Genomic DNA, 47,623 nt, shown 5'->3' on the forward strand with positions numbered 1-47,623 from the left:
ACCTCTTGTGATCCTTTGAAATGAAAGCGCCAGCTTCGCCAACTTCGTCGATGTAAGCGATGAGGGTTATAGGACATTTCGTGTTGCTGGGGTTAGTCCCAGGTGTTGTGGTAGGGGGTGGTGTGGTGGAGTTCGTTGAAGCAGATTGCGTCGCCCCAGCCGGGGATGATGCCGGTGGCTTGGTGGGTTTGACAGGCTTGGTACCAGGCATTTTCGAGGGCTTCGTCGGTGGGCATGGTCGCCAGGATCCTCGCTGCTGGTTGCGGGTGTGGAGAGTGGGTGTAGCACCACCAAAACACGGCTTTCATGCGTCGGGTCAGGCGCATGCCGCGGTGGTCGCGCAGCATCTGGCGTAATTGGGCGTTCGTGCTTTCGATCTGGTTGGTCATCGCGGGCATCGGGTGGGTCCAGGTGGGGTCCAGGTAGGTGAACAAGAGCCCCTGGGAGATGAGCTTGTTGAGGCTGTTACGAGCCCGAACGAGACGTTCGTGGGTGTATTCCCATCCCCCCTCAGGTCTGCGTGTTGTCTCCTCCAGGAAGCCCTTCCAGCGCGTGCACCACCCCTGGTAGGCGCCTATCCATTCCTGGGCGCCTTCGATGTCGTGCACGTGCGTGAGCTGGCGCCCCAGAGCGTACAAGCTACGCGAGGCTTCCAGTTTGGGGCGCGTTGTGGTGGCTTGGCGGATACGGCAATACGCGTGGAAGGTACAGCGTTGAACGCGCGTGGTCGGCCAGATGTTCTTGCACGCCCGCGCGAACCCGCTGCCCCCGTCGGTGACGACCAGGGCTGGGGGCGCGATCCGGCTCATAAGCGCGCTCCAGGCCCGGGAATTCTCACTCCTGGCCGCGTACCAGCCCAGCACGCAATCGGGTGTTTGGGCGATGAGCACCACGACGCCTGGGCCCAGGTGGATGCCGTCAACGAAGATGACCTCATGAACCTCATCGATGATCGGGCTGAAAGGCCATAACTGCCACAACGGCTCACAACGCCGACGAAACGAACGTCCCCCACCAGGCAAATCCACCTGACGACACCTGCCAAGGAGCCAGGCCAAGAACTCATCAAGATGCTTGGCCGTGGAGTCGATTTCGTTCAGCGTCGTGATTTGGCAGGTTTTACACCGCCAGCGCTGACGACCTGACGAAGTCCTACCGTGACGGATCATGGGACAGCCACACACAGGGCATGATGCAGTATTCACAGGAACGAGGCAAACACGACCAACTAAAAAAGTAACTTTCCCGCGCAACAAAGCCGAAAAGTCACCCTTCCAGCAACACGATCTGTCCATCCTCATAGTTGGTCCCAACCAACTAAAACACCGACTTTCCCGCACCAGAAAGCCAAAAAGTCACCCTTCCAGCAACACGTAGTGTCCTATAACCCAGCGATGAGCATGCTCCTCCTCACTGAGAGACGCAAAGACCCACGGCGCAACGTGTGCGCTCGTGGGCCCGCGGATTGGCACTCTGCGAGGGCTTGCTCGCCGTTACCACTCTCGATCGTAGTCGGTGTGTGGGGGTGAAGTCAATACGCGCGACAGATACGCTCGAGGCCGGGGCCCCACGCGGGAACCCCGGCCTCGTGCGAAATAAACCGATCAGGCGAAGGTCAGCGCCTGGCGGGCGATCGCCAGCTCCTCGTTGGTCGGGAAGACAAACATCTTCACGGTCGAGTCGGGGGCGGAAATGACGCGCGGCTCGCCGGAGCGAACATTGTTCGCCTCCACGTCGATCTTCACGCCGAAGGGAGCGAGAGCCTCGGCCAGCTCGCGACGCACGGCTGCGTCGTTTTCGCCGATGCCAGCGGTGAAGGTGATGACGTCCAGGCCGCCCAGCTCCGCGGTGTACGAACCCACGTACTTCAGCAGGCGGTTAATGTAGACGTCCATCGCGGTACGGGCGCGCTGCTGAGCCTCAGGCTCGTCATCGTTGTGGATCATGTCCCACACGGAACGCATGTCGGACTCGCCCGTCATGCCCTTCATGCCGGACTTCTTGTTGAACAGGGTGTCAACCTCGTCGACGCTCATGCCGGCGACGCGCTCCAGGTGGAACACGACGGCGGGATCGATGTCGCCGGTGCGGGTGCCCATCATGAGACCCTCGAGGGGGGTCAGGCCCATGGACGTGTCGATCGGCTTGCCGTTCTTGACGGCCGACACGGACGCGCCGTTACCCAGGTGCAGGACGATCTGCTTCAGGTCGTCGCGACCCTCCAGCTTCGCGATCTCTTGGGAGACGAACTGGTGGGAGGTGCCGTGTGCGCCGTAGCGGCGCACCGAGTACTTCTCGGCGGTCTCGGTCTCCAGTGCGTACAGAGCCGAGCGGTCGGGCAGTTGCTGGAAGAACGCGGTATCGAAGACGGCGACGTGGGGGACGTCGGGCATGAGTTCGCGCGCAACGTCAATGCCCTTGAGGTGGGCGGGGTTGTGCAGGGGGGCCAGCGGACACAACTCTTCGATGAGGTTACGGACTTCGTCGGTGATCAGAGCCGGACCATCGAAGTAGCGGCCGCCCTGAACGATGCGGTGGCCGACGGCGACGACGTTCGCATCAGCTAGGGACGGTCCTTCGGTGTCGAAGAGGCGCAGCACTTCGCGCATGCCGACCGTGTGGTCGGGGACCGGGAGTTCTTCTTCGGTGACGGCGTCGCCGTACGCGTGCTTGATGAGACCCATCGTGTCGCCGATGCGCTCGACCAGGCCCTTGGCGATGGCGTCGCCGGTGCCGGGATCGACGAGCTGGTACTTGATGGAGGAGGAGCCGGAATTAATGACGAGAACGGAGGACGAGGTCACGCGTTCGCCTTTCGTGTTGGAGGGATCAGAAAGATAAGTACGAGGCCGGGGTTCGGTTTTACGTCAATAGTAACCGGCCCCTGGGACCTGGGTCCCGCTCAGCCCTGGGCTTGAACGGCGGTCAGGGCGACGGTGTTGACGATGTCCTCGACGAGGGCGCCGCGTGAGAGGTCGTTGACGGGCTTGTTGAGGCCCTGCAGGACCGGGCCGACGGCGAGCGCGCCCGAGGAACGCTGGANGCGGGCAGTGCGGCGGCGGGGCGCAGGGCGGCGTCGGCTGGGTTGGTGCCAGTGAGGGCATCAATGGTGGTGAGACCAAGGACGCGGGCCAGCTCTTCGGTGGCGAGGGCTGCAGCCTCTGACGAACCGGGTGCGACGACGATGAAACGGGACACTCGAATACTCCTTTGGGACGAGAACAATATGGTGTGGCCGAAAGCCTTTCGTCCTATCCTAAACCCGCTCGCTGTTATTGTGTATCAATGCGTCAGGGCGGGGGGTGGCGCTGGAAAAGTGCTGCGGGGACGGACTATTAGCTGATTGTGTCCGATCGTACGCTAGGGTAGGAGGCGTGGATGACGAGGAGAGGACCCTGCGTGCGCGATTGGGCGCGTGGCTTGGCGGCACCCTGAGCGCGGGGGGAGTCCTCGGCGTCATCGCTCTGGCTGTGACGGATCACAGGCATCGGGCGGTCATGCTGTTGGTCGCGGTCCTCGTCGGCATGGGAGTTGTGCGCATGTGGACGCCCGGACGTCCCTGGTTCGCGTCTCGAGGCCGCGTTGCGGACGCGGTCGTCTACGTGATTCTCGCCGCGATTATCTGGTATCTAGCTCCCTTCGTATCGACTATGGCAGTGCACTGAACCTTGAAGAATCGTTTAGGTTCCAAGGGGAAAATGGTCTCACAGTGCGGTACGTGTCCGTCGTGTTGATAGTGGTGGATGTCCCGAATGGTGGTTTCGGATTCAAGAATTCGTAAAGGTCATGCATTCTATGAGTGACCCATCGTCCCTATTGTCAAGGTGAAACACATGCGCGCGTTCCTGCGTAAGTCCGGAATCCTCGTGTGGGTGATCGCTGCGATCATCCTAGCGACTGCCCTCGGATCGATCCGAATCGGCGGAGACCACCTGGTCCCCGTGGAGATCGGTCGTATCTTCGCGACGTTCTCGGCTATCTTCAGCCAGTTCCTGTCCTTTTCTATTCCGCTCATCATTGTCGGCCTGGTGACTCCCGCGATCGCTGATCTCGGGCGCGGCGCCGGAAAGTGGCTGGGTATTACAACGGCCATCGCCTACGGGTCGACGCTCTTCTCAGGCTTCCTGACGTTCCTGGTGTGCGCCTCCCTGTTCCCGCGGCTCCTCGCCTCCACCCAGCTGGCATCGGTGAGTGAACCCGGCAGCGCGCTCGAGTCATACTTCACGATCGAGATGCCCGCTCCCCTGCAGGTCATGACGGCGCTGCTGCTCTCCTTCGTGGTTGGCCTGGGCCTGTCGATGGTTCCGCGCGGCGTGCTGCGTAAGGGGTTCATCGAGTTCCGCGCGATCATTACGCGCCTCATTGAGACGATCATCATCCCGCTGCTGCCCCTGCATATTTTCGGTATTTTCCTGAACCTGACGTACACGGGCGAGGCCGCCTCCGTTATTCGTACGCTGCTGCGCGTCGTGGTCGTCGTCCTGGTCCTTGAGGTCGTCATCCTGGCCACCCAGTTCTGCTTCGCGGGCGCGATTGCTCGCCGCAACCCCATCAAGGCTCTGCTGACCATGATGCCCGCCTACCTGACGGCGCTGGGCACCTCGTCCTCGGCTGCGACCATTCCGGTGACGCTGCGCCAGACCAAGAAGAACGGTGTCTCTGACGCGGTTGCTTCCTTCACCATCCCGCTGTGTGCGACGATCCACCTGGCCGGCTCGACGTCCAAGATTTTCTCGTTCGCCTTCGCGATTGTTTTGACCCAGGGCCTGTCCATCTCCACCCTGCAATGGGTCGGCTTCATCTTCATGCTCGGTATCACGATGGTCGCAGCCCCCGGCGTCCCCGGCGGCGCCATCATGGCGGCCACGGGCCTGCTCAGCTCCATGCTGGGCTTCGACGATGCTCAGGTTGCTCTCATGATCGCCACCTACATCGCGCTGGATTCCTTCGGTACGGCCACGAACGTGACGGGCGACGGTGCGATCGCGCTCGTCGTGGACCGTATGGCACACGGGTCGATCGGCAATGAAGGAGACCCGGAAAACGCCCGAGAGCTGGCCTTTGATGGCATGGCGTACCTGGATCGTGTCTCGGTTGAGGGTGTCGTGAGCCCCGAGGAACTCGCTGATTCCGCTGCCCGTAACGGCACGGAAGCGACAGCGTAAGGTTTCGTTCGTCGGTTTCGTGCGCGTCCGCCGCTCTCGGCGGGCGCGCACGTCTCGTTTGTCGAGCAATGGGAGTTAGGCCCTAGTGGTTGGAGGCCCAGGTCACGTAGAATGGGGGACGATAGGCACACCGGGCTTTCCGGCCCCTCCATCAATGAAAGCTGGCAGAAATATGAGCACAGTTCGTATCGGTGTCCTGACCTCGGGCGGCGATGCCCAGGGCATGAACGCGACCGTCCGCGCAGTGGTGCGCACGGCCCTGGCGAGGGGGGCGCAGCCCTATGCGATCCTTGAGGGCTGGCAGGGGGCGTGCGACGGGGGCGATTCCATCAAGAAGCTGGAGTGGTCGGACGTGTCCTCGATCCTTGCAGAAGGTGGCACGGTCATCGGCACGGCTCGCTGCGCCGAATTCCGCACGTACGAGGGGCGTCACCGCGCAGCCGCGAACCTGCTGGAGCGCGGCATCGACCACCTGGTTGTCATCGGAGGTGACGGCTCTTTGTCGGGTACGAACGAGTTCCGCCGCGAATGGTCCCAGCACCTGGCCGAACTCGTTGCGGAGGGCGCTATCACGCAGGAGTTCGCTGATGCCCACCCGTCCCTGATCATTGTCGGCCTGGTTGGTTCGATTGATAACGACATGGTGGGCACGGATATGACGATCGGCGCGGATACCGCCCTGCACCGCATCCTGGATGCGATCGATCAGCTGACCAGTACCGCTGCTTCTCACCAACGCACCTTCGTCGTCGAGGTCATGGGACGTCATTGCGGCTACCTGCCTCTCATGGCGGCCGTCGCAGGTGGCGCGGACTATGTCTTTACCCCCGAGGATCCGGTGGGGCAGGGGTGGCAGGATGATCTGGCCGAGCACCTGCGCCTGGGGCGTGCGGCCGGACGTCGTGAGTCCATCGTCCTGGTTGCGGAAGGCGCACACGATCGCGAGGGCAACGAGCTGTCGACTCAGCTGATCGCTGACACGATCCAGGAGCGCACGGGTGAGGATGCCCGCGTGACGATCCTGGGCCACGTGCAGCGCGGCGGGACGCCGTCTGCCTACGACCGTTGGATGTCGACCCTGTTGGGTTATGCGGCGGTCCAGGAGATCCTGGCGTCCACAGGCGAGGACGAACCCATGATCCTGGGCGTTCGTCGCAACCGCATCACTCGCGTCCCCCTCATGAAGGCTGTACGCGACACTCGAGCTGTCAAGGACTACATTGCCGCCGGCGACTACGAAGCCGCCCAGGCATCGCGCGGCTCGTCTTTCTCTTCGATGGTTGGTATCTACCACCTGCTCTCAACGCCTCCCCAGTTGATCCCTGAACCAACGGGTGACGTCAAGCGTGTCGCAATTCTGCATGCGGGCGGTTTGGCCCCCGGCATGAACACGGCTGCTCGTGTTGCCGTGCGTCTGGGTATTGCGCGGGGCTGGACGATGCTGGGCGTCGATGGCTCGTGGAGCGGCCTGGCCGATGATCGCGTGCGCGAACTGAGTTGGTCGGACGTCGAAGGTTGGGCGTTCAAGGGCGGTGCCGAGCTGGGTACGAAACGTGATGTTCCGCCGGTCGAGCAGTTCTACGCACTGGGCCGGGCGATTGAACGTAATGAGATCGATGCGCTCTTCGTTATCGGGGGCATGAACGCCTACTTGGGCGTGTATGCGATCCAGGCGGAGAAAGACCGCTACCCGGCGTTCCGTATCCCGATGCTGCTCATTCCCGCGTCGATTGATAACAACCTGCCGGGATGCGAGCTCGCGATCGGTACCGACACGGCGATCAACAACGCTACGTGGGCGATCGACCGCATCAAGGAGAGCGCAGCCGCGTCCAAGCGTTGTTTCATCGCTGAGACGATGGGGCGGCGCTGCGGTTACCTGACGTTCATGAGCGCCCTTGCCAGCGGTGCCGAGTACATGTACATCAACGAGGAGTCCCCTTCCCTCCAGCAGATCGCCGCTGATGCAGAGCGTATGGTGAGTTCCTTCAAGTCGGGTCGACGTCTGTTCCTGACGCTGGTCAACGAGTCGGCATCCCAGTATTATGATCGCGATTTCTTGGCCGATGTGTTCAACGCCGAGTCCGAGGGTATCTACGACGTGCGTCACCAGGCCCTCGGCCACATGCAGCAGGGTGGATCGCCGTCGCCTTACGACCGTCTGCTTGCCACGCGCCTGATGGCCCGCGCGTTTGATCAGCTCGTGGCCCAGTTTGAGTGCGGGGATCCGCGCGCCTATTACATTGGGCAGGTAGGCTCCGCCGTTGAGGCTCGCCCTGTCAAGCACATGTTTGACGACCTGGACATTGATAATCGCCGCCCCTTCCATCAGTGGTGGCTTGATCTCGTCCCCGTCCAGCGTATTGTCTCCCTGCAGAACCCGGGTATTGAGGCGGCCCCCATCCCCATCGACGACCTCGTCGAGTAACAGGTCGGCGCTGGTTTCCCAGTGATTACGAGGCCGTGGTTCCCTGAGCGTTCATGGGACCACGGCCTCGTTTGTTGTTGGGGCGACCAGTGTGACCTGGCGCGTTTGGCCCGCTAGACTGGTGTTACATCTCTTTCTACTGTCAGGAGCACCCATGAGTGATATCCCCGTGATCGACCCGACGATGACCCCCGCGTGGGACAAGCTCGACCAGCTGGCCGACAATTTTGAACCGGATCTACGCAAGATGTTCGCGGATGATCCGGAGCGTACGAAGACCTTCACGTTCCAGGCCGCCGACCTGCATGTCGACCTGTCGAAGAACCTCGTGTGCCCGACCCTGGTGGGTCACCTCCTTGCGCTCGCCGAGCAGACGGGGGTCCTGGATCTGCGCGACCGCATGTTTGCGGGCGAGCACATTAACGTCACTGAGGACCGCGCTGTCCTGCATACCGCGCTGCGCCGCCCCGTGACCGACTCCCTGACGGTCGACGGCAAGGACGCGGTCGCCGACGTGCATGCTGTGCTGGACAAGATTTACGCTTTCGCTCGCCGCGTCCGTTCTGGCGAGTGGGTGGGCATCACCGGTAAGCCCGTTAAGACGGTCGTCAACGTCGGCATCGGCGGCTCCGACCTGGGTCCCGTCATGGCGTACGAGGCCCTCAAGTCCTACGTGCAGGAGGGCTTGGAGTGCCGCTTTATCTCTAACATTGATCCCACCGACGCGGGCGAGACCACGAAGGACCTGGACCCCGAGACGACCCTCGTGATCGTGGCGTCCAAGACGTTCACGACGCTCGAGACCATCACGAATGCGAAGGTTGTGCGCGCGTGGCTGCTCGATGGTCTGCGTGAGCGCGGCATCGTCACTGACGAGGCCTCGGAGAAGGAGGCGATCGCTAAGCACTTCGTCGCCGTGTCCACAGCCCTGGATAAGGTCGCTGACTTTGGCATCGACCCGGGTAACGCCTTCGGCTTCTGGAGCTGGGTGGGTGGCCGCTACTCCGTGGATTCCGCCGTGGGTACCTCCCTGGCCGTCGCGATTGGCCCCGAGGGCTTCGCTGACTTCCTCGCAGGCTTCCACGCGATGGACCGCCATTTCGTCGAGACGGAGCCCGAGAAGAACGTGCCCCTGCTCATGGGCCTTCTCAACGTGTGGTACTCGAACTTCCTGGGCGCCGACACGCACGCTGTCCTGCCCTACTCTCAGTACCTGCATCGCTTCCCCGCGTACCTGCAGCAGCTGACCATGGAGTCCAACGGCAAGTCCGTGCGCCGCGACGGCAGCCCCGTCACCTATGAGACCGGCGAGGTCTTCTGGGGTGAGCCGGGCACCAACGGCCAGCACGCCTTCTACCAGCTGATCCACCAGGGCACCCGCATGGTCCCCGCCGACTTCATCGCGTTTGCGAACCCGACGTGGGCGCTGGGCGACGGCGACGCCGACATGCACGAGCTGTTCCTGTCGAACTTCTTCGCCCAGACCAAGGCCCTGGCCTTCGGTAAGACCAGCGAGGAGGTGCGCGCCGAGGGCACGCCCGAGGCCATCGTCTCCGCCCGCGTGTTCACCGGCAACCGTCCTACGACGTCGATTATGGCCCCTGCCTTGACCCCGTCGGTCCTGGGCCAGCTGATCGCCCTGTACGAGCACATCACCTTCGTCGAGGGTGCCGTGTGGGGCATTGATTCCTTCGACCAGTGGGGTGTTGAGCTGGGCAAGGTCCTGGCCAAGCAGATCCTCCCCGCCATCGAGGGTTCGTCCGAGGCTCTGGACGCGCAGGATCAGTCGACCCGCGCTCTCATCGAGTACTACCGCGCGAATCGCACGAAGTAATCGCTTCTGATCACCGGGGGTCGCGCCGAGGGGCGCGGCCCCCACCGCGTGTCTTCAGTATTGAGACGGGGAGTCGCCTAGGCCATGTGTTGTTCGCAGACTTATTCAATTGGCGACGTAGCCAATCCGTCACGGGTATACCGGACATTCCGTTGTTCCGATCGGAGTAGAAGTGAGCCTCGCGCACCTGGCGGTTTGTTGCTGCAGCCTCGTCGATCTGTTGCCACTCGTCGTCGGTGAGTGAGTCGAGCGTGGCAAGGGCGTAAACTATATCCCGCGTCTGTCGGTAGGTACTAGAATCGGCGAGAGCGCGGATGAACGTGGCTCTCGCCTCTTCGCGTGTCTTCTCCTGTGCGGCAAGCCAGGTGCCTATCTCCCTAGCGGTTTCCGCTTGGCTCGAAGGATCGGGGACGTCGAGCTCCTGCTTGTCCATCAGAAAACCCACGGAGTGCTCCTTACTGTCGTAGCACATCCAGAGGACCGGTATGCCGTGTCCTATCGCCCAGCCGATTTCCTGTTGACACCATGGGCTCTCTGTGTATCCCCGTGAGGCGATACAGAGAAGAGCGGAACTCGCCTCAAGATGCTCGAGGATCGTCTGCGCCCAAACCGCGCCTGGACGAATTGAACGGCTGGCCATGATCGCGTTGATCCCCAGGATCGCAAGCTCCTCGCGGAGCGCTGATGCGTATTCTTTGCCTTTTTCATCCTCGCGATAGCTCAGAAATACTTGCATGTGTTCTCCTGTTAGCTGTCGGTTGAGTGCTGAACTGGCAACGAAGCGAGGCCCTTTGCAGCCAAGGCACCGAGCTCGGAGGCGCGCTGTGTTGTCGCGAGGCATCGGAGGTCGTCGCCATTCAGGCCGGTGCGCGTGGGATCAAATAGCCGCTTGATTTCATCGATTGCATCCCGATAGGCAACACACTGGTTGATCTCTGCCAGCGCTTCATCTGGGACAGGAAGATCCCGTCCGAGACCAAGCTCGCGTGCTAACAACGCAGCGGCTCCGCCGAATCCACCCGCGATGAACAGCGGCTGACCTTTCCGGAGCGTATACAACGCCTCTTCGACGATTCCGGGGAAGTCGCCGATGTATCCGTTTGGAATGTCCGTTGACTGCCGCCGTGTCTTTCCTCCGATCAGCAGGCGCGCGTCGCAGTACTGGGGGAGAGCCTGCCTAATGTGGTGTAGAGCGCGGGCAGTCTCGTTCGAGTCGCCTTGCCACGGCTGAAGGTCGTCAAAGTCCTCGATTTTTTGGCCGTTTTCATCGAGAACGAGGATGGACGCGTACCCGGAGAAGTGGTTAGCGGCTTCGTTGAGTCGTTTGATTGATTCAGAGGTGTTCAGGACGACATAAGGGACCGCCAAACTGAACATGTCCCCGGGGTGTATGTCGTGCTGTTCGGGGTCGCCCGATAGGTGTGTATAGGCTTCGACTGATGCGGTGTAGCTGGACACCGTGTCCATGATCGCCGTGGTCAGATCAGGAACGTGCGTGCCGGGAGCGCCTGCGTACAGGAGGCTGCCCCCGCCGATCAGCATCATTTGTGAAACTTCCGCAACAGCGCATTCAAGGTGTGTCGGACTCAGACCAATAGACGCCAGATCGTCGGCTAGTGCCATCGAGATCCCGAGGGTTTTTCCGGTAACCGGACGATCCTGCGAGAGAAGCGGAGTCGTCAACGTGGGTTCGTCTGCGCCAAGCACTCCGCCCGCGGCGAAGAAGGATCTCGGGGTCATCAGGTACACCTGTCCTTTCTCGTAACCCGCTTGGACACACAGGTCGACTAAGAAGTCTTGTTCGGCGGGGAGGAGTGGCGGGTCGGGGTGGATCAGCCACAGGTGTTTGTCATTGCCGTATGTCTGCCTGTGTTCCTGGATAAACTTCAGTAGCACGGTAGGTTCGGGCGCTGTAGGCGGCGCACAATCGAAGCCTGGGTGATTCTTGGATGTTGACTGTGTTGTATTCGCCTTCGCGAGGTTAGTGTGTGCGGGAATTTCCTGGCAACGCCACAATGCGAATTTGAGAGCTTCATCGACGAGGCGGTTCAGAGCAGCGACGATGGCTTCGTCTACGGGGTCCTCCGCCTGTGTTCCTTCTGGTGGTGCCCATCCCTCGGGGATCTGTGGACACGCGATTGTCGGGACGTGATCGAGCAGGAAGGACCCGCGTGGCTCTCCAGCGTTGAGTGCTGAGAGGCAGACGATGGGCATGCCAGCTTGTTTTGCCTCGAATACTTCCCGTTGGGTCCACTCGCGGCTTGAGTAGCTATCCGTGCGCACCATGAGGAGCGCACTCGTGCGGGCTCGTTCACGAATTGAGGAGTTCCACTCACTGTCCGCTTGGATGTCGTGTACGTCGAAAAAAGTAGCCAGCCGAGTCTGTTGTGCGATGGCCTTCACCTTGGCGATGACTCCCTGTGGGGTGTGGCCCGTGAGGTCATTGGCGGGGATGTCCCCACGGGCATGCGAGATGAATACTCGGAGGCGAGGGCTTTCTGATGAGGACAGCATTCCCGTCTGCTTCCACAGAAGGCGTTGGACGATGGCTTGCCCGACATCGCGAGTCAGTGCTCCGGGAGCGTATGCATTGTCGTGAAGGACCATGCCCTGCCGATTCGTGAGGGAGCTGATGACTCCGCCGGATGTATTGAGGCCCTTCGCGCCGATGATGGGCACTACGAGCAGATGGGGTGAGTGAGAGGCTAATGCGTCGTCGCGAACCTTGCACAGACTCCTCAGGTACGAAGCCCACTTGCTGTCGTTGTCGTGTGCCGCGCTGATCAAATGGCGCCCGATGACTGGAATGATGACCGTGAATGGAGAGGCGGTGTTGGCTGGCGTGCGCCGGTCAGAAATGTCTGTGTTGTCGATCCCATGACCGACTTGTCCGTCGCGCGTCGCAATGGGACAGGGTGCCTCGGTCTCGGGGGTTAGGGGTAAGGATCGAGAGAAAACCTCTATTGCGCTGCCGGCTAGACCAGAGAAGCGCTCAGAGTGGTAGTGCGTGACCAGCTCGTTGAATACCTCCTGACCGGCACGGTCGCAAGGATGCCAGACGACGTAAATGTCGAGAACTGTTGGGGAGGGGGCTGCGAGTTCTTGCGCTGAATCAGCGGCCTGTGTGTTGTCTGTCATACTGTCTCAGTCTAGGTGTGCAATGTTCGGTTGACAAGCTGCTGTAGGCCGTCATTCAGGGGCTATATCTTGTCCTGTCACTTGTTGACGTGTCGCGTCGGCGCAGTCTGCGCCGACAATGAGGAGACAAGCGCTGCTCCCCAGCGCTGGGAGGTACCGACGATGTGGACTCTTCCAATGATGAGTTATCCCGCGGCCAGAAAAGCCGCTCACTCGAGCGCCGTAGCTATGAGCGTGGATATGGAGGGTCTGGTTGATGCAGGTAGCACCCCGAATCCGAAAGCGGCAACGCCGAACATGGCTGCGAAGATAATGGGATTCTTCGCATTTTAGGGCGTGGGAAATGTTGGAGTGGGCAGAACGGAGGAGGTCGCGCAGGCGTTAGTTGTGGGGGTTGACAAGGCCTTTGGCGACACCGCGCAGGTGTCGAGGCGTCCGTTGAGGGCTTTGGTGAAGCAGGTGTCGCTTAGTGCTCGATGTGCTCGTGGCTCGTGTGCTCGGGGCACTCGAGCTGGAAGGTGGAGTGAGCGATGGGGAAGTGGTGGCACGCGCATTCGCCCAGCTGGTGGACGATGCGGTCGCGGTGGGGGCCGTCGGACTCGTGCGTGACGGTCACGTGCGCGGTGACGGTCACGAGGTGGGAGGAGACGGCTACCACGTGCAGGTCGTGCACGCCCAGCACGCCGTCGACGTCCATCATGTGCGTGCGCAGCTCACCGACGTCCACGCTGGCGGGCGCTTGCTCCATGAGGATTGCGACAGAGCGGCGCAGGAGCGTGAGAGCGCGTGGCGCCATGAGGATAGCAATCAAGAGGGATGCGACGGCGTCAGCGCGGCCCCACCCGAACGCCCACTCAGCGCCGGCCGCGACGATCACCGCGACGGAACCGAGTGCGTCGTTGGCGACCTCCAGGAAAGCGGCGCGCATGTTGAGGTTCGCGTCGCGCCCGCCCGCCAGAATCAGCAGGGAGACGGCGTTCGCAACGAGGCCGAGAACGCCGACAAGGAGCATAGGGCCAGCCTCGACCTCAGGCGGGGAGGCGAGGCGCCACGCCCCCTCCCACGCGACCATCACGCTGATAATGAGGAGCATGCCGGCCTGCAGGGCGGCGGCCAAGACCTCGGAGCGCGCCCACCCCCACGTGCGTTTGTCGTCGCGCGGGCGTCGCGTCAGGTGGGCAGCGACCAGCGCAATGACCAGGCCGGATGCGTCCACGACCATGTGGCCAGCGTCCGCCGCTAACGACAGGGATCCCGACCAGAAGGCGCCGATCAGCTCGGCGACGACGACCGCCCCCGTGACCGCGAGCGCCCAGGCCAGTCGTTTTGTTGACGCCGACGCATGAGAATGATCGTGCGAGTGGCCGCCCTGCCCGCCATCCGGGAAGCGCGCGTGATCGCGGGAGTGCGCCACGGCCTCGTCAATATGGGACGAGGCAGGGGCTGGTTGCCCCTTTACGACGCTGTCGGGCGGGAGCGAGGAATGCGTGTATGACATGCAATCACTCTACGACCTGGGTTCCCCGAAGGACAACAGCCCCGACCACGACCTCGTATGTCCTAGATCACGCGAGCGGTGGGTGCTGTTGGGACTGGATGCCCGGGTCGCACTGTGACGGACAACGTATCCTAGGATGCAGAGCGCGGGGATCCCCGCGACTGCACGGGCACACGCCCAAAGGACTGTAAAGGAGCGCCACTCATGGCAGAACCTCGTATCGTCACCGTCACTGGCGCAGCCGGCAACATCGGCTACGCCCTCCTGTTCCGCATTGCTTCCGGCCAGCTGTTCGGCCCGGACGTGCCTGTCAAGCTGAACCTGCTCGAGATCCCCCAGGCCGTCAAGGCCGCCGAGGGCACCGCCATGGAACTCGACGACTGTGCGTTCCCGACCCTGGCCGGCGTCGAGATTTTCGACGACGTGAACCGTGCGTTCCAGGGCACCAACGTCGCCTACCTGGTGGGCGCCATGCCGCGCCGTAAGGGCATGGAGCGCGCCGACCTGCTCGAGGCCAACGCCGGCATCTTCGGCCCCCAGGGCAAGGCCATCAACGACGGCGCCGCCGACGACGTGCGCGTCCTCGTCGTGGGCAACCCCGCGAACACTAACGCCACCATCGCCCAGAACCATGCGCCTGACGTCCCCGCTTCGCGCTTCACCGCGATGATGCGCCTCGACCACAACCGTGCGATCGCGCAGCTGGCTCACAAGACCGGTGCCGCGAACGCTGACATTAAGGACGTCGTCGTGTGGGGTAACCACTCGGCTGACCAGTACCCGGACGTTTCCTTCGCGAAGGTCGCCGGCAAGCCCGCGGCTGAGCTGGTGGACGAAGAGTGGCTCTCCAACTACTACCGTCCCACCGTCGCCAAGCGTGGCGCCGCCATCATCGAGGCGCGCGGCGCTTCCTCTGCCGCCTCTGCCGCGAACGCCGCGATCGACCACATGTACTCCTGGATCCACGGCACCCCCGCGGGTGAGTGGGTCACCGCCGGTGTCATGTCCGACGGCACCCATTACGGTGTCCCCGCCGGCCTGAACTTCGGCTTCCCGGTCACCTCCGACGGTGGCGAATGGCAGGTCGTCGACGGCCTCGAGATTTCCGATGCGACCCGCGCCGGAATCGACCATAACATCAAGGCCCTGCAGGAAGAGTACGACGCCGTCAAGGCGCTCGGCTTCATCAAGTGAGGCGACCGCCCCCGTGGCGGTTGGTGGGATTGGGTGCGCGCCCGGCTGTGGCCGGGCGCGCACCCGCATGTATGGGGGTGTGGTGCGCTGTGGCGTGGCCGTGCTCTGGCGCTTTCCGTTGGCTGTTGTGCGCGGAGGTGGCGTGTTCCTGGCGTGGGGGGAGCCTCGGCAATGACGCATGCGGCGCAGGATAGCTGTGTGGGCGTCTGGTCTGTGCGCGTGAAACGTGTGTCGCCGATAGTGGGGGCTTGTGAAACATCTGTGAAACTAACGTGTGTGGGCGTGGGCATCTGACGTGGCGCATGGGTGGGGCAGGCTGGCCTACGACTCAAGAGTGCGCCCTTGGGCGTGGATGCTCGTCCTGTCGAATGAAGCGCGGGTCTGAATGGGGCAACGACGAAGGCGCTGCACTAGTTGGGGAGCATTACACCACCTCCGAACTGGTGTAATACCCCGCTCAGTGGTGTAACGCCACTGAGAAACAAGCGCCATTGAGGTCTGGTGCTCACCGCGCTTCGGTGAGGAGCGCTGTAACCGGCCTATGGCCGGTGGCATGGTGCGTAGTATCGGACCTGTTGGTGGGGGCGGAGCTGCCCCTGACGTGTATCCGCGCTGTCGCTTGTTGCGATCGGGTCGTGCGCCCCATCAGTGGGCATTGCACCCGCTCTGATCGGGTGCAACGCTTCCCATCGGCTGCAGTCTTGAAAATTTCGCACGTAATTCGATTGAGACTGCTTCAATATTTGAAATCAGAACGTTGAAATTCCGCGCTTTCTGGGGTCTCGTAAATTTGTCGTGTCGGGGAATTACGTGCGAGCTTGTTGGGTAAGTGCGTAAGGGTGAGCGCCTAGCGTGTTGTGGAGCTAGCCGGGGTGCTGCCGGCTAGTGGCTCATTGGGTCGGTCGTAGGCGACGCGCTGCCTGCCGTTGGCTACCGTGATCGTGCCGCACTCGCGGAATCCGAATGACTCGAGCGCGCGCCGCATCGGCGTGTTGTCCTCGTGGGTGTCGCAACGCAGATAGTCCGCATGCTCCGCTGCAAAGCTGAAAATTGCCCGAGCGACGCCGTGTCCGCGTACCGCGGCCACGCGGTGAATCACGTGGTAGTCGGCGTCGGAATGCCAAGCGCCATCGATCGACGCGTAGGTCTCGTCTGGCCCGGGAGCGAAAGAGAAGACGGCGAGGGGCCCCTCGTCGTCGGACACAAGGAAGCAGTGTTCGCATGCGATGTCTTCCTCAGCGTCAATCCGGCCCGGGTATCCGCCGGGCCACTGAGTCGCATTCCCATTCGCCTGCATGAACGCGCGGGCATGCTCATACACCCCCTCGATAAACTCGAAGTCGTCAGGAGAAGCAATTTGAATCTGCATGTCGCAATTATAGGAGGGTCGGTAGTGCGTTATTGACCATGCCCGAGGTCTCTATCCGGCCGACGTAGCCTATGTATTCTGTCGCGCCGACGTGCTGTATCTTCGCGCTCATGTTTGAGAGGGGAATCGTGTTCTACTGTCTGAAGTTTTGATGTCGAGGTATTTTGACTAGAATAACTATTCTAGACCGCAGTCATATATATTGCATATATGCGCTATTCGCCTGTTGCTTCAGGGTGAAATGGGATGCTCTCTCAAAGTGTCATTAATTGTGTCGAACTCCAGGTTGAATATTGTGTTGATGTTATGTTTGTTTCCTAAATTGCCGGCTCTTCATAGTTGAGTGTGGGTGGAGGCGTCTAGGCCTCCTGCGATGAGGAGCATTCGGAGTTGGTCGTTGGTGGGGTTGCGGTAGCCTCTGGCGGTGCGTCTGCCCAGCTCGATAATGTCCGTTGATGGCTTCTGTTGGCCCGTTGCTGGCTCCGCCGGTGTCGAAGTAGGCGTCGAGTGCGTCCTTCCACTTGCGTAGGGTCCGCCCCTNCGATCATGGACGGGCGTCAAGTCCAAGATGACGGTGACGTATTTGTCGCCGTATGGGGTGTGGCGCCACGCGTGTTCATCCACGCCAATGACGCGCACGCCCTCACACCGGGTCGGGTCGTTGATCAGTGAGCGCTCTGCTTCGGCCAGGACAGCAGTGTTAGCGGCTCTTCCAGGACACGCCCAGGGCCTGAGCGACGCGCGCCACCGTCACATGATGAACGACCAGCCCCGCCAGCGCCCAGCGCGCCGCCGCACGTGAGAGCTTCGCGCGCGGATCGGCCGCTTGACTCATATCCTGACGCCACACGTGAGAACACCCCTGGCACCGGTAGCGGCGCACGCTCACGTGCACAATCGTGGGACGCCACCCGTAAGGCTCGTGCGCGGGGCGCCTGATCACCATGTCACGAGCCACGCCCTGGCACCCGCAGCGTCGGCACCACCGGTCCTCACCAGTAATATGGAACGCCAACACTGCATGGTCTGCCTCAATGCGCTGGCCCGTCACCTCCAACCCCAGGTCATCCAGGCGTGTGAACGCGCTCAGGTCAGGGCGATCAAAAGTAGTATTGGGCATGTCGAGGTCTTTCGGATGGACGGTGTGGGAATCCCCATCATCGAAAGACCTCGACCCCTACCCGGCCACGACACGCCCAACCCCACCCAACACCCCTACACCCTCAAATGCGAAAAGCACGGCGGTGTCAATGGGTGGTAGCAATGAGTTCGTTGAATGCTTCTGTTGGGGTGCGGTAGCCGAGGGGGGGCTCTGGGGCAGTTGTTCAGTTCGTAGGCGATGGCGTCGAGGTAGGGTTGGTGGCTGGTGATGGCGATCCCCTCGCACGCGAAACGATGTTTTCAGTCGTTGCATGGGGACTTGCTCGCGGTGAGGCGCGTTCGGCTCTTTGCGTTAGTGTCTATCGTTGTTTACCGGCTCTTCATAATTGAGGGTGTAGTTGGGGTCTGAATCCTCCGGTTTCGAGGAGGCAGCGGGTGATGTAGTGGGTGAGGTTTCGGAATCCGAGGGCAGAGCCGCGTAAGTGTTCGAGGCGGCCGTTGATGGCTTCGGTGGGGCCATTGCTGGTGTGGGAGTGGTCGAAGTAGGCCAGGATGTCCCCGGCTCGACGTTTGAGTGTCCTGCCCAGTGTGATGATCTCTGTGAGGGAGCGTGGCACGTCCGCGTCGCTGAGACGGTCTATTTCGGCTTGCATCAGGGCCTTACCTGCACTCGTGTCGGGCGCCCGGTAGGCGTCGATAATGTTCTGGTAGACGCTCCAGGTGACCTCGAGGGCGACGTGCTCGTCGCCGGAAAACAGGTCGAGTATCTGGTACTGCTGGCCTAGGGTGAGTAGGCAGGATCTGGTGTGGAGCATACGGCGGGCCTTGTACAGGGGATCTGTGGCGCGCCCGCGCCGATGGTGAAGTTCTTGCTGGATGCGTCTGCGGCATTCATCGAGAGCATCTCCGGCCAGGTGCACGACGTGGAAGGGGTCCATGACCGCCCTTGCGCCGGGGAGTTCTTCGGCGGCAGCGCTCTTGAACCCGGTGAATCCATCCATCGCGACAATCTCAATGCGCTCGCGCCACGTGGCAGGCTGGGAGGCCAGCCAGGTTTTGAAGACCTGCTTGGAGCGGCCCGGGACCATATCCAACAGCCGGGAGGGACCGCTGCGATCATGGACGGGCGTCAAGTCCAAGATGACGGTGACGTATTTGTCGCCGTATGGGGTGTGGCGCCACACGTGTTCATCCACGCCAATGACGCGCACGCCTTCGAACCGGGTCGGGTCGTTGATCAGAGAGCGCTCTCCTTCGGCCAGGACAGCAGTGTTAGCGGTATTCCAGGACACGCCCAAGGCCTGGGCAACGCGCGCCACCGTCAAATGGTGGACGACCAGCCCAGTGAGCGCCCAGCGCACCGCCGCCCGTGAGAGCTTCGCGCGCGGATCGGCCGCTTGGCTCATGTCTTGGCGCCACACGTGAGCACACGTCTCGCACCGGTAGCGGCGCACGCTCACATGCAAAATCGTGGGACGCCACCCGCAGGGCTCATGCGCCAAGCGCCTGATCACCGTGTCACGCGCCTCGCCCTGGCACCCGCAGCGTCGACACCACCGGTCCTCACCAGTAATACGGCACGCCAACACTGCATGGTCTGGCCAAATGCGCTGGCCCGTCACTTCCAGGCCCAGGTCATCCAGGCGCGTGAACGCGCTCAGGTCGGGGCGATCAAAGATAGTATTGGGCATGTCGAGGTCTTTCAGATGGACGGTGTCGGAACCCCCATCATCGGAAGACCTCGACCCCTACCCGGCCACGACACGCCCAACCCCGCCAACAACACCTACACCCTCAATTATGAAGAGCCTGTTTAATTTCGCTGATGTTGTCGTTCGTCAACCAGTGGTGCTCGCCGTCATGATCTGCGCCGGTCAGCGTGTTGTTGTGGAAATTGGCGCGCGCCCTTTGGTGGATTTTTCCATCGCTTCTAATGACGACTACCTCCTCGTAGGGGCGCTCGCGAACTTCATTGCGGACGACCGATATGCACACCTCATTCCAGGCGGTGTGCGGCTCATTTCTAGGGTTGCTGTACTGGATCGACGTTGTACCCTCGATGATGTTTTCTTCGATGGTGATCTCGGATTTCGACGGTTTGAGGCTCACGTTAAGTGAACTGATCTGGCAGTGTGAGACTGTGATCGCGGATGCGCCCGCCGGGCGACTGGTATTCGCGGACGATGCGTCGTTCTCGTCGGGGAGAAGGTAGCGGATGTCGAGGCTAATGGCCTCGTGAGTGTTCTCATCCGCAGGTGTAAACGCCCCAGATTGGAGCCTGCAGTGGTGGAATCGGATGACTGTGTCCTCTGCGCCTGGAGGTGCGTAGTGAATACTGAAAAAACAGTCCGCAGAGGTGAACATGACGTTCTTAAATGTCCCGTCGCTTATCGTCTCGGGTAGCCGCGAGGTCCCAATGATCGTCTTATTGTCGTCGCCGCCTTCAACAAGGATTTTCTTAAAAGTTGCCTTTCTCCAATGTATTCTGTTGATTGTCGAATTGTGAATTGTAAATGACTCATCAAAGGTAGACCCGTCTAAGTCTAAGGTTGCATTCGTGGAGAGGTCACTGATTCTGATCTCGCTGAGGAAGGTGATGTCCTTCAGGTTAATTCTTTTGTTGGACCAGTCGGCGCGCTCCGGTTCGGGATCGTCGGGACTGACCTCCCGTGGATTCTGAATCCGTTCGAGGATCGTCTGAATGATTGCTCGTTGAAGGTCGGCGTGCTCCCGCCTGCTCGTCTGTGATGGTCCGTTCAGTCCTTCGCGGCGTGCCTGGGTGCATAGAATGCTGATGATGTGGTCCTGCAGTTGGTGCTTTTCACCTGTGGGTATGTGCTGATTGTGCTCTGCTCTGTCCGCTAGTTCTGCCAATAGTGTGATCGCGCCCAGCCGTTGTCCAGGGTTGTCCGACTCGAGGAGCTGATAGGCGTGCTCCCTACGCTTCCAGTACTCTTCTCGTTCCTCTGTCGCGTGTGCCTGTTGGGCCTGGGCGGCGTTGTCGTGACTGCGCTGCTGCCAGGCGGCCAGGCCGAAGCCAACGCCGGCGGCGGTGGCGCACAGCTGCATCGCTTGAACGGACGGCCAATGAAAGTGCCATTCCCACCAGAAAGCACACAAGGTCGTGCCGACGAAAAGGAATCCGGCGATGAGGATGGGGGTCCACCAGTGCATGAGGCATTGCGGCATGGTTGTCAGGCGTGCGTCGTTGGGTGTTTTGTCCGTGGCGGCTTTGTTACCTGATTCGGGGGCGCCCCTGTACTCATCGATGGCGCGGACCATGGTGGCTCCTGTGTTCTTGGGTCTACTGCCTCGCATCGTAGCACCTTGTCCGCGTTGGAAAATCCAGCGAATTAAGGCAGAGGTTCAGCGTTGTTCGACAACTGGACCCGTGTGGAGTGAAGTTGAGAAGCGGGGCGTGAGTGAGTGTTGCACGCCGCGTCTTTGGTGGTTGGCTTGCCGAACCGAACCGGTGTGACGCCTGTAGGCCCGGCGAATGCGGGCGAATGCGCGAAGAGCAGAGCCGCGGACCAGTAGCTGCGTGGAGGCTGTCCCGCAGTGATCAACGAGGCCAGTGCCCTAAACTCCGTTGGCCATCCGGTCGTCCTCCGCCCGTGGCGTCTCCCGCAAACGGCGCCCCTGCCTCGTTGAAGGGTATGAACGTGGCTAGACTGGCCCCTATGACTGAAAACGCGCAGCTTGTTGTGACCTTGTCCTGCCCGGACCGCCCCGGGATCGTGCATGCCGTGACCGGTGTGATCGGCGAGGTCGGCGGCAATGTCATCCAGTCCCAGCAGTTCGGTGACCCCGACACGGGCACCTTCTTCATGCGTGTCGAGGTGGACTCCCCGAAGGGGCGCGAGCCTATCGATGAAGGGCTTGCCAACGTTGCCGACGAGTTTAACGCCACCTACTGCGTTGACGACCTGGGCCGCAAGCTGCGCACCGTCATCATGGTGTCGCGTGAGGGGCACTGCCTGACCGACCTCCTGTACCGCGCCCAGACGCAGGGCCTGCCCATTGACGTGATCGCGGTCGTTGGTAATCATCCGGACCTGGCGCCCGTCGCCCAGTTCTACGGCGTCCCCTTCCTGAATGTCCCCGTCACGAAGGACACGAAGGCGCAGGCGGAGCGTCAGCTCTTGGACCTCATTGCGTCGGAGAACGTTGAGCTTGTCGTCCTGGCACGCTACATGCAGATCCTCTCCGATGAGGTCTGCCGCGTCATGCAGGGGCGTGTCATCAACATCCATCACTCGTTCCTGCCCTCCTTCAAGGGTGCGCGCCCCTACGCGCAGGCTCACGAGCGTGGTGTGAAGCTGATCGGTGCGACCGCCCACTATGTGACCGCTGACCTGGACGAGGGGCCGATCATCGAGCAGGACGTTACCCGCGTTTCGCACGCTGACTCCACGCCGGACATGGTGGCCCTCGGCCAGGACGTGGAGCGCCGCGTGCTCGCGCAGGCCGTCCGCTTCCACGTGGAGCACCGCGTTTTGATGAATGGCGCTCGCACGGTCGTCTTCTCTCGCTGAGGCCCCGCGTGGGCTGCTCGCGGGTGGTGTGCGCTGAGGCGACGTGTGTCGGCTCATCGACGAGGCAGTGGCTGTCTTGCGTCGGCGGGCGTGTCTTCGTTGGTGGGGGAGGTCGTTGGCTGGAGAGTGGGGTTGGCTGTGTGCGGCTCGCGTCATGATGGGAGCTGTAACAAGAAGACATGCGGCCACGTGGTCATATTTGCCTGTCATTGCGCGTTTCCGCGAATGAGTTTGTCACTTGGCAAGCAACGCTGAGACGTGATCTTTCGGTCATTTAGCCGGTAAGCGTCGCATTGACCGTCTGATAAATGGCACACTTGATACGTGGATGAAAAGACTCAGCAACACGCACCTGTCACCGGCTATGTGCCCGGTGGTTTTGACATGTTCCATCAGGGCCACCTCAACATCCTGCGCGCCGCCCGCGAGCGCTGCGATCGTCTGGTCGTCGGCGTGACCTCCGATGAGGCTCTTATCCGCATGAAGGGGCGCGCTCCGGTCATCCCGCTCAAGGAACGCTGCGATCTTGTGTCGTCGTTGCGTTTCGTGGACGCGGTGGTTGTGGACCTGGATCAGGATAAGCGTCTGGCGTGGCGACTCCAGCCTTTCGACGTGCTCTTTAAGGGGGATGACTGGAAGGGCACCCCGAAGGGGGCTCAGCTTGAAGCGGAGATGGCGGAGGTCGGAGCGCGCGTCGTCTACCTGCCCTACACGCCGTCGACCTCGTCGACGAAGCTGCGTCGCTTCATCGCGCCCGAAGACTTCGCGGACGAGGACTCGGCGCGTAAGTCGGATCATTTGGCGGAAGGGGACGGCCAGTGAGTCTTCCTGTGGTGCTTGAACCTGGCTCGTCGTGGGGGACCCGTTTTACGACGTACCGTCGTGCCCTTGCCGCGGCTCAGAAGCCGGGGGCGGGCGTTCCCGCCTATATGCGTTGGGTGAATCGTGGTGCTGCGCGCGTTGTGGCTGCCGCCTGCGCGGCTTTTGGTTGGACGCCGAACTTCGTCAGTTTCATTTCCGTGTGCTTCTCGACGCTTGGTCTCATCGTTCTCCTCGCGCTCGAACCTGTGTGGTGGACGGGACTCATCGTGGGCAGCGCGCTGGCGGTTGGTTTCATGTTTGACTCAGCTGATGGTCAGGTCTCGCGCGTGACCGGCGCGTCGTCGAAGACGGGGGAGTGGGTGGACCACGTGGCGGATGCGTTCCGTTCGCCAGCGATCCACTTCTGCACGGCGGCCGCCGTCATGGTGTATCGCCCGGAGTCCTGGTGGCTTGCCGTTGTCGCTCTCGTTTACGGTTGGGTGACGTCGGGCCAGTTTATGAGCCAGATCCTGGCCGAGCAGTTTGTGCGTGCTGCGGGACGCAAACAGACGCGAGGCGGTAACCTGCGATCTTTTGTTCTGTTGCCCACTGACCCGGGTGTGCTGTGCTGGTCCTTTGTGCTGTGGGGCTTGGGTGCACCTTTCATGGTGTTCTACACGTTCCTGGCTGCGGTTGCCGTGGCACACTCGTCGATGTCGCTGCGTCGGCGCTACCGCGACCTGCGCGCCCTCGACGCTGCTGCGGAGCAGGGGGAGTCCCGTGCCTGAGCTGTCCGTCATCTTACCCGCGCGCAATGCCGCGGGGACGATTGCGCGAGCTGTGGCCTCGACTCTTGCGGCCATGCCACGCGACTCCGAGCTGGTCGTCGGTAATGATTCTTCCTCTGATTCGACGGTCGGCGAGGCCATTCGCGGCGCGTCGCGGCGCGGGAGCGTCGATCCTCGCCTGCGCATTGAGGACATCACTCCGGGTGAGGGCGGTGTTTCGCGTGTCCTGACGCAGCTGATGGAGCGCACCGACTCGCGCCTCGTGGGGCGTATGGATGCTGATGACGTGTCCCTTCGGGGCCGTTTCAAGCGCACGCTGCGCGCGATTGAGCGCGGCGACGACATGGTGTTCACGCAAATGATTGAGCTGCGTGGCTCACGCCCGGTGCCCCGAATGCCCTACGAAATTGGGCCCGAGGACATGGGTTGGCATCTGCTGCTCACCAACCCGGTTTGTCATCCGACCATGCTGGCTACGCGCGAGATCATCGATCGCGTGGGCGGGTACAGGAGCGTTCCCGCCGAAGATTACGACCTGTGGATGCGTGTTGCCTCGGCTGGTGGTCGTATTCGCCGCCTGGCCCCATGGGGTCTGCTGTACCGGATTCATCCCGGCCAGGTCACGGGAAGCAAGGCATGGCGTTCGGATTCGTGGAAGAATCCCGAGCAGGCCCGCGCTTTCGCTGAGCTTTCGAACCACTTGACTGGCCAGGAGCTGGTGCGCCTGGTCTCACTCGTGTCACTTCCTCGTGAGGAGGCCGAGCGCGAGCTCGACCGCTTCGTTGAGGTTTATACCCGGGGGATCGCCTCTCGACCCCCATCGTCGCGCCGCGTCCTTGAACGTCGGCTGAATGCGCGCGCCGCGTGGGTGCGCCGAACCCTGCAAGGAGAACAGTCATGATCCTTACCCCTCCGCCCACGGGCGGCCAGCAGATCCTGCGTCACGCGCTGTCTCGCCGCTGGAGGTCGATCGCTGCGGGGACCGTGGCTGGCTTGGTTGTCGGTGTCGTTGCGGCGTTCGGTGTTCCCTCCACTCATTCGGCGACGGTGTCGATGACCGTCACTTCGCCGTCGCCCACGCCCGCTCCCGCTGTGCGCGCCTCGCTGTCGAACACGACGGATATGGTGACCGAACAGGGCATAGCGAAGTCCGCGGCCGTGCTGGATGCCGCTGCCGAAAAAATCGGTGGCGGGATCACTGCCGCCGATTTGCGCGCCAACATGGAGGTGTCGGGCGATACGAATGGCACTATCGTGAAAATTGAGTACTCGGCGCCCACGCGAGACGAGGCCGTGACGGCGGCCGACGCGATCGCCGAGTTCTACCTGCAGGAGCGCACGGCACTTGTGGAGCAGCGCGCAGACGAGATGGCAGCGGATATTGACGGCCAGGTTTCCGCCCTGGAAGCCGAGCTTGCATCCCTGGGCACCGAGGAGGACGAGGACGGTAAGACCGTCAAGAATCCGCGTGCGGACGCGCTGACGACACAGATCAACAAGCTGAAGGATCAGTCCGCCCAGCTGAGTCCCTATCACGCCAGCGCCGGCCTCGTCGTTACGGCTGCTGGCGCGTCAACTGACACGGTTGAGCCTTCTAAGGCGCGCCTGGTGCTGATTTTCACTGTTGTTGGTGTCTTCGCCGGTTTGGTGCTGGTTCTCGTGCGTGAGACGCGTGCTCGCTCTCTTGCGTCCCCGACGCAGCTGGCCGACCTGACTGCCCTGCCCGTGTGGAGTGCGGAGGAAGGCGCACCCGAGCCGTGGCTTGCTCCCACCCGAATGCTTGCGATGGCGATCGATCGCGACCACTGGGTTGACCTGATCGTGGATGCTTCCGACCCGGAGGCGCGGGAGCTTCACCGTGTTTTGTCGCGTTCTCTGGCCGAGACGCGCGTGCCCACCCCGCGCCTTATTGACATCTACCAGCCGCTTGCGTCTCTTCTCGACGAGGTTCGCCCGTCGCGTCACGTGCTGATCGCTGTGCGTAAGGGACATGATCTGGCGAATCTTCACGCCCTGCTTGATGAGCTTGCGATCATCAACCGCGAAGTGAACGGCATGCTGTATCTGAGCGGTCAGGCGTCCGCCGGGTCTTTCACGGATCCCGGCCCTGTTGTGGAGGCAGTCGAGGCTCACGCTGCTTCTGGCGATGAGGCTGATGGAGCGTCGGCCCGCTACGATCGCGTGTCCGACAAGGCCATCGAGAATACGGCTGACAAGAAAGGCTCGTCGAAGAAGGATTCAACCAACGCGAAGGGACTAAAGTGAGCGCCGAGGACATCACCACGCTCGACGACAAGGCTGCGTCGATTTGGCACGTTGACCGTACCGCCCGCCTCACTCAGCTGATTTCGGGCGAACCCCAGGCCTCCCGCGCACTGGTCCTTGTGCGTGATAACGGGCGCAACTCCGATTTCATTGAGATTGCGGGCACGGCACACCCTGAGTCTGATCCTGCCGTTGCAGCGGTGCCGGTGGCGCCGGCCCGCGGTTGGGAAGAAGGTGCGGGCGCCGATATTGACGCCACCGTCATCATGTGTACGGTCGGCTCGTGCGACATGCTCGAGGCGGCGGTGCGCGCCGTCTTGGCTCAGGACCACCAGCGTTTCTCGCTCGTCGTCGTGGACAACGCGCCCAGCACCGGCCAGACTCGCGAGAAACTCGTCGGCATCACCGACACTCGCATGAGTATCGTCTCCGCTTCGCGCCCTGGCCTGTCGCGTGCCCGCAACCGTGGCGTGCTCGCCGCGCGCGGAGAGGTCATCGTTTTTACGGATGACGACGCGATCGTCGATCCGCACTGGCTCACCGCCATGATCGACCCTTTCACTGCATCCCCCTACGTGGCTGCAACGACAGGAATCGCGCTGCCGCTGGAAGAACGTTTCAAGCCCCAACGTTGGTTTGAGTCGCGCGGCGGTTTCCCCAAGGATATGAAGCCACGCGTCTGGGCGGCGGGTGAGATTCCCGCCGGGTTGGAGGCCCTGGGTGAGCCGGGTGAAGGTGGGCCGCTCTATCCGATTACGACTGCGCGTGTCGGGGCCGGCGTGTGTATGGCCATGCGCCGCGACGTCCTCATGGAGGTCGGTCCTTTCGATCCGGCGCTCGGTGCCGGTACAAGCACCAGGGGAGGGGAGGACCTTGACATGTTCGCGCGCATCCTGGCCACGGGTGACGTTATCGTCCACACGCCCGACGCTCTCGTACATCACCGCCATCGCGTCGACGAGGTCGGCCTGGATAAGCAGATTCGGGGCAACGGATCCGGTATGGCTGCCCTGCTGACAAAGGCAATCATCGCGCGACCCTCCGTCGTGGGGACTCTCATGGCGCGCGTGCCGGGCGTCCTCAAGCGCATTAGGCCCGGCGGCGCTCGGGTGGCTGGCAGGGACGACGATGTGCCAGGCTCACTGACTACGTCCGAAATCAAGGGTTTCCTCGAAGGCCCCTTCCTGTACCTGTCCTCGCGCAGGCACAACATGCTCGTCCCACCGCGCCGCGAGGCCCGGGGAGGCGAGGAGAGCGTGCAGGCGAGCGGCACCGGTGCCCAGGCATCCACCGAGGAACGTCGTGCGCCGGAAGGGAGTCCGGACGCGTGAGTCCACGCCGAGGAATTTGGGGCAAGCCAGCCCCCGCCCGCATCGGGCCGCTGCGGGAGGACGCACAGGACCTGCCGGCGTGGCCCTTCGTTGTGGCCTATTCGGCCTACCTGCTGTGGTGGGTCCTCGGCTCCGGCGATTTGATGTGGCCGCTGTTCGCGATCATCATGCTTGTGCTCATGATCGGTCGACACGGTGTGCGTTTCCCGCCTGGTACGATCATCTGGACGTTCTTCTTGGCGTGGGTGCTGGCCTCCATGTCGATGCTCGACTCGGGCGGACGCGTCATCGGAGCGTTGTACCGTTTCGCGCTTGAACTCTCCCCCGGCATTTTCGCCGTCTATGCGTTCAACGCGCGTCAGTCTCTGAGTGTGCGCACAATCGTGGGCACTATGTGGGCCTTCCTGACTTCCACCACGATCGGCGGCTTCATCGCGATGGCGGCCCCGCAGCTGCGTTTCAAGACGCTCATGTATTACGTGATCCCACGCGCCCTGCATTCCAACGACTTCGTTAAAGAGTTCACGAAGCGCGCGACCACCCAGTGGAATCCGTCGTCGTGGATTTTGTCCGACCCGCGTCCCTCCGCGCCCTTCATCTATTCCAACACCTACGGCAATGTTTTTTCGTTGATTTTCCCGCTTGCGTTGGTGTTCGCGTACGTGCTGTGGCGCGAGCGTTCGAAGTGGCGTTTCCTCGTCGCTGCGGTGTGTGCCCTGTCGGTCATCCCTGCGGCTGCCACCCTGAACCGCGGTATGTACATCGGTCTGATTGTGATCGTTGTATGGGTTGGTTTTCAGCGCCTGCGCGCTGGCGCCTGGCGCACGGTTGTGGGGATCCTCGCAGCAGTGGTCGTTGGCGTGGGAGCATGGCTGGCGACGCCCGCCTCCCAGTCGCTCCTCGATCGTGTCGCCGCGTCCTCCTCTACGGAGGATCGTGCTTCGAATTACCTGGAGACGATCAACGAGTTGGCGCAGTCTCCGTTCTTAGGCTTTGGGGCGCCGCGTCCTTCGACCTCTCCGTGGCTGCCGTCGCTGGGCACCCAGGGCCAGTTCTGGACGGTGCTCTTCTCCTATGGCCTTGTTGGTACTTTTCTGTTCCTTGCTTTCTTTTGCCGCATGTTGACGCGTATCTGGCGGGCGAAGGACGTGTATGGCTCGATCTTGGGCGGCATTATTTTGGCGACCTTGGTGGAGCAGTTTTACTACGGTATGAATACGGGTTTGATGCTTTCTGTCGTTGCCGTTGCCTTGTTGTCGCGTCACCTGGAGGAGGAGGGCGATCCGCTGCGTGTGGCTGCCTCTCACGTTGGTCGGCCAACTCCGGGCAGTGTTGCTGGCACGGTGCGTGCCGCGCGTCCGGTTCGCATGGGCGAATGGGGAAGCCCCGCCGCGAACGACGGGGCTTTCTCCACTCAGATGTTGGACCGACTCAACAGGTCGGGTCGTCGGGGAACGATAGATCGGCGAGCTTCCAGTTCTCGCCGTCCTTCACAAACTGAAAGTAAGTGAGGGCGCGGGTCATGCTGGTATCGTCCGTCAGCGCGGTCCCGGCGTCGTTGAGGATGCGAACGGATGAGGAGTCCACGCAGGCCGACACGGTGATGTTTCCGGCGCCGTCATCGGAGATGATCTGCGGGTTATCCAGGGTGGGTGTTCCTTCGGCGTGCGTTCCTTCCCTGGTCCATTCGAGGGCTTTCGCGTCGAATTCTTCGAGTGCGGATTCGGTTAGGACGGAGGACAGGTCGGTGGCCTGGGCCTGTTCGGGGTCGGCGTATGCGCCCCACAGGGTGGTCACCACGTACGAGGCCTGTGCGCCGGCCTGCTCGTCGGTGTCCATCGATCCGGTGGTGTTCGCGGGACCCGCAGACTGCGGGGTGATGGTCTTGGCGATGGATTGGGGAGCTGCGGATTGGTCGTCTGCGTTGCTTTGTACTCCGGAGGCCGCTGAGGTCTGTGAGGTGGAGGAACCTGTCAGGCGGACGATGCCCACGATGACGAGGGCGATGATCAGGAGAATCGCGGCCGCCAGGAGAATTTTCTTGCGGGCGGGCGAGAGCGAATCGAGTTTGAAGTCCATGTGTATCCCATCGATCGGTTATAGGGAAAGGCTACCGCGCGGTAGCGGGAAGGTTACTGATGAGTGAGACAAATCAAGCCAGGCGTTCCCTCGCGCGCGGGGGCATCGTCGGCTTCGTCGGAGCGGCGGTGTCGGCGATTCTGGGCTTCGCGTTCACGATCATCCTGTCTCGGATGCTGGGGGCGCAGGGCGCGGGCGTGGTCACTCAGGCGACGGGCGTCTTCGCTATCGTCATGGCGTTGGCGAAGGTCGGCCTCGACTCGACGGCGATCTACCTGATGCCCCGCCTGTCCCTGGATGCGCCCGAGGAGATCCGCGCGACCCTGTCGTTTATGGCGACGATGACCGTGGGAGTGTCCACCGTCTGCGTGCTCGTTCTCGAGGCCGTGGCCCCGTTGATCTGGAATGAGGAGGTCGCGGGGGCTACCCGCGCCGTCCTCTGGTTCGTGCCGATCGGTGCCTTGACGTTGGTTGCGTCAGCCGCCCTGCGGGCTCTGGGCAACATGCGCGAGTACGTTCTCGTCCAAAACCTGCTCCTGCCGGGCCTGCGTCCTCTGCTCGTCGCCCTCGCGGCCGCTCTGACCGGGTCGCTGGCCTTCGTGTCGGTCGCGTGGGCGCTTCCTTTCGTCATCGTTCTGGTCGCCTCGTGGTGGCTGTTGCTGCGTCACATGCCCTCGGTCGCGGATTCGGTCGGGCGCTGGCCCGGGGCCGAGCGTCGCCGCCAGGTCATCGCCTTCGCGCTGCCGCGTACCCTGACGGCGGGGTTGGAGCAGGCACTGCAGTGGCTTGATGTCCTCCTGGTCGGCTTGCTCGCTGGCGACGCGGCGTCGGGCATCTACGGTGGTGCGATTCGTTTCATTCAGGCCGGCATGGTCGTGGACACGGCCCTGCGCGTCGTCGTGTCTCCCCAGTTCTCCAAGCTCCTGCATCAGGGGCGCACGAAGGACCTGCGTGACCTGTACAGCACGGCGTCGATTTGGCTGGTCCTCTTTGCGGCTCCGATCTACGCCCTGATGGCCATCTTTGCGCCCGCGCTCATGCGGATCCTGGGCGAGAGCTTCGCGCCGGGGGCCAACGTCCTCGTGGTGCTGTGTATCGGTTCCATCGTCACGTTCATGGCGGGCAACATCCACTCGCTGCTTATCATGAGCGGGCGCTCAGGTTGGGCTGCGGTCAACAAGATCGTGGTGCTGAGTCTCAACGTTGTGGGTAACCTCATCTTTATTCCGCGTGGAGGAATGGTGGCGGCTGCCGTCGTGTGGGCGGTGTGCATGGTGCTTGACGCTGCGATGGCGACTGTTCAGGTCTCGCGCTTCATCGGTGTGACACCGAAATTGTCCGAGGTGGTCAAGCCGATTCTCGTTGTGGGCGTTTCCGCGGTGATTCCGGGCGGTTGTATAGCGTGGCTTCTTGGGCGCGATTCCTTCGTTGCGACTGTCCTTGGCTCTGCCTTATCCGTCTGTATTTTCGCTTGTGTTTGCTGGGTTTTCTGCGATGCGCTGCACCTGTCGGGACTTGGGTCCCTCGCTCGGAAGAAGCGGGGTTAGGCAAGGGGCGCGTGATGCTCCTGTGAAAGTCGCTATTGACCAATCGGTTGATCAAGTGCACTTGTTGTGTAATTATTTATGCAACAAGCTATTGCCCCGTTGAAAGGTCGTGTTATGGCTTCCGTACTTTCGCGCCTTATAACACTTGCAGCCGCACCGATTGTGGCCTGTGCATCGCTCGCGTTTGCTCCGATGACGCACGCTGACGACGGTCAACAAGCTCCCGCGACGCCTGGTCAGACCATCGTTCATGATGGCCTGAGCGCCGCGACCGCCGCGGCGTCGTGCTGGGATATTAAACAGCATGATTCCAATGCAAAAGATGGAACCTACTGGCTGCAGACGCCCGCGATGAATGCTCCCGCGCAGTTCTTTTGTGACCAGACGACAGATGGTGGCGGCTGGGTGCTGATCGGTCGAGGCCGAGAGGGATGGGAACCCTGGAGCGGCGGCAACGGTGATCCGGCCAAGCTGACCACGCGTGATCGCAACACCGACGCCTTCAAAACCGTCCAGTACTCCAACAAGACGGTTAATGAGCTCTTGAACAACGAAAACGTGAAAGATCAGCCGGATGGTGTTCGCGTCCTGCGCTCGTGGAGCGCGTCAGGACGCTCCTATCAGAAGCTGGACATCAAGTTCACTAAGATGACGGACTTCGTATGGCCTTTCAAGATGGCTCACCCGATCACGTTGTCGATAGATAATCATTCCCCCGTCTCTGCCCTCATCTGGAACACCCCCGGCTACGACCAGTCCTGGAACGGGCTCCAGGTCTACCCCTCCACCCGCACCGGCTGGATGATTGGCTGGGGCTACGGGGTCGGCGCCGCCAACTGGGGTGGCGACATGACATCCTCGACGTCCTTCTTCCATAAGAGCGGCCAGACGATCATGCCCTACGCCGAGGCCTATGTGCGTCCGCGTCTGTCCTCCGACTCCCCCTCCTTCACCCGTATCCCAGACGAGGGTGAAGCTGGCTCCACCGTGACTCGCGCCGTCTCCAACTACGCGGCCAAGACCTCGTGGGGCGTCACAGGCAACATCAACGGCTCCTACGCCGAGGGCAACATCCAGGTTCAAGCCCTGGCCCAAGTCGGTTCGACCATGTTCGTCGGCGGCAACTTCACCGGCGTCAAGCAGGGCGAGAACGGCGCGGAGACCTTCTCACGCGGCCTGGCAGCCTTCGACGTCAACACTGGCGACTGGACCGGACAGACCTTCGACTTTAACGCGCAGGTGAAGGCTCTCCTCGCGTTACCCGATGGCCGCCTCCTCGTTGCAGGTGACTTCACCCGAGTCAACGGCGAAACTCACATCGGAACGGTTGTTCTCGACCCGACGACAGGCCAGATCGACCCCTCATGGGACCTGAGCATCAGGAACGCCGTCAGCGGTGGCCTGGTCAGCGTGCGCGCACTGGCCTACTACGACGGCAACGTCTACCTCGGTGGCGTCTTCACTCACCTCAGCGGAGGTGGAACCTCAAACGTCTACGCACGCAACGCGGCACGCGTCTCCCTCAATGCCCGCCCCGACCGCACCTGGAACCCGGAACTCAATGGTTCCGTCCAAGCCGTCACGGTGAGCGAAGATAATGGCGCGTTCTACGCCGGCGGATACTTCACCCGCGCCCACAGCTCTGAGCGCGCCTGGTACGCCGCTAAGTTCTCCACCCAGGCCGGTGCCGCCCAGGACACGGGCTTCGACTTCCAGCCCTCCACCGTGAGCGCTGGCAAGTACCAGCAGACCATCTCCTCGGCGGGCAACCGGGTCTTTATCGGCGGCTCCGAGCACTCACTCTTCGGCTACGACACCGGTTCCAACCAGCGCACCTCCGGCTCGTTGATGCTGAGCATGGGCGGAGACCTCCAAGCCTCAACCATCTCCGCCAAGGGCGTCATCTACGGCTCTTGCCACTGCTCGGACGGCGCCTACCAGGACAAGTACGACTGGGGAGTCAACGATAACTGGTCGCGCATCGACGAGATCAAGTGGGTCGGCGCGTGGGACGCCACCACCGGCGAAAACCTGCACTGGACTCCCTTCGAACTCTCATCCAAGCGCAAGACCGGTGCCTGGGCACTCACGATGGACACCAACGGTAACCTCTGGGTCGGCGGAGACTTCACCCTTTCGTTCACCGACGCTACCCGTACCCAGTGGAACGGCGGCTTCGCTCGCTACGACAACCGCGACAACGTCGCCCCCGACACCCCCACGCGTGTACGCACCTCCGATTCCACTGCCTCGACCGTGACCCTGGCGTGGGATGGCGTTTCCGATGCAGTCTCCTACGAAATCCTGCGTGACGACCGTGCGATCGCCTCCACGGACTCAACCAGCATTGAGGTTCCTCGCGGCGGAGAGAATCGCTTCTTCGTGCGCGCCGTCGATGCTGCAGGTAACCGCTCGGCCACAACCGCCGTCTACGTTCCCCCGGCTGACGGTCAGGTCGACCCCTCCACCCCGTCGTCCCTGCTGGACGCCGGCGCCACGTGGAGCTACCGAGCCGAGAACAGCGCCGCTCCCGAGGACTGGGCCCAGGCCTCGTTCGACGATTCTCAGTGGGCGAGCGGCGCAGCACCCATCGGATACGGCGACTCTCGCATCGCCACCGTGCTGACCGCGCAGGGTTCACGTCCCGTGACCAGCTACTTCCGATCGCACTTCACAGTCACCGACGTGGCCGCGCTCAAGGGCATAACCGTAAGGTACCTGGCCGATGATGGCGCCATTGTCTACATCAACGGTACCGAGGTGGACCGCACTCGCCTGGGCTCGTCCGCCGTCAGCTACACGACCCGCGCTGACGCTGCTCCGAGCTACTCCGCGGCGAACGACAACGCCTCCGAGGTGTTCGTGCCGGCCTCCCAGCTGACAAACGGAGACAACGTTATCGCGGTCGAAACACACGTCAACTACATGCGCAGCCCATCCATGGGCATGTGGGCAACAGTCACTCCTGTGGCGAGCGAACCTGAGCCTTCCCACGGCGACGATCCCGTGCCGTCGAGCACGCCCGGTCATCTCGAGGACGCCACTTCAGCGATCGATGCGAGCACCATGACCACCGGTGAGGTGATTCCCTCGGGCACCACCCAGTGGAACTACTGGACCTCGACGAGCGCTCCCGCCTCCGACTGGGCAACCACCGCCTCGCTGGCCGACTGGTCGCGCGGTTTCAGCCCGATCGGCTGGGGCGACGCAAACGCCGCCACCCCGCTTGACATCGCCAAGAAGGACCGCCCGGTGACCTACTACTTCGCACGCGATATTGACCTGGGATCTCTCACTCCTGAGACCACCCTGACTATCAAGGTGCGCGCGGACGACGGTGTCGTCCTACGTGTCAACGGTGCGATCATCGACACGAAGCGTATGTCAGCTGGAAACATTACTCACACGACATACGCCAACGCGGCGGTCACTGCCGCCCAGTCAGCCTCGGACCTGCTCGAGGTGACGGTTCCAGCGAGTTCCTTGACAGATGGTGTCAATCGCATCGGAGTTGAGGAACACCTGAACTACAAGAGCACTCCGTCGATGACCTTCGACATGACCGCAACATTGGCCAAATAGCGCTCCAACGGTGTCGCTTCGCCCGGGTTTATATGAGGGCGTGGTCGGTCTCAACGGTTGGCCGCGCCTCGTAACAACCTGTTGACGCAAGGGGGTCCTCGCCACTGTGGCGAGGACCCCCTTGTATGTGGTAAACGACTCTCATTTGTCGTTAACCATGTGGTTGAGCAGGCCAGGTTTTCGTGACACTATAAAGGTAACTATCAATGCGATACCTGTGAGGATCCGATGAAATTCTTCCGCCGCTGCCTGGCCCTCGGCTTGGCATCAATGACAGGCTTCGGAGTGCTTGCACTCAGCCCAACCGCAGCGCTATCTGCAGGCGATCCGCTCCATGATGGCCTCTCCGAGGCGACCGCCGCGGCCTCTTGCTGGGAAATCAAGCAGAACAACCCGAACTCTGCCGACGGCACCTACTGGCTGCAGACCTCAACCATGGAGGCACCCGGCCAGTTCTTCTGTGACCAGACCACCGACGGCGGCGGATGGGTCCTCATCGGTCGCGGGCGCGAAGGCTGGGAGACCTGGAGCCAGGGCAAGGGAGATCAGTCGAAGCTGGCCACCCGCAGCCGCAAGGCCGGTGACTTCGAGGTCATCCAGGCCTCCCATGAGACCGTCAACGGCCTGCTCGGCGGCACCAAGGTCTCCGACCTGCCCGACGGCCTGATGGTTCAGCGCGCCTGGAACCACCGCGGTAGCTCTTTCCAGACCGTTCGCATGCAGTTCCCGAAGATGAGCGACTTCATCTGGCCCTTCAAGAGCGCCCACCCCGTGAACGTCAAGTTCAACCGTGAGTGGTGGGTCAACGGCGGCATCGTCTGGTCGGGCTTCGGCACCAACGCGGGATGGGGCTACGTCAACCTCACCGCCTCAGCGCAAAACAAGTACACGATGGGCTGGGGCTACGGGCCGCTGGCCTCGTCCTGGTACGACACCTCCTCATCGACGTCCTTCTTCCATCGCAACGGCTCCATCATCAACCCCTATGCGGAGGCGTACGTGAGGCCCGAGCTGCGCTCCACGGATTCGTCCTTCCGTGCAATCGGCGACGGCGGCACGGCAGCCGAGACACAGAAAGCATCCGTCTCTGAATTCGCGACTCCCATGTCATGGGGAGTGACCGGTAACCTGAACGGCTCAATCCAGGAAGGCAACATCCAGGTTCAGGCCTTCGAGCAGGTTGGCTCCACCATGTACGTCGGTGGCAACTTCACAGGCGTACAAAAGGGGAAGAATGGTTCTGAAACCACGAGCCGGGGCCTGGCAGCCTTCGATGCAACCACGGGCGAGTGGAGTGGGCAGACCTTCGACTTCAATAATCAGGTTAAGGACCTGGTCGAGCTGCCCGGCGACAAACTGTTAGCAGTCGGCGACTTCACCAGGGTCAACGGAGAGACACACGTCGGTACCGTCCTGATTGACGCTGCGACCGGGCAGATCGATCCGTCCTGGACCCTGCAGGTCCGCAACGGTAACGCCTCCCCGGTCACCGTCAAGGCCGCGAAGGTCGTCGGAGATCACATTTACCTGGCAGGCGCCTTCACCCACCTGACGGGTAACGGCTCCTCGTCCGTCTACACCCGCAACGGCGCTCGCCTGTCACTGTCCGGCAAGCCCGAGCGCGGTTGGAACCCCGAGTTCAACGGTGCCGTCATCGACATTGACGTGGACGAGAACGACAGCTACCTCTACGCCGCGGGACACTTCACCCGCATTCACGATCGCGTCGCCGAAAACGCAGCCCGCGTATCAACCTCCGACGGTGCCACCCTGGATCAGTCGTGGAGCTTCCGTCACTCCTACCTGATCGGCAAGTACCAGCAGGCCGTCACCGTCGGCAATGGTCGCGTCTACTTTGGCGGTTCCCAGCACTCGCTGTTCGGTTACAACACATCTGACATGACCCGCACCTCCGGCTCCATCACCATGCAGAACGGTGGCGACCTGCAGGCGACGACGCATTCAACAAACGGCGTCGTCTACGGCTCCTGCCACTGCTCTGACTACACGTTCCAGGACGCCTACCACTACCTCGCGCTGGGCAACACCTGGACACGCGCCGACGAAATTCAGTGGGTCGGCGGATGGGACGAGGCCACCGGTCGTCAGATCGGCTGGACCCCCTACCGTTTATCCTCCCTGCGCTCGACTGGCGCTTGGGCACTCGAAATGGGTGACGACGGTGCTCTGTGGGCCGGCGGCGACTTCAACTACTCCTACACCTCCAAGACGGCTGGCCAGTGGTCCGGTGGCTTCGTTCGTATGCCCGCTCGTAACGCTACCGCGCCGGCGGTGCCCGCAAACCTGCGCGGCTCTGATGGCAATGCTCAGTCGGTGACCCTCAAGTGGTCGTCCGTGCCGGGCGCCACCTCCTACGACGTCCTGCGCGACGATCGTACGATCGCCACCACGACCTCGACGTCCATCACCGTTCCCCTCGGTGGCAATAACCGATTCTTCGTTCGCGCCGTCGCCTCCGACGGACTGCGCGGAGCGTCGACCCACGCCTACACGGTCAACGCCAACGGGAAGCCCGTCCAACCCGACGACGCCTCCCTCCTCGTTGACGAAGACGCCACGTGGGCGTACCACTGGTCGAACGACGCGGTGGACGAGGACTGGGCCCAGACCTCGTACGACGACTCCTCCTGGAGCCGCGGAACCGCCCCGATCGGCTACGGGACGACCGGGCTGGGAACAACGCTCACACCCGGCCCCACCAAGTCCCGGCCTCTCACAACCTACGCACGCACCTCCTTCACGGTCACTGATCCCACCGCAATCGCAGGCGTGAATGTGTCCGTGACTGCCGACGACGGTGCCGTGGTGTACGTCAACGGCACCGAGATCGTGCGTCAGCGAATGGGCGAGGGCACTGTCACGGCCAACACCTTTGCGTCCTCGTCCGTGACAACAGCCTCTGCTCGCGCCGATCGCCAGCTGGTCTTCGTTCCCGCTTCCCAGCTGGTCGCCGGAACCAACACCCTCGCCGCGGAGACGCACCTCAACTACCGTTCCAGCTCGTCGATGACCATCGACGGCACGGTGCAGGTCGTCGCCAAAGGCAACGAACCCGCGCCCGACCCGCAGCCCCAGCCCGATCCCGACCCGCAGCCCCAGCCGCATCCGGACGATCCTGTTGAACCCGACCCGAATAAGCCCCTCGACGTGCTCGACGTGTCCGGCGTGAACTTCGGAGAGTTCTTGCCCACAGGACAGTACTGGAACTACTGGAACTCCAAGGAAGCGCCCGACGCCGCATGGAATTCCACGGCGGACCTGTCCGCGTGGAAGCACGGCGCCAGCCCGCTGGGTTGGGGCGATCGCGATGCCGGTACCCCCTTCGATCTGGACCCCTCCGAGCGCCCCATCACCAGCTACTTTGCCCGTGATGTCAACCTCGGAACCATCAGTGCCGACTTCGAGCTGACCCTCACTGTCCGCGCCGACGACGGGGCCGTCATCTACGTCAACGGAACCGAAGTCAAGCGGGTGAACATGCCCGAAGGAGCGGTTACCTCAAACACTCGAGCGACGTCTAACGTCTCACTGAGTTCTGCCAAGAAGAACACTGTGACAGTCATGGTGCCCCGTGATGTGTTGAAGGACGGTGTCAATCGTATCGCCGTTGAAGAGCACGCCAACTACGCTGGTGCCGTGTCCGTCTCCTTCGATCTCAAAGCAAGCTTGCTGAGGTGATAGTCATGACTGACAAGTCTCGCTCCGAGAACGTATCCGTGGCCGACCCCGTCTTTGAAGCGATGGCGACGCGCCTGCTCACCCCCGGGCACGCCACGTCATGGCTCAATCACTGGTCGCTTCTTCACGCGGACTTTCCAGCCCTGTCACGTATGAGCACCATCGGGTTCGATGGCACGTTCCTTCAGATGCGTCTACGCGCCGCTGGGTACAACGTTGCCCGTACGTCCACGGACCTCGTGTTGCCTTACGTCTTCGATCGCCTCGAGGACGGCACTCGGATCACCGTGATCGGTACGACCGTGGAGGCCGGCCAGGCCGTCGCACAGCGGCTGAGCCGCTTTAACGTTCAACACATCGACGGATACGACGGGCTGCGTCGACTGAAGGCTAACCCGTCGATCCTGACGGACTTCCATCCGCGTCTGGCGATTGTCGGACTCGGGGCTGGTCTCCAGGATGTCGTCGCTGCATGGGTGCTGGAGCAAGTACCGGATGTGTCAGTGTGCGTGGCGGGTGGTTGGATAGACCAGTATGCGAAAGCCGCCGAGGACTACTTCCCCGACTGGGTACACAATGCTCGGCTTGGCTGGGCCTGGCGCATTGCGCATGAACCCAAGCGCCTGACGAAGCGTTACACCATCGAGGCCTTGGACTTCATCGCGCACTGGCCGCAGCTGATTCGTCGGCTTGAAGCGATGGGCAGTTTCGACGAGCTCGGTCTCGTCGTCTCGCAGGGTGCTTCCAAGGTGTGAGTAATTCGCGCTAAGTGAGGCTGGGGTGCGCGGGCTGAACTCGATGAGGGTTCGGCCCGCGCACCCGTCTGTAGGATGATCGGCGAATCGTCGCGTGGATCTCGAACGCGACGACGGAGCGAAGGGAGTCCTTCCAGAGGATTACACCCGCTCTGTCGTTCTTGAACGTGCTATGGCGTACCGGGACTAGCTATGTGGCACATAGCCGCTAATCCGCGCGGGGGTCTTCTGTCGTGAGCGTTGGCGGGGCGGTCTGCGGTCGCATTTGGGTGTTAACGCGCGCGATAGCGGGTTAGCGCTCTAAGGAGCGGGTTCACGTGTCAGTGGCGCACCGCTCGAGACTCCCAGCCGCGCTCTCGGGATACGACAAGCCCCAGCTGTGAGCTGCTGCGACTGCCGTTGTTGTGTCCTAACCAGCAGCAGCTTTTGACGGGGTGAGTTCGTTGGACGCGAAGCGGTCTGTCTAACGACCGTATCGGTGATGCTGGCGACAACTTGCGTCGGCATCCTTGGTATCTGGAAGGTGCTGGGTATCGTCGGTTCGGTGTCCATGGTGGTCAGGTATTATGACGCGTGCGACCATGATTCTTCTTGTATTGGCAGATGGACGCTGGAGCCGCACTGGAGTCTGGAGTGGGGATGGCGCGGGTGGTTCGTCTCAGAAGCAAGCCCCCTTTGAGATTTACGGTAACCGTTATTTAGGTTTTGTCACGGTCGTCGAAAGGGGATAAGCCGTCTTTCGATGGTGGGGTGTGAAACGCTGCAGGACACTGGTTGTGCTGGGTCTGTAGAGCATAGTTAAGGGTGTGGCCCGAGCCGAAAGGCTCGGGCCACACCCCGTCACACACACGCAGAAAGGGTCAGTAGGCTCCCTCGTGACGCAGCAGAGCAGGGACTGTCTGCAGCATGATCCACGCATCAAGCGTGAGGGAGCGGTGCTGGGCGTAGGACAGGTCCAGGTGGACCGTCTCATCCCAGGAGAGGTTGGAGCGCCCCGAAATTTGCCAGAGGCCGGTGATGCCCGGGCGGACGGCGAACTTGCCCATGACGCGAGGCTCGTACTGTGCAACTTCGCTGGGCAGCGGCGGGCGCGGCCCGACGAGCGACATGTCGCCCCGGAGAACGTTGAAAAGCTGGGGTAGTTCGTCGATCGAGGTCTTGCGGAGGAAGGCGCCGATTCGCGTTACGCGCGGGTCGTTCGCCATTTTAAACATGATCGAATTTCCTGCGCTGGCATCGGCCTCATTGGCCTCCATGAGAGAGGCCTTCATGGCTTCGGCATCAACGCGCATGGTGCGGAACTTAAACATGGTAAAAGTCGTACCGTCGAGGCCCACTCGCTTCTGTGTGAAGAATGCGGGACCGCCGTCGCTCAGGCGCACCGCTAGAGCGACGATAATCCACACCGGAATCAGCATGATAATGCCGAGAAGTGAGGCGATAACATCGCACATGCGCTTGATAGCGCTGTCGGCGGATGCGGCTAAATCGGACGCGTGCTCGTATGCCAGAGCCGTCGAGGCGGCGCGCGCACTTGGCTTCGTCAAAGTTGTCATCTGTGCCTCTTCCTTCTACTTCCTCAAACTCAAATACTGTAGGTCGGTTAGAGGAGTGTTCCCCTCTAGATTGGGACATTTACTGGGTAAACGACCCGATCTCGACTCAGTCACCGTTAGGTGTTAACCCTAGTCTATCCATACGGTTAACTTAGTTGCTAACCAAAGGGTTAAGTACAAGCGAAAATGGGCTGTGATTTCGTGCACCAGATACTTGTTGCTGACGCCTCACGGTCGCATGGTGACCAAATGGTAGCATCCTGACACGATGGAAGAATGCGCAGCTCACGGCTGCGAGATAGACTTGATAGCGTGTCGTGACTGGCGATTTGAGGTGGGCCACCACCGGGGAGCGACGCGTTGGCATCGATAGCCGCCCGCCTGGGCTAGAAGTTGCTGTTATCACACTCGAATGATCAACAGGAGAACCCGATGGATTCCCTCAACGACATGACGCTGGCGCAGCTCGACCCTGAGATTCAGGCGGTGCTGGATGCTGAACTGGGCCGCCAGCGCGAGACTCTCGAAATGATCGCCTCGGAAAACTTCGTTCCGCGCGCTGTCCTTCAGGCGCAGGGGTCTGTTCTGACTAACAAGTACGCTGAGGGCTACCCGGGGCGCCGCTACTACGGGGGCTGCGAGTTTGTGGACGTCGCAGAGTCCCTCGCGATCGAACGCGCCAAGCAGGTGTTTGGTGGCGACTACGTCAACGTCCAGCCTCACGCCGGTGCTCAAGCAAACGCGGCAGCGCTCATGGCGATGGCTAACGTTGGCGATCCGATCCTCGGCCTGTCGTTGGCTCACGGAGGCCACCTCACTCACGGCATGCGCTTGAACTTCTCGGGTAAGCACTACAAGGCGGTCGCTTACGAGGTAGACCGCGAGACGATGCGCATCGAGCCTGAAAAGGTTCGTGAAGCGGCTCTCGCTGAGCGTCCCCGCGTCATCATCGCCGGCTGGTCCGCCTACCCTCGTCACCTCGACTTCCAGGCCTTCCGGGACATTGCTGACGAGGTCGACGCTGCCCTGTGGGTGGACATGGCGCACTTCGCGGGACTTGTGGCAGCCGGCCTGCATCCGAACCCGGTGCCCTACGCCGACGTTGTGACGACGACGGTTCACAAGACCCTGGGCGGACCTCGTTCCGGCATGATCTTGTCGTCGCGCGGCGAGCGATGGGGTAAGAAGCTCAACAGCGCCGTGTTCCCCGGCCAGCAGGGTGGCCCTCTCATGCACGTGGTTGCAGCCAAGGCGATCGCCATGAAGGTCGCGCAGACTGAAGAGTTCAAGGACCGTCAGCGCCGCACCCTCGAGGGCGCACAGATCCTGGCGGAGCGCCTCGGAGCTGACGATGCGAAGAAGGCAGGTATTAAGCTGGTCACCGGTGGTACGGACGTGCACCTGGTGCTCGTCGACCTGGTTGAGTCTGAACTCAACGGCAAGCAGGCGGAGGATCTGCTGCATGAAGTGGGCATTACGGTTAACCGCAACGCGGTCCCCTTCGATCCCCGCCCGCCGGCCGTCACCTCGGGTCTGCGTATCGGCACGCCGGCCCTCGCGACGCGCGGCTTCGATGCTGAAGACTTCGCCGAAGTCGCGGACATTATCGGCACGACGCTCACGCAGGGCGCGTCCGGTGGCAACGTTGAGGTGGATGCCCTGCGCGCACGCGTCAAGAGGCTGACGGACAAGCATCCCCTGTATGCGGGGCTCGAGCAGTGAGGGCCCCCTGGGCGGGGCCCGCAGGGGTCCTGGATGGGACCGCGACCGCGTCGGCGATTAAGGCGGAGCTCAAGGAACGCGTCAACAGGCTGCGCGAGGTCGGGGCTGTCCCAGGCCTCGGCACAATCCTGGTGGGAGAGGACCCTGGGTCTGTCGCATACGTCGCGGGCAAGCATCGCGACTGCGCCGAGATTGGTGCACAGTCGATCCGCGTGGACCTGCCTGCCGACGCTACGCAGGAACAGGTGGAGGCCGCGATCGATCAGCTCAACGCGGATCCGGCGTGCACGGGCTACATTGTTCAATTGCCGCTTCCGCGGGGCATCGATGCGAACGCGGTCCTCGAGCGTATCGACCCAGCGAAGGACGCTGACGGGCTACACCCGATGAATCTGGGGCGCCTCGTGTTGCGTGGCTCTGGTCCGATCGACTCGCCGCTGCCCTGTACGCCGCGCGCGGTCATCGAGCTGGTGGAACGTCATGGGATCGACTTGGCCGGCAGGAACGTGTGCGTCATCGGGCGTGGCGTGACGGTTGGCCGGTCGATCGGTCTGCTCCTCATGCGCAAGGAAGTGAACGCGACGGTTGACGTGTGCCACACGGGTACCAGGAACCTGGCTGATCACGTGCGCCGGGCGGACGTGATCGTCGCAGCAGCGGGTTCAGCTGGAATCATCACTCCCGACATGGTGGCTCCCGGCGCGGTTGTCCTGGACGTGGGCGTGAGTCGTGTGAAGGACGCCGACGGTAAGGCTCGCCTGAAGGGCGATGTCGCCGACGGCGTCGATCAGGTTGCCAGCTGGCTCAGCCCGAACCCGGGTGGAGTTGGCCCGATGACGCGTGCGCTGCTGGTCACGAACGTCGTTGAGGCGGCGGAGCGCCAGGCGGGTCTCGGCTCCCGGTAGCCCCCAGTAGGCGTTATGTTCGTCGGTGCGTGTCGGCGAATGTGTGAGCGCGTGCCAGGCGCGGCGAGGGAACTCATTCCCTCGCCGCGCCTTCATGTTCGGGTACGCTGAAGAAACACTCGCTTGAAGGAGAATCGATGACTCTGACGGTAACGACAGTGAATCTGAATGGTATTCGCGCCGCCCATAAGCGCGGCTTCCTGGCCTGGTTGGATGCGAGCGATACGGACGTGCTTGTTATGCAGGAGGTGCGTGCACCGGAGGAGATTGCCCGCGACATTATGGGCGAGGCGTGGGACAGTGTGTGGGCGCCATGTCGCATTAAGGGACGAGCGGGCGTTGGTGTGGCTGTGAGGCGCGGACGAGTGGGTTTTGAGGGTGAGCCTCGCCCTGTGCTCGACGATGCAGAAACGGATGTTGATTCGGGTCGTTGGCTGGAGACCGTCGTGCGCCGCGAGGGCGCGCAGACCCCGCTGCGTGTCGTGTCCGCATACTTCCATTCGGGTGAGAAGGACACGCCTAAACAGGAGGCGAAGATGGCGCATCTGCCTCGCGTTGGTGCGCGCATGGCTGAGCTACTTGCAGATGAGGAGGAGAACGGTGTCCCTTCCTTGGTGTGCGGTGATTTCAACGTCGTGCGTTCGGAAGCTGACATCAAAAACTGGAAGCCGAACCACAATAAGCGCGCTGGCGTCCTCGATGAGGAGATCGTATTCCTCAACCGGTGGGTGGAGGAGGGCTGGCGCGATACGGTGCGTGATCTGGCCGGCGATGTGCAGGGCCCCTATTCGTGGTGGTCTTGGCGTGGGCAGGCGTTTGTCAACAATGCGGGCTGGCGTATTGACTATCAGTATGCGACGCCGACTCTGGGGGAGCGGGCTCGCAGTTTTGTGATTGGTCGCGCTGAGGAGTATGAGGAGCGCTTCTCGGATCATGCGCCGGTTTCGGTGACCTACGACATCTGACGCTTCGTGCGTGAGGCCGTGGTCTGACCCGGGGCCACGGCCTTTCGCGTCTGCGGGCGACCTGGTCTGTGGCTTGTGGCACCGTTTCCCAAAATTTCGCACGTAATTCGTTTGGGTGAAGTTTCAACAATCGCTGGAAACGTTGCAATTCCAACGCTTCGATTTCAAAATTTGAAGGAGTTGCGAGGGAATTACGTGCGACATTCGGGGTTGTGGGGCAGAGCTGGGCTGTATGGTGAGGTTGGGCTGGCCTAGTCTGTGAGCTATGACACTATTTCCCAAAATTTCGCACGTAATTCTTTTGAGTGAAGTTTCAATAATCGCTGGAAACGTTGCAATTCCAACGCTTCGATTTCAAGATTTGAAGGAGTTGTGAGGGAATTACGTGCGAAATTGATGGGGGTGGGCGCTCGCATCAATGAGATGGGGTCAGCGCGCAAAGGCTTGGTAGCGCGCAAAGGCTTGGTAATGCGCAAAGGCTTGGTAACGCGCAAAGGCTTGGTAAGCAGCGAATCAGTGGCCGGAGGCGTCGAAATCAAACAGGGCCATCGAGGAGTAGATGCCGGAGGGGTCGATGCGGTCCAGGCGGAAGCCGGGAACGATCCAAGAGGCTTCGACGGTTGCGCCGATGTCGAGAGCGAGGTCCAAGGCGACATCGTCGACGTCTTGGGCGAGGGTTACGTGCGGGTGGTAGGGGAAGCGAGTGTCGTGGTCGAGGGGGCCTGAGCGGATTTCTTCGGCGATGTCGATGCAGGCATCGGAGCCTTCCGCCAGTTTCATGAAGGCGACGTTGGAGACGGGGCGGAACGAGTCTGTGCCGGAGAGAGTGACGCGGAAGGGGGCGTGGCGGGCTGCGATGGCACGCAGGTGGTCGATGACGGCGGCTCGTGTGTCGCGGGCGATGGGGGTGGGAGGCATCAGGGTGATGTGCGCGGGGATACGTGATCCTGCGAGGTCGCCTAGGCGTAGGCGCAGGTCGGTGAGCTGAGAAACCCAGGGTTCGGGGATGGCGACGACGACGCCGAGCCAGTCTTGGCCGGGGAGTCGTTGGGGGAGGAACATGATGCCTGCCTGTGTCGCGTCGGTGGGTTCTCTCACTGTACCTGTGGGTCGCGATGGGATAGCGTCTGAAGGTTGTGAGTGCGTTCACGTAGACTTGTGGGAGTGAGACCAAGGAGGATCGTGTGAGTGATCTCGTGTGGGCCGACGCTGCTACCCCCGCCGATGGGGCCGCGCAGGCCACAGCCCTGTTCCGTGAAACGTTTGGCTACGAGCCGTCGGGCGTGTGGGGTGCGCCCGGGCGCGTGAACATCATTGGCGAACATGTGGACTATAACGGCGGCCCGTGCCTGCCGATTGCCCTCCCGCACCGCGCCTACGTGGCGCTGTCGCCCCGCGAGGATCGAACGATTCGGCTGATGTCGCCGCAGACCCGCGACGCGGTGGATGTCCTCGATCTGGATGTGATCGGCCCGAAGGGGACCCCCGGCGAGGTGACGAACCACTGGACCGCGTACCTGGCTGGCGTTGCGTGGGCCCTCGAGCAGGCTGGATTTGGGCCGCTGCCCGGTTTTGACGCGGCCCTGTGGTCGTGCGTGCCCCTGGGTGGTGGCCTCTCGTCGAGCGCCGCGCTTGAGTGTGCGACCGCGGTTGCCCTCGANGTCGATGCGCACGCCGTGGAGGGCGTTGCGCGAGTCGTCGCGGCCGCCTACGCGCAGCGTGGCTGGGAGCCTCCTCACTTCATCCGTGCTCTCCCGGGAGCGCCGGCCGGGCGTCTGAGCTGAGTGATCTAGACAAACCGAGGGGTCGGTGCTTCAGCATTTGAAGCACCGACCCCGGCCTCGTTACACTTAGACAAGCAGCGACAGACGCGGGAAGGACGCAACATGGGGATCGGGAAACGAGCATGGCAGGTGGCGGGTGCCGCGGCTGGCGGCGCGAGCCTCTTCGGCGGTGGTATCGCGATAGGGCGCCTCCTGCGCCTGGACTCTCAGCGCGGCGACTACCGCAGGTCCTGGGAAAACCACAACCTGGCCACGTTGGAACGTCTGCGTCAGCTGGATGAGCATCCCGAGGGTGAGCGCCCGTATCTGATCGTGGCACTGGGTGACTCCTCCGTGCAGGGCATGGGTGCTTCGCGCATCACCGAGTCTTACCCGGCACGCCTGGCCTCCGCAATCATGCAGCAGATGGACCGTGAGGTGCTCCTGCTCAATCTGTCCCTGTCGGGTGCCACCATCGAATCCGTCGAACTCACCCAGATACCACAGATGCGTGGCCTGGGCCTGCTGGACGGCCCCTGGACGCCCGACCTGGTCACCCTGACAATCGGCGGTAACGATGTCATGACCGAGGACATGGCCCCCGGCCAGTTCGAGGAGCGCCTGCGCCGTATCCTGGCTGCGCTTCCCGCCGATACTCTCGTCTCTACGATTCCTTCTTTCGGCATCATGCCGCAGGAAAGCCGCGCTCAGGACATGTCTGACCGAATCGGCGCCGCCGTCGAGGACTCCCACGCGCACCTGGTTGACCTGCGTTCCCTGACGCAGGAATACTCACTGCCCACCTACACCTTCGCCTACCACGCCGCGGACTTTTTCCACCCCAATTCGGCGGCCTACGCCAAGTGGGCACAGCTCTTCGCCGACGCGTGGGCCGAATCCCGACGTGAGGCAGCCCCCGTCGTCGAGGATGCTCCCCAGTGGGACATGCTCTCGGCGCGGGTGGCACAATCGGAGTATGACGACTGACGGACCGTGGCTCGTCGTCGGGNGCCTCGCGCGCGGCCAGGCCGCTCGTGGTTCTGACCGCCACCGGGCGCGACGCCGAAACCTTAACGAACGCCTTAGCCTCGTGGATTCCGGGCGTCGTCATGCTGCCCGCATGGGAGACACTGCCACATGAGCGTCTCTCGCCCCAGGTGGACACGATGGCCAGGCGCATCGCCGTCCTGCGGCGCCTCGTCCACCCCATTGCGGGAGACGACAGCGCGGGTCCACTCTCGATCCTCGTCGTCCCCATCCGAGCCTTCCTGCAGCCGATCATCGCAGGTTTAGCCGATCTCGAACCCGTGCGCGTGCGCACCGGAGACGTTCTGGACCTGACGGAGACGACGAACCGCTTGGCCGAACTCGGTTACGAACGCGTCGACATGGTCGAAGGACGCGGCCAGATGAGCGTACGCGGCGGCATCCTGGATGTCTTCCCGCCCCAGGAAGCTCACCCGCTTCGCGTGGAGCTGTGGGGCGACGAGGTAGACGACATCCGCGCCTTCTCCGTCTCCGACCAGCGCACCCTCGGAGAGGCCGCCGACGGGGTGTGGGCCGTCCCCTGCCGCGAGCTCCTCCTCACGCAGGCGGTGCGCGC

32 protein-coding genes, 6 pseudogenes and 1 riboswitch (1 of these 39 running past the window's edge) are annotated in these 47,623 nt (G+C 62.3%); of the genes and pseudogenes, 22 read left to right on the forward strand and 16 right to left on the reverse strand.

What is annotated here, in order from left to right:
- The 4 genes and pseudogenes from BQ7477_RS00590 to BQ7477_RS12655 form a co-directional block, all read right to left on the reverse strand.
- Nucleotides 1-211: the 5' portion of a DUF3800 domain-containing protein gene (locus BQ7477_RS00590; RefSeq protein ID WP_234968598.1), read on the reverse strand. 887 nt of this gene lie to the left of the window's left edge; 211 of the gene's 1,098 nt are visible here — the first part of the coding sequence; its start codon is at nt 209-211; its stop codon lies beyond the left edge, outside the window.
- A complete protein-coding gene (locus tag BQ7477_RS00595) occupies nt 93-1,205 on the reverse strand; it encodes an IS1249 family transposase (protein WP_084795590.1) in 1,113 nt (370 codons plus the stop codon). Before BQ7477_RS00595 ends, BQ7477_RS00590 begins: the two co-directional genes overlap by 119 nt.
- A 399-nt stretch (nt 1,206-1,604) precedes the next feature.
- Complete coding sequence (locus tag BQ7477_RS00600; RefSeq protein WP_073982416.1) at nt 1,605-2,804, reverse strand: acetate/propionate family kinase; 1,200 nt, start codon at nt 2,802-2,804, stop codon at nt 1,605-1,607.
- A gap of 98 nt (nt 2,805-2,902) precedes the next feature.
- Nucleotides 2,903-3,040: pseudogene (locus BQ7477_RS12655) on the reverse strand (phosphate acyltransferase); the annotation flags it as partial.
- Between the two features lie 334 nt (nt 3,041-3,374).
- Here BQ7477_RS12655 and BQ7477_RS00610 point away from each other — a divergent pair.
- The 4 genes from BQ7477_RS00610 (at nt 3,375) to pgi (ending at nt 9,427) form a co-directional block, all read left to right on the forward strand.
- The gene (locus tag BQ7477_RS00610; protein WP_073982417.1) at nt 3,375-3,665 is read left to right on the forward strand and encodes a DUF3017 domain-containing protein; all 291 of its coding nucleotides are present in this window, start codon (nt 3,375-3,377) and stop codon (nt 3,663-3,665) included.
- Between the two features lie 168 nt (nt 3,666-3,833).
- Nucleotides 3,834-5,165, forward strand: coding sequence for a dicarboxylate/amino acid:cation symporter (locus BQ7477_RS00615; RefSeq protein ID WP_073982418.1), 1,332 nt, complete (start codon nt 3,834-3,836; stop codon nt 5,163-5,165).
- Nucleotides 5,166-5,337: 172 nt separating this feature from the next.
- The gene (locus BQ7477_RS00620) at nt 5,338-7,593 is read left to right on the forward strand and encodes a 6-phosphofructokinase (protein ID WP_073982419.1); all 2,256 of its coding nucleotides are present in this window, start codon (nt 5,338-5,340) and stop codon (nt 7,591-7,593) included.
- Between the two features lie 154 nt (nt 7,594-7,747).
- The gene (gene pgi / locus BQ7477_RS00625; RefSeq protein ID WP_073982420.1) at nt 7,748-9,427 is read left to right on the forward strand and encodes a glucose-6-phosphate isomerase; all 1,680 of its coding nucleotides are present in this window, start codon (nt 7,748-7,750) and stop codon (nt 9,425-9,427) included.
- A gap of 10 nt (nt 9,428-9,437) precedes the next feature.
- On the opposite strand, the gene BQ7477_RS00630 is transcribed toward pgi, so the two are convergent.
- The 3 genes from BQ7477_RS00630 to BQ7477_RS00640 all read right to left on the reverse strand — a co-directional run bounded on the left by BQ7477_RS00630 (nt 9,438) and on the right by BQ7477_RS00640 (nt 14,063).
- On the reverse strand, nt 9,438-10,163 hold the full coding sequence (locus BQ7477_RS00630; RefSeq protein WP_073982421.1) for a toll/interleukin-1 receptor domain-containing protein: 726 nt from the start codon (nt 10,161-10,163) through the stop codon (nt 9,438-9,440).
- A gap of 11 nt (nt 10,164-10,174) precedes the next feature.
- Nucleotides 10,175-12,565 carry a hypothetical protein gene (locus tag BQ7477_RS00635; protein WP_073982422.1) on the reverse strand — a complete coding sequence of 797 codons (2,391 nt, stop codon included), beginning with the start codon at nt 12,563-12,565 and terminating at the stop codon, nt 10,175-10,177.
- A gap of 466 nt (nt 12,566-13,031) precedes the next feature.
- Complete coding sequence (locus tag BQ7477_RS00640) at nt 13,032-14,063, reverse strand: cation diffusion facilitator family transporter (protein ID WP_073982423.1); 1,032 nt, start codon at nt 14,061-14,063, stop codon at nt 13,032-13,034.
- Nucleotides 14,064-14,267: 204 nt separating this feature from the next.
- On the opposite strand from BQ7477_RS00640, the gene BQ7477_RS00645 reads away from it, so the two are divergent.
- Nucleotides 14,268-15,257 carry a malate dehydrogenase gene (locus BQ7477_RS00645; RefSeq protein ID WP_073982424.1) on the forward strand — a complete coding sequence of 330 codons (990 nt, stop codon included), beginning with the start codon at nt 14,268-14,270 and terminating at the stop codon, nt 15,255-15,257.
- An 847-nt stretch (nt 15,258-16,104) separates the two neighbouring features.
- Here BQ7477_RS00645 and BQ7477_RS00650 read toward each other — a convergent pair.
- The 6 genes and pseudogenes from BQ7477_RS00650 to BQ7477_RS00680 form a co-directional block, all read right to left on the reverse strand.
- Entirely contained in the window at nt 16,105-16,626 is a 522-nt protein-coding gene (locus tag BQ7477_RS00650) for a GNAT family N-acetyltransferase (protein ID WP_073982425.1), read from the reverse strand.
- A gap of 333 nt (nt 16,627-16,959) precedes the next feature.
- Nucleotides 16,960-17,164, reverse strand: a pseudogene (locus tag BQ7477_RS12890) (transposase); the annotation flags it as partial.
- Nucleotides 17,161-17,746: pseudogene (locus BQ7477_RS00660) on the reverse strand (transposase); the annotation flags it as partial. The pseudogenes BQ7477_RS00660 and BQ7477_RS12890, both read right to left, overlap by 4 nt.
- Before the next feature lie 127 nt (nt 17,747-17,873).
- A pseudogene (locus tag BQ7477_RS12895) lies at nt 17,874-18,006 on the reverse strand (IS30 family transposase); the annotation flags it as partial.
- A gap of 101 nt (nt 18,007-18,107) precedes the next feature.
- Nucleotides 18,108-19,418, reverse strand: a complete 1,311-nt coding sequence (locus BQ7477_RS00670) for an ISL3 family transposase (protein ID WP_073982426.1) — start codon at nt 19,416-19,418, stop codon at nt 18,108-18,110.
- A 103-nt stretch (nt 19,419-19,521) separates the two neighbouring features.
- Nucleotides 19,522-21,009, reverse strand: coding sequence for a hypothetical protein (locus BQ7477_RS00680; RefSeq protein ID WP_073982427.1), 1,488 nt, complete (start codon nt 21,007-21,009; stop codon nt 19,522-19,524).
- Nucleotides 21,010-21,407: 398 nt separating this feature from the next.
- On the opposite strand from BQ7477_RS00680, the gene purU reads away from it, so the two are divergent.
- The 7 genes from purU (at nt 21,408) to BQ7477_RS00715 (ending at nt 28,958) form a co-directional block, all read left to right on the forward strand.
- The gene (gene purU, locus BQ7477_RS00685) at nt 21,408-22,262 is read left to right on the forward strand and encodes a formyltetrahydrofolate deformylase (RefSeq protein WP_073982428.1); all 855 of its coding nucleotides are present in this window, start codon (nt 21,408-21,410) and stop codon (nt 22,260-22,262) included.
- A 324-nt stretch (nt 22,263-22,586) separates the two neighbouring features.
- Entirely contained in the window at nt 22,587-23,084 is a 498-nt protein-coding gene (locus BQ7477_RS00690; protein WP_073982429.1) for an FAD synthase family protein, read from the forward strand.
- On the forward strand, nt 23,081-23,851 hold the full coding sequence (locus tag BQ7477_RS00695) for a CDP-alcohol phosphatidyltransferase family protein (RefSeq protein WP_073982430.1): 771 nt from the start codon (nt 23,081-23,083) through the stop codon (nt 23,849-23,851). The genes BQ7477_RS00690 and BQ7477_RS00695 overlap by 4 nt, the downstream gene beginning before the upstream one ends.
- Entirely contained in the window at nt 23,844-24,752 is a 909-nt protein-coding gene (locus BQ7477_RS00700) for a glycosyltransferase family 2 protein (protein ID WP_073982431.1), read from the forward strand. The genes BQ7477_RS00695 and BQ7477_RS00700 overlap by 8 nt, the downstream gene beginning before the upstream one ends.
- The gene (locus BQ7477_RS00705; protein WP_073982432.1) at nt 24,749-26,116 is read left to right on the forward strand and encodes a YveK family protein; all 1,368 of its coding nucleotides are present in this window, start codon (nt 24,749-24,751) and stop codon (nt 26,114-26,116) included. The genes BQ7477_RS00700 and BQ7477_RS00705 overlap by 4 nt, the downstream gene beginning before the upstream one ends.
- On the forward strand, nt 26,113-27,447 hold the full coding sequence (locus tag BQ7477_RS00710; protein ID WP_073982433.1) for a glycosyltransferase family 2 protein: 1,335 nt from the start codon (nt 26,113-26,115) through the stop codon (nt 27,445-27,447). The genes BQ7477_RS00705 and BQ7477_RS00710 overlap by 4 nt, the downstream gene beginning before the upstream one ends.
- Nucleotides 27,444-28,958: an O-antigen ligase family protein gene (locus tag BQ7477_RS00715; RefSeq protein WP_073982434.1), complete on the forward strand. Its 1,515-nt coding sequence runs from the start codon at nt 27,444-27,446 to the stop codon at nt 28,956-28,958. Before BQ7477_RS00710 ends, BQ7477_RS00715 begins: the two co-directional genes overlap by 4 nt.
- On the opposite strand, the gene BQ7477_RS00720 is transcribed toward BQ7477_RS00715, so the two are convergent.
- A complete protein-coding gene (locus BQ7477_RS00720; protein ID WP_073982435.1) occupies nt 28,879-29,526 on the reverse strand; it encodes a hypothetical protein in 648 nt (215 codons plus the stop codon). The genes BQ7477_RS00715 and BQ7477_RS00720 overlap by 80 nt on opposite strands.
- A 59-nt stretch (nt 29,527-29,585) precedes the next feature.
- On the opposite strand from BQ7477_RS00720, the gene BQ7477_RS00725 reads away from it, so the two are divergent.
- From BQ7477_RS00725 to BQ7477_RS00740, 4 genes are all read left to right on the forward strand, one after another.
- Nucleotides 29,586-31,073 (forward strand): oligosaccharide flippase family protein, encoded by a 1,488-nt coding sequence (locus BQ7477_RS00725; RefSeq protein WP_073982436.1) that lies wholly within the window; start codon nt 29,586-29,588, stop codon nt 31,071-31,073.
- Between the two features lie 114 nt (nt 31,074-31,187).
- Nucleotides 31,188-34,655, forward strand: coding sequence for a fibrinogen-like YCDxxxxGGGW domain-containing protein (locus tag BQ7477_RS00730; RefSeq protein WP_073982437.1), 3,468 nt, complete (start codon nt 31,188-31,190; stop codon nt 34,653-34,655).
- Nucleotides 34,656-34,883: 228 nt separating this feature from the next.
- Nucleotides 34,884-38,354 (forward strand): fibrinogen-like YCDxxxxGGGW domain-containing protein, encoded by a 3,471-nt coding sequence (locus tag BQ7477_RS00735; protein WP_073982438.1) that lies wholly within the window; start codon nt 34,884-34,886, stop codon nt 38,352-38,354.
- Nucleotides 38,355-38,359: 5 nt separating this feature from the next.
- On the forward strand, nt 38,360-39,109 hold the full coding sequence (locus tag BQ7477_RS00740; RefSeq protein ID WP_073982439.1) for a WecB/TagA/CpsF family glycosyltransferase: 750 nt from the start codon (nt 38,360-38,362) through the stop codon (nt 39,107-39,109).
- An 860-nt stretch (nt 39,110-39,969) separates the two neighbouring features.
- On the opposite strand, the gene BQ7477_RS00745 is transcribed toward BQ7477_RS00740, so the two are convergent.
- Nucleotides 39,970-40,665 (reverse strand): sugar transferase, encoded by a 696-nt coding sequence (locus BQ7477_RS00745; RefSeq protein WP_073982440.1) that lies wholly within the window; start codon nt 40,663-40,665, stop codon nt 39,970-39,972.
- 307 nt (nt 40,666-40,972) lie between these two features.
- Nucleotides 40,973-41,059, forward strand: a riboswitch (ZMP/ZTP riboswitch).
- Nucleotides 41,060-41,097: 38 nt separating this feature from the next.
- Between BQ7477_RS00745 and glyA the strand changes: the two genes are divergently transcribed.
- From glyA to BQ7477_RS00760, 3 genes are all read left to right on the forward strand, one after another.
- Nucleotides 41,098-42,387 (forward strand): serine hydroxymethyltransferase, encoded by a 1,290-nt coding sequence (gene glyA, locus BQ7477_RS00750; protein WP_073982441.1) that lies wholly within the window; start codon nt 41,098-41,100, stop codon nt 42,385-42,387.
- Nucleotides 42,384-43,292 carry a bifunctional methylenetetrahydrofolate dehydrogenase/methenyltetrahydrofolate cyclohydrolase gene (locus BQ7477_RS00755; RefSeq protein ID WP_073982442.1) on the forward strand — a complete coding sequence of 303 codons (909 nt, stop codon included), beginning with the start codon at nt 42,384-42,386 and terminating at the stop codon, nt 43,290-43,292. Before glyA ends, BQ7477_RS00755 begins: the two co-directional genes overlap by 4 nt.
- 137 nt (nt 43,293-43,429) lie before the next feature.
- Nucleotides 43,430-44,257, forward strand: a complete 828-nt coding sequence (locus BQ7477_RS00760) for an exodeoxyribonuclease III (protein WP_073982443.1) — start codon at nt 43,430-43,432, stop codon at nt 44,255-44,257.
- A gap of 513 nt (nt 44,258-44,770) precedes the next feature.
- Here BQ7477_RS00760 and BQ7477_RS00765 read toward each other — a convergent pair.
- On the reverse strand, nt 44,771-45,319 hold the full coding sequence (locus BQ7477_RS00765) for a 2'-5' RNA ligase family protein (protein ID WP_073982487.1): 549 nt from the start codon (nt 45,317-45,319) through the stop codon (nt 44,771-44,773).
- A gap of 122 nt (nt 45,320-45,441) precedes the next feature.
- On the opposite strand from BQ7477_RS00765, the pseudogene BQ7477_RS00770 reads away from it, so the two are divergent.
- The 3 genes and pseudogenes from BQ7477_RS00770 to BQ7477_RS00780 form a co-directional block, all read left to right on the forward strand.
- Nucleotides 45,442-45,919, forward strand: a pseudogene (locus BQ7477_RS00770) (galactokinase family protein); the annotation flags it as partial.
- Nucleotides 45,920-46,143: 224 nt separating this feature from the next.
- The gene (locus BQ7477_RS00775) at nt 46,144-47,007 is read left to right on the forward strand and encodes an SGNH/GDSL hydrolase family protein (protein ID WP_073982444.1); all 864 of its coding nucleotides are present in this window, start codon (nt 46,144-46,146) and stop codon (nt 47,005-47,007) included.
- Between the two features lie 47 nt (nt 47,008-47,054).
- Nucleotides 47,055-47,623, forward strand: a pseudogene (locus BQ7477_RS00780) (transcription-repair coupling factor); the annotation flags it as partial.

The sequence above is a fragment of the Actinomyces bouchesdurhonensis genome, from assembly GCF_900128465.1.
GTDB classification, from domain to species: Bacteria; Actinomycetota; Actinomycetes; order Actinomycetales; family Actinomycetaceae; genus Pauljensenia; species Pauljensenia bouchesdurhonensis.

Excerpts from the sequence above, each read along its gene's own strand:
- BQ7477_RS00640 (WP_073982423.1), bottom strand. The coding sequence starts at position 14,063 with ATGTCATACACGCATTCCTCGCTCCCGCCCGACAGCGTCGTAAAGGGG.
- BQ7477_RS00765 (WP_073982487.1), bottom strand. The coding sequence starts at position 45,319 with ATGTTCCTCCCCCAACGACTCCCCGGCCAAGACTGGCTCGGCGTCGTC.
- BQ7477_RS00645 (WP_073982424.1), top strand. The coding sequence starts at position 14,268 with ATGGCAGAACCTCGTATCGTCACCGTCACTGGCGCAGCCGGCAACATC.
- BQ7477_RS00725 (WP_073982436.1), top strand. The coding sequence starts at position 29,586 with ATGAGTGAGACAAATCAAGCCAGGCGTTCCCTCGCGCGCGGGGGCATC.
- BQ7477_RS00730 (WP_073982437.1), top strand. The coding sequence starts at position 31,188 with ATGGCTTCCGTACTTTCGCGCCTTATAACACTTGCAGCCGCACCGATT.
- BQ7477_RS00650 (WP_073982425.1), bottom strand. The coding sequence starts at position 16,626 with ATGCAGATTCAAATTGCTTCTCCTGACGACTTCGAGTTTATCGAGGGG.
- BQ7477_RS00760 (WP_073982443.1), top strand. The coding sequence starts at position 43,430 with ATGACTCTGACGGTAACGACAGTGAATCTGAATGGTATTCGCGCCGCC.
- BQ7477_RS00670 (WP_073982426.1), bottom strand. The coding sequence starts at position 19,418 with ATGCCCAATACTATCTTTGATCGCCCCGACCTGAGCGCGTTCACGCGC.
- glyA (WP_073982441.1), top strand. The coding sequence starts at position 41,098 with ATGGATTCCCTCAACGACATGACGCTGGCGCAGCTCGACCCTGAGATT.
- purU (WP_073982428.1), top strand. The coding sequence starts at position 21,408 with ATGACTGAAAACGCGCAGCTTGTTGTGACCTTGTCCTGCCCGGACCGC.
- BQ7477_RS00620 (WP_073982419.1), top strand. The coding sequence starts at position 5,338 with ATGAGCACAGTTCGTATCGGTGTCCTGACCTCGGGCGGCGATGCCCAG.
- BQ7477_RS00630 (WP_073982421.1), bottom strand. The coding sequence starts at position 10,163 with ATGCAAGTATTTCTGAGCTATCGCGAGGATGAAAAAGGCAAAGAATAC.
- BQ7477_RS00635 (WP_073982422.1), bottom strand. The coding sequence starts at position 12,565 with ATGACAGACAACACACAGGCCGCTGATTCAGCGCAAGAACTCGCAGCC.
- BQ7477_RS00720 (WP_073982435.1), bottom strand. The coding sequence starts at position 29,526 with ATGGACTTCAAACTCGATTCGCTCTCGCCCGCCCGCAAGAAAATTCTC.
- BQ7477_RS00775 (WP_073982444.1), top strand. The coding sequence starts at position 46,144 with ATGGGGATCGGGAAACGAGCATGGCAGGTGGCGGGTGCCGCGGCTGGC.
- BQ7477_RS00680 (WP_073982427.1), bottom strand. The coding sequence starts at position 21,009 with ATGGTCCGCGCCATCGATGAGTACAGGGGCGCCCCCGAATCAGGTAAC.
- BQ7477_RS00745 (WP_073982440.1), bottom strand. The coding sequence starts at position 40,665 with ATGACAACTTTGACGAAGCCAAGTGCGCGCGCCGCCTCGACGGCTCTG.
- pgi (WP_073982420.1), top strand. The coding sequence starts at position 7,748 with ATGAGTGATATCCCCGTGATCGACCCGACGATGACCCCCGCGTGGGAC.
- BQ7477_RS00735 (WP_073982438.1), top strand. The coding sequence starts at position 34,884 with ATGAAATTCTTCCGCCGCTGCCTGGCCCTCGGCTTGGCATCAATGACA.
- BQ7477_RS00615 (WP_073982418.1), top strand. The coding sequence starts at position 3,834 with ATGCGCGCGTTCCTGCGTAAGTCCGGAATCCTCGTGTGGGTGATCGCT.
- BQ7477_RS00740 (WP_073982439.1), top strand. The coding sequence starts at position 38,360 with ATGACTGACAAGTCTCGCTCCGAGAACGTATCCGTGGCCGACCCCGTC.
- BQ7477_RS00705 (WP_073982432.1), top strand. The coding sequence starts at position 24,749 with ATGATCCTTACCCCTCCGCCCACGGGCGGCCAGCAGATCCTGCGTCAC.